The 56,655-nt window shown below is 70.8% G+C and carries 48 protein-coding genes and 3 pseudogenes (2 of these 51 cut by a window edge); 28 read left to right on the top strand and 23 right to left on the bottom strand.

Annotated elements, in window-relative coordinates; translation table 11 throughout:
• A protein-coding gene (locus tag EI982_RS16290) for an SLC13 family permease (RefSeq protein ID WP_233255330.1) crosses the window boundary here: on the bottom strand, window positions 1-296 show its start. The gene continues 1,513 nt to the left of window position 1, outside the view; the window shows 296 of its 1,809 coding nt (coding positions 1-296); the start codon lies at window positions 294-296; the stop codon falls past the left edge of the window.
• A 560-nt stretch (window positions 297-856) separates the two neighbouring features.
• Here EI982_RS16290 and EI982_RS16300 point away from each other — a divergent pair.
• From EI982_RS16300 to gcvH, 4 genes and pseudogenes are all read left to right on the top strand, one after another.
• On the top strand, window positions 857-2,014 hold the full coding sequence (locus tag EI982_RS16300; protein WP_157690692.1) for a two-component system sensor histidine kinase NtrB: 1,158 nt from the start codon (window positions 857-859) through the stop codon (window positions 2,012-2,014).
• Window positions 2,015-2,489: 475 nt separating this feature from the next.
• Window positions 2,490-3,284, top strand: a pseudogene (locus tag EI982_RS16305) (TrmB family transcriptional regulator).
• A 116-nt stretch (window positions 3,285-3,400) separates the two neighbouring features.
• Window positions 3,401-4,492 (top strand): glycine cleavage system aminomethyltransferase GcvT, encoded by a 1,092-nt coding sequence (gene gcvT, locus EI982_RS16310; protein ID WP_157690693.1) that lies wholly within the window; start codon window positions 3,401-3,403, stop codon window positions 4,490-4,492.
• Complete coding sequence (gene gcvH / locus EI982_RS16315; protein WP_157690694.1) at window positions 4,489-4,872, top strand: glycine cleavage system protein GcvH; 384 nt, start codon at window positions 4,489-4,491, stop codon at window positions 4,870-4,872. Before gcvT ends, gcvH begins: the two co-directional genes overlap by 4 nt.
• Before the next feature lie 6 nt (window positions 4,873-4,878).
• On the opposite strand, the gene EI982_RS18540 is transcribed toward gcvH, so the two are convergent.
• Window positions 4,879-5,040 carry a DUF7838 family putative zinc beta-ribbon protein gene (locus EI982_RS18540; RefSeq protein WP_199243674.1) on the bottom strand — a complete coding sequence of 54 codons (162 nt, stop codon included), beginning with the start codon at window positions 5,038-5,040 and terminating at the stop codon, window positions 4,879-4,881.
• Window positions 5,041-5,179: 139 nt separating this feature from the next.
• Between EI982_RS18540 and EI982_RS18545 the strand changes: the two are divergent.
• Both EI982_RS18545 and EI982_RS16320 read left to right on the top strand, forming a co-directional pair.
• Window positions 5,180-5,356: pseudogene (locus EI982_RS18545) on the top strand (NAD-binding protein); the annotation flags it as partial.
• Window positions 5,354-5,823 (top strand): annotated as a pseudogene (locus tag EI982_RS16320) (potassium transporter TrkG); the annotation flags it as partial. The pseudogenes EI982_RS18545 and EI982_RS16320, both read left to right, overlap by 3 nt.
• Window positions 5,824-5,956: 133 nt before the next feature.
• Here EI982_RS16320 and EI982_RS16325 read toward each other — a convergent pair.
• From EI982_RS16325 to EI982_RS16340, 4 genes are all read right to left on the bottom strand, one after another.
• A complete protein-coding gene (locus tag EI982_RS16325) occupies window positions 5,957-6,172 on the bottom strand; it encodes a hypothetical protein (protein WP_233255250.1) in 216 nt (71 codons plus the stop codon).
• A 66-nt stretch (window positions 6,173-6,238) separates the two neighbouring features.
• Window positions 6,239-7,774 (bottom strand): TrkH family potassium uptake protein, encoded by a 1,536-nt coding sequence (locus tag EI982_RS16330; RefSeq protein WP_157690695.1) that lies wholly within the window; start codon window positions 7,772-7,774, stop codon window positions 6,239-6,241.
• A 76-nt stretch (window positions 7,775-7,850) separates the two neighbouring features.
• Window positions 7,851-8,642 (bottom strand): SDR family oxidoreductase, encoded by a 792-nt coding sequence (locus EI982_RS16335; protein ID WP_157690696.1) that lies wholly within the window; start codon window positions 8,640-8,642, stop codon window positions 7,851-7,853.
• Between the two features lie 88 nt (window positions 8,643-8,730).
• The gene (locus tag EI982_RS16340) at window positions 8,731-9,960 is read right to left on the bottom strand and encodes a mandelate racemase/muconate lactonizing enzyme family protein (RefSeq protein ID WP_157690697.1); all 1,230 of its coding nucleotides are present in this window, start codon (window positions 9,958-9,960) and stop codon (window positions 8,731-8,733) included.
• 184 nt (window positions 9,961-10,144) lie between these two features.
• On the opposite strand from EI982_RS16340, the gene EI982_RS16345 reads away from it, so the two are divergent.
• Window positions 10,145-11,443: a nickel pincer cofactor-dependent isomerase, group 22 gene (locus EI982_RS16345; RefSeq protein ID WP_157690698.1), complete on the top strand. Its 1,299-nt coding sequence runs from the start codon at window positions 10,145-10,147 to the stop codon at window positions 11,441-11,443.
• Here the strand turns inward: EI982_RS16345 and EI982_RS16350 are convergent.
• Window positions 11,440-12,258, bottom strand: a complete 819-nt coding sequence (locus EI982_RS16350; protein ID WP_157690699.1) for a fumarylacetoacetate hydrolase family protein — start codon at window positions 12,256-12,258, stop codon at window positions 11,440-11,442. The genes EI982_RS16345 and EI982_RS16350 overlap by 4 nt on opposite strands.
• Before the next feature lie 149 nt (window positions 12,259-12,407).
• On the bottom strand, window positions 12,408-13,232 hold the full coding sequence (locus EI982_RS16355; protein WP_157690700.1) for a GIDE domain-containing protein: 825 nt from the start codon (window positions 13,230-13,232) through the stop codon (window positions 12,408-12,410).
• Between the two features lie 94 nt (window positions 13,233-13,326).
• Between EI982_RS16355 and EI982_RS16360 the strand changes: the two genes are divergently transcribed.
• Window positions 13,327-15,522 (top strand): AAA family ATPase, encoded by a 2,196-nt coding sequence (locus EI982_RS16360; protein ID WP_157690701.1) that lies wholly within the window; start codon window positions 13,327-13,329, stop codon window positions 15,520-15,522.
• Here the strand turns inward: EI982_RS16360 and EI982_RS16365 are convergent.
• The 4 genes from EI982_RS16365 to EI982_RS16380 form a co-directional block, all read right to left on the bottom strand.
• A complete protein-coding gene (locus EI982_RS16365) occupies window positions 15,519-18,356 on the bottom strand; it encodes a DEAD/DEAH box helicase (protein WP_157690702.1) in 2,838 nt (945 codons plus the stop codon). The two genes, EI982_RS16360 and EI982_RS16365, sit on opposite strands and share 4 nt — an antisense overlap.
• A 61-nt stretch (window positions 18,357-18,417) precedes the next feature.
• Entirely contained in the window at window positions 18,418-19,194 is a 777-nt protein-coding gene (locus EI982_RS16370) for a metallophosphoesterase (RefSeq protein WP_157690703.1), read from the bottom strand.
• Window positions 19,194-20,801 carry a hypothetical protein gene (locus EI982_RS16375; RefSeq protein ID WP_157690704.1) on the bottom strand — a complete coding sequence of 536 codons (1,608 nt, stop codon included), beginning with the start codon at window positions 20,799-20,801 and terminating at the stop codon, window positions 19,194-19,196. The genes EI982_RS16370 and EI982_RS16375 overlap by 1 nt, the downstream gene beginning before the upstream one ends.
• A complete protein-coding gene (locus EI982_RS16380) occupies window positions 20,798-22,069 on the bottom strand; it encodes a Single-stranded DNA binding protein (RefSeq protein WP_157690705.1) in 1,272 nt (423 codons plus the stop codon). Before EI982_RS16380 ends, EI982_RS16375 begins: the two co-directional genes overlap by 4 nt.
• A 134-nt stretch (window positions 22,070-22,203) precedes the next feature.
• Between EI982_RS16380 and EI982_RS16385 the strand changes: the two genes are divergently transcribed.
• The 3 genes from EI982_RS16385 (at window position 22,204) to EI982_RS16395 (ending at window position 24,125) form a co-directional block, all read left to right on the top strand.
• Window positions 22,204-22,881: a 2,5-diamino-6-(ribosylamino)-4(3H)-pyrimidinone 5'-phosphate reductase gene (locus EI982_RS16385; RefSeq protein ID WP_157690706.1), complete on the top strand. Its 678-nt coding sequence runs from the start codon at window positions 22,204-22,206 to the stop codon at window positions 22,879-22,881.
• Window positions 22,882-22,944: 63 nt separating this feature from the next.
• Entirely contained in the window at window positions 22,945-23,283 is a 339-nt protein-coding gene (gene trxA / locus EI982_RS16390) for a thioredoxin (RefSeq protein ID WP_157690707.1), read from the top strand.
• 116 nt (window positions 23,284-23,399) lie between these two features.
• Window positions 23,400-24,125: a ribosome assembly factor SBDS gene (locus EI982_RS16395; protein ID WP_157690708.1), complete on the top strand. Its 726-nt coding sequence runs from the start codon at window positions 23,400-23,402 to the stop codon at window positions 24,123-24,125.
• A gap of 33 nt (window positions 24,126-24,158) precedes the next feature.
• Here the strand turns inward: EI982_RS16395 and EI982_RS16400 are convergent, their stop codons facing one another.
• The gene (locus EI982_RS16400; RefSeq protein ID WP_157691262.1) at window positions 24,159-24,485 is read right to left on the bottom strand and encodes an FUN14 domain-containing protein; all 327 of its coding nucleotides are present in this window, start codon (window positions 24,483-24,485) and stop codon (window positions 24,159-24,161) included.
• Between the two features lie 139 nt (window positions 24,486-24,624).
• Here EI982_RS16400 and hflX point away from each other — a divergent pair, with 139 nt between their 5' ends.
• A complete protein-coding gene (gene hflX, locus EI982_RS16405; RefSeq protein WP_157690709.1) occupies window positions 24,625-25,920 on the top strand; it encodes a GTPase HflX in 1,296 nt (431 codons plus the stop codon).
• On the opposite strand, the gene moaC is transcribed toward hflX, so the two are convergent.
• Together moaC and EI982_RS16415 are read right to left on the bottom strand one after the other, a co-directional pair.
• The gene (moaC, locus tag EI982_RS16410) at window positions 25,912-26,403 is read right to left on the bottom strand and encodes a cyclic pyranopterin monophosphate synthase MoaC (RefSeq protein ID WP_157690710.1); all 492 of its coding nucleotides are present in this window, start codon (window positions 26,401-26,403) and stop codon (window positions 25,912-25,914) included. The two genes, hflX and moaC, sit on opposite strands and share 9 nt — an antisense overlap.
• On the bottom strand, window positions 26,396-27,835 hold the full coding sequence (locus EI982_RS16415) for an NAD(P)H-hydrate dehydratase (RefSeq protein ID WP_157690711.1): 1,440 nt from the start codon (window positions 27,833-27,835) through the stop codon (window positions 26,396-26,398). Before EI982_RS16415 ends, moaC begins: the two co-directional genes overlap by 8 nt.
• A gap of 82 nt (window positions 27,836-27,917) precedes the next feature.
• Here EI982_RS16415 and EI982_RS16420 point away from each other — a divergent pair, with 82 nt between their 5' ends.
• From EI982_RS16420 to EI982_RS16440, 5 genes are all read left to right on the top strand, one after another.
• Window positions 27,918-29,084: an MFS transporter gene (locus tag EI982_RS16420; RefSeq protein ID WP_157690712.1), complete on the top strand. Its 1,167-nt coding sequence runs from the start codon at window positions 27,918-27,920 to the stop codon at window positions 29,082-29,084.
• Between the two features lie 68 nt (window positions 29,085-29,152).
• Window positions 29,153-29,761 carry an ArsR/SmtB family transcription factor gene (locus EI982_RS16425; RefSeq protein ID WP_157690713.1) on the top strand — a complete coding sequence of 203 codons (609 nt, stop codon included), beginning with the start codon at window positions 29,153-29,155 and terminating at the stop codon, window positions 29,759-29,761.
• 6 nt (window positions 29,762-29,767) lie between these two features.
• Window positions 29,768-31,435 carry a S8 family serine peptidase gene (locus EI982_RS16430; protein WP_157690714.1) on the top strand — a complete coding sequence of 556 codons (1,668 nt, stop codon included), beginning with the start codon at window positions 29,768-29,770 and terminating at the stop codon, window positions 31,433-31,435.
• Window positions 31,436-31,474: 39 nt separating this feature from the next.
• Complete coding sequence (locus EI982_RS16435) at window positions 31,475-31,861, top strand: DUF5658 family protein (protein ID WP_157690715.1); 387 nt, start codon at window positions 31,475-31,477, stop codon at window positions 31,859-31,861.
• A 59-nt stretch (window positions 31,862-31,920) separates the two neighbouring features.
• A complete protein-coding gene (locus tag EI982_RS16440; RefSeq protein WP_157690716.1) occupies window positions 31,921-34,275 on the top strand; it encodes an ATP-dependent DNA helicase in 2,355 nt (784 codons plus the stop codon).
• Between the two features lie 16 nt (window positions 34,276-34,291).
• Here the strand turns inward: EI982_RS16440 and EI982_RS16445 are convergent, their stop codons facing one another.
• The 3 genes from EI982_RS16445 to EI982_RS16455 are packed head-to-tail and all read right to left on the bottom strand — an operon-like array spanning window position 34,292 to window position 37,679.
• Window positions 34,292-34,489 carry a DUF7576 family protein gene (locus EI982_RS16445; protein ID WP_157690717.1) on the bottom strand — a complete coding sequence of 66 codons (198 nt, stop codon included), beginning with the start codon at window positions 34,487-34,489 and terminating at the stop codon, window positions 34,292-34,294.
• A gap of 28 nt (window positions 34,490-34,517) precedes the next feature.
• Window positions 34,518-35,912 (bottom strand): CRTAC1 family protein, encoded by a 1,395-nt coding sequence (locus EI982_RS16450; protein WP_157690718.1) that lies wholly within the window; start codon window positions 35,910-35,912, stop codon window positions 34,518-34,520.
• A 48-nt stretch (window positions 35,913-35,960) separates the two neighbouring features.
• Complete coding sequence (locus tag EI982_RS16455) at window positions 35,961-37,679, bottom strand: MutS-related protein (protein ID WP_157690719.1); 1,719 nt, start codon at window positions 37,677-37,679, stop codon at window positions 35,961-35,963.
• Window positions 37,680-37,847: 168 nt separating this feature from the next.
• On the opposite strand from EI982_RS16455, the gene EI982_RS16460 reads away from it, so the two are divergent.
• The 6 genes from EI982_RS16460 (at window position 37,848) to EI982_RS16485 (ending at window position 49,152) form a co-directional block, all read left to right on the top strand.
• Window positions 37,848-40,130 carry a nitric-oxide reductase large subunit gene (locus EI982_RS16460; RefSeq protein WP_157690720.1) on the top strand — a complete coding sequence of 761 codons (2,283 nt, stop codon included), beginning with the start codon at window positions 37,848-37,850 and terminating at the stop codon, window positions 40,128-40,130.
• 143 nt (window positions 40,131-40,273) lie between these two features.
• Window positions 40,274-42,370, top strand: coding sequence for a ribosome rescue protein RqcH (gene rqcH / locus EI982_RS16465; RefSeq protein ID WP_157690721.1), 2,097 nt, complete (start codon window positions 40,274-40,276; stop codon window positions 42,368-42,370).
• Window positions 42,371-42,411: 41 nt separating this feature from the next.
• Window positions 42,412-45,066, top strand: coding sequence for a BamB-related PQQ repeat family beta-propellar protein (locus tag EI982_RS16470; protein ID WP_157690722.1), 2,655 nt, complete (start codon window positions 42,412-42,414; stop codon window positions 45,064-45,066).
• A gap of 66 nt (window positions 45,067-45,132) precedes the next feature.
• The gene (locus tag EI982_RS16475; protein WP_199243675.1) at window positions 45,133-47,220 is read left to right on the top strand and encodes a protein kinase domain-containing protein; all 2,088 of its coding nucleotides are present in this window, start codon (window positions 45,133-45,135) and stop codon (window positions 47,218-47,220) included.
• Window positions 47,221-47,304: 84 nt separating this feature from the next.
• On the top strand, window positions 47,305-48,012 hold the full coding sequence (locus EI982_RS16480) for a DUF4013 domain-containing protein (protein WP_157690723.1): 708 nt from the start codon (window positions 47,305-47,307) through the stop codon (window positions 48,010-48,012).
• Between the two features lie 72 nt (window positions 48,013-48,084).
• Entirely contained in the window at window positions 48,085-49,152 is a 1,068-nt protein-coding gene (locus EI982_RS16485) for an mRNA surveillance protein pelota (RefSeq protein ID WP_157690724.1), read from the top strand.
• Here the strand turns inward: EI982_RS16485 and EI982_RS16490 are convergent.
• Together EI982_RS16490 and EI982_RS16495 are read right to left on the bottom strand one after the other, a co-directional pair.
• Window positions 49,137-50,153, bottom strand: a complete 1,017-nt coding sequence (locus EI982_RS16490) for an ornithine cyclodeaminase family protein (protein ID WP_157690725.1) — start codon at window positions 50,151-50,153, stop codon at window positions 49,137-49,139. The genes EI982_RS16485 and EI982_RS16490 overlap by 16 nt on opposite strands.
• A gap of 71 nt (window positions 50,154-50,224) precedes the next feature.
• Window positions 50,225-50,446, bottom strand: coding sequence for a DUF8015 family protein (locus tag EI982_RS16495; RefSeq protein WP_157690726.1), 222 nt, complete (start codon window positions 50,444-50,446; stop codon window positions 50,225-50,227).
• Between the two features lie 219 nt (window positions 50,447-50,665).
• Between EI982_RS16495 and EI982_RS16500 the strand changes: the two genes are divergently transcribed.
• Window positions 50,666-51,916, top strand: coding sequence for an MFS transporter (locus EI982_RS16500; protein ID WP_199243829.1), 1,251 nt, complete (start codon window positions 50,666-50,668; stop codon window positions 51,914-51,916).
• Window positions 51,917-51,968: 52 nt separating this feature from the next.
• Here the strand turns inward: EI982_RS16500 and EI982_RS16505 are convergent, their stop codons facing one another.
• Both EI982_RS16505 and EI982_RS16510 read right to left on the bottom strand, forming a co-directional pair.
• Window positions 51,969-52,388, bottom strand: coding sequence for a DUF3054 domain-containing protein (locus EI982_RS16505; protein ID WP_157690728.1), 420 nt, complete (start codon window positions 52,386-52,388; stop codon window positions 51,969-51,971).
• Window positions 52,389-52,409: 21 nt separating this feature from the next.
• Window positions 52,410-53,054: a class I SAM-dependent methyltransferase gene (locus tag EI982_RS16510; protein WP_157690729.1), complete on the bottom strand. Its 645-nt coding sequence runs from the start codon at window positions 53,052-53,054 to the stop codon at window positions 52,410-52,412.
• Between the two features lie 56 nt (window positions 53,055-53,110).
• Here EI982_RS16510 and EI982_RS16515 point away from each other — a divergent pair, with 56 nt between their 5' ends.
• Genes EI982_RS16515 through EI982_RS16525 form a run of 3 tightly spaced genes read left to right on the top strand, consistent with a single transcriptional unit; the run spans window position 53,111 to window position 55,936 of the window.
• The gene (locus tag EI982_RS16515; protein WP_157690730.1) at window positions 53,111-53,740 is read left to right on the top strand and encodes a GNAT family N-acetyltransferase; all 630 of its coding nucleotides are present in this window, start codon (window positions 53,111-53,113) and stop codon (window positions 53,738-53,740) included.
• Between the two features lie 27 nt (window positions 53,741-53,767).
• Window positions 53,768-54,748 carry a flap endonuclease-1 gene (gene fen, locus EI982_RS16520; RefSeq protein ID WP_157690731.1) on the top strand — a complete coding sequence of 327 codons (981 nt, stop codon included), beginning with the start codon at window positions 53,768-53,770 and terminating at the stop codon, window positions 54,746-54,748.
• Window positions 54,749-54,796: 48 nt separating this feature from the next.
• Window positions 54,797-55,936 carry an AI-2E family transporter gene (locus EI982_RS16525; protein WP_157690732.1) on the top strand — a complete coding sequence of 380 codons (1,140 nt, stop codon included), beginning with the start codon at window positions 54,797-54,799 and terminating at the stop codon, window positions 55,934-55,936.
• 245 nt (window positions 55,937-56,181) lie between these two features.
• Here EI982_RS16525 and EI982_RS18550 read toward each other — a convergent pair whose 3' ends face one another.
• Entirely contained in the window at window positions 56,182-56,328 is a 147-nt protein-coding gene (locus EI982_RS18550; RefSeq protein ID WP_199243676.1) for a DUF8555 family protein, read from the bottom strand.
• A gap of 86 nt (window positions 56,329-56,414) precedes the next feature.
• Here EI982_RS18550 and EI982_RS16530 point away from each other — a divergent pair, with 86 nt between their 5' ends.
• Window positions 56,415-56,655, top strand: the beginning of a protein-coding gene (locus EI982_RS16530; protein WP_157690733.1) for a DUF7117 family protein. The gene runs 473 nt beyond the window's last position; the window shows 241 of its 714 coding nt (coding positions 1-241); its start codon is at window positions 56,415-56,417; its stop codon lies off the right edge, out of view.

Below are 56,655 nucleotides of genomic sequence, written 5' to 3' on the forward strand. Positions count from 1 at the left end.
CCGATGGTCGCCGCGAGTTGCTTGCGCCGGTCGCTTCCCGCGAACGCGGCCATCTTCCGGCCCAGCAACTGGACGAGACCGGTCCGGTTGATCCCCGTACTCAGGATGAGCATCGCCAGGACGGTGATCGTCGCGGGGTTGGCGAACCCGGAGATGCCCTCGCGTGGCGAGATCTGCGTCCACGGTTCGAGGACCATCAGGAGGACCATCACCAGGATGGCCGTGACGTCGACCGGGAACCGTTCCGTCGCGAAGAGCACGAGTGCGAGGAGGATGAGCGCGAAGACGACGAGCATCTCGACCGTCACGGGCGTCGACGTTCCGGGAACGGCAAGCGCGACCGAGACGACGGACATAGCGGAGGCAGACACGGGCGTGTCAAAAGGGCTGGTATCTCCCCCGTTTTTAGGCGTCGTCGTCAGCCGCCTGGAGCACGAACCGTTCGAGGCGGGTGTCGTCGACGGCCGCCACCTCGAGGAGAGACCCACCCGCTTCGATCCGGTCGCCCACCTCGGGAACCCTGCCGAGACGGCTGCAGACGAACCCGTCGATCCTCGACGTCGTCGCTCTCGAACTCGGTGTCGAGCCGATCGTCGACGATCCGGCACGGGAACGCCGCCGCCGAGCGACGCGCCGTCCTCGCGCCGCTCGATCGAGGACTCCGGAGCGTCCGTGTCGAACTCGTCCCGGATGTCGCCTCCCGGACGCTCGCCGGCTGTCACCCGATTAATCGAAACGACAGGAACTGTGAAAACACCATCACTTTAGGCCGTCGAAGGACGATTCGTGTTCCATGACGAGGCATCCCGTCCGCGACGCGGGCGGTGACGACGGCCGCCCTCGCACCGCCTGACACATGGACGCCACATCCGACGTTTCCACTGGAACGGGACACGACGAGGGGGCGTACCGACGGCTCCTCGAGGGGACGGCCGCTCACGCGACGTTCATGCTCGACGCCGACGGCGACGTTTCGATGTGGCCGGCGGTGGCCCGCAGCCTCTACGGTCACGACCCCGACGCGATGGTCGGCCGGGGACTGGAGCGGCTCTTCGCCGACGATCGGGGGACGCCGCCACCGCTCGACGACCTGTTGGCCGAGGCGGCGACCGCCCCGATCGAAATCGAGGGTTGGCACGTCCGGGACGACGGATCGGTGTTCTGGGCGACCTGTACCGTCTCGCCGCTCGGGACCGACGGCGCCGACGGTTACGCCGTCGTCAGCCACGACACGACCGCCAGCAAGCAACGCGAGCGGATGCTCGAACGCCAGAACGACCGGCTCAAGGAGTTCACGGACATCCTCTCTCACGACCTCCGCACCCCGCTGTCGGTCGTCGACGGCCGTCTCGAACTGTTCCGGGAGACCGGCGACCCGGAACACCTCGCGGCCATCGAGGCGACGACCGACCGGATGGAGGACCTCGTCGACGACCTCCTCCGCGTGGCCCGACAGGGCGACGTGGTCGAACGGCCGGAGACGACCGATATCGGGCGTGTCCTGGATATCGCCAAGGAGGGCGCGCTGTCGGGCGATGCGACCTGTACCTACGACCCGGTCCCGGCGGTGATGGCCGATCCGGACCGGCTGGTCCAGCTGTTCGAGAACCTTCTGCGGAACAGCGTGGAACATGGTTCCACGAGCAGTCGGCGCGAAAGCGCCGACGACACCGTCGAACACGGTTCGACGGGCAATCGGACGGAGTCCGGCGACAGCGAGGGATCGGAGATCCCTCGGGAAGCCGGCAAAGCCGGCGCCCCCCCGGTACACGTCGCCGTCGGCCCGCTCGAAAACGGGTTCTACGTCGAGGACGACGGCTCGGGCATCCCGACGGCGGACCGCGACCGGGTGTTCGAACACGGCTACACCACCCACGAGGACGGGACGGGATACGGCCTCTCGGTCGTGCGTTCGATCGTCGGCGCTCACGGATGGGACATCACGGTGACCGACGCGGCGGGTGGCGGCGCCCGGTTCGAGATCACGGCCGTCGACTTCACCGGCGAGCCGTAGCCGTCGGCCACGACGCGCCGACTCCCGGCCGTCGGGCGTATCGAGGGGGAGCACCGGACGACGTTGACACTCGGGAGCCGTGCGAGTCGCTCGACGGGAGTAGTGGATCACCGGCCGCCGGCGCGAGTGCGAACCCGACCACGGGGTGGCCGGGTCGGCACGCAGTAGAACGGTGGTTGGGACACAGAACTCTGCGTGCCAAGAGGGACCTTCGAACTCTCCCGATATATCTCTTTTGTGATCAAATGCGTCACATCGCGGTCCAGTTCCTCGATCCGTGGAACGGCTGTTTACGAGCGATGCCGACACTGTAACCGATCGAATCACAACAAAAACGTCATCTGAGAGATCGGGTTACGAACGGCGAACGACGGCGTTACCTTTCGAGTCCGTCACTCCGCTAGTGACAACATCTATCCGGCCCGACGGAGAATCGGGTAGCGAATCACAGGGTCATCCCGTGAGGTTGGGACACATGACCACGACAAACGACTTGGAACGGGCGGTCGACGTACTCCAGCAACTCGGGCTCAAGGAGTACGAAGCACGGTGTTTCGTCGGCCTCTCACGGGTCCGTGCGGGGACGGCGAAGCAGTTGAGCGAGATGACCGAGGTACCCCGAACCCGAGTGTACGACGCGATCCGGGTGCTGGAGTCACAGGGACTCGTCGAGATCCAGCACTCCAGCCCACAGCAGTTCCGGGCGGTCCCGTTGGCCGAGGCGACCGAGACGCTCCGCGACCGGTAGGACCGCGTCGACCGCCTCCACACGGCCCTCGAGACGATCGAAGTCGTCGACGAGGACGACGGCAAGGCGATCCAGGAGGTGTGGGCGATGTCCGGACGGGAGGCTATCGAGAACCGGGCCGACGACCTCATCGCCGACGCCTCGGACGAGGTCGTCCTCGTCGTCGGCGACGAATCCCTTCTCACCGACGACCTCGTCGACACCCTCGACGGGGTCGACGACGACGTCGACGCCGTGGTCGGCGCGCTGACCGAACCGCTCCAGGAGCGGATCGCGACGGCCCTCCCCGACGCCACGACGTTTCTCTCCGGACTGGAGTGGCTTCGGCGGGCGGGAACCGACGAGACGGCGATCGGTCGCCTCCTCCTCGTCGACCGGGCGTCGATCCTGGTGAGTTCCATCGTCCCCGACTCCGGGGAGGAACAGGCCATCTTCGGCGAGGGGTTCGGCAACGGCCTCGTCGTGATCGCCCGCCGGCTCATGGCACAGGGGCTGGCGTCCATCGACGACCCACACGAGTGACGCACGCCGTGATCGCCCCCGCACCGCGCTTCGCTATCGCGACATAGGATTTATCCACCGTCCGGGCAGTCCCGAGCGGACCAAAGCATTAGGATCCGAGGCGTCGTTGCGTCGGTATGGGTCTACGGAAGCCACCCTTGCGGGAGACACACGCCTCGCGGGGTGCCTCGTTCACCGAATTCGGCGGCTGGGAGATGCCGGTGGAGTTCGACTCCATCAGTACCGAACACGCGGCCGTCCGGGAGTCCGCCGGACTGTTCGACGTCTCGCACATGGGCGAAATCGAGGTGTCCGGTCCCGACGCGACGGCGTTGCTGAACCGGTTGACCACCAACGACGTGACCGAACTCGATCCGGGTGACACCCAGTACGCCTGCATCACCGACGCGGACGGGATCATCCTCGACGACACGGTGGTGTTCCGGCTGCCCGACGACGCGGGTCCCCGGTACCTGTTCGTCCCGAACGCCGGGCACGACGAGGAGATGTACGAGCGGTGGGTCGATCACCGCGACGAGCGGGGCCTCGACGCGACGGTGCGAAACACGACCGAGGAGTGGGCGATGCTGGCGTTACAGGGGCCGGACGCGACGAACCTCGCCGCCGACGCGACGAACGGCGCGACCCGCGACGTCGACCGGTTCGAGGCCTCGTTTTTGGAGGTGGCGGGCGTCCGCTCGCTCGCGTCACGGACGGGCTACACCGGCGAGGATGGCTTCGAGTTCCTCTGTCCGTGGGACGAGGTGGAGACGGTGTGGTCGGCGTTCGACTGCCAGCCCTGCGGGCTCGGCGCGCGCGACACCCTCCGTCTGGAGATGGGCTTTCTCCTCTCGGGTCAGGACTTCGACCCCGAGGACGAGCCCCGGACGCCCTACGAGGCCGGCATCGCCTGGACCGTCGACCTCGATACGTCGTTCGTGGGGCGTGACGCGCTCGAACGCGTCGAGCGCGAGGGGATCGACGAGCGGTTCCGGGGCGTTCGGTTGCTGGAACGGGGCGTCCCGCGACACGGGTACGAGGTGGTCGACGCCGACGGCGACCACCTCGGCCACCTCACCAGCGGCACGATGAGTCCCACGCTCGGCGAACCCATCGGCCTCGGCTACCTCGCGGCCGACGAGGCACCCCCGGGAACCCGCGTTCGGGTCGTGGTCCGGGGCGAACCGAAGCAGGCAAAGGTGGTCAGCCCACCATTCATCGACAAATGAGCTTCGACGTACCCACCGACCGGCGGTATCTGGAATCGCACGAGTGGACGACGACGGACGGCGACACCGTCCGCATCGGCATCACCGACTTCGCACAGGACGAACTCGGCGACGTCGTGTTCGTCGAACTCCCCGACGTCGGCAGCGAGGTGACCGCCGAGGCGGAGTTCGGCGTCGTCGAGAGCATCAAGGCCGTCTCGGACCTCCTCTCGCCCGTGTCGGGGACGGTGACCGCCGTCAACGAGGACCTGTTCGACGCGCCGGAACTGCTCAACCAGGATCCCTACGGCGACGGCTGGATGCTGGAGGTCGAACCGAGCGACGAGAGCGAGTTCGACGACCTGTTGACCGCCGACGAGTACCGCGACAACGTCGAATAGCGCCGATCAGGCCTCGGCGCTGTCGATGCCGTCGATCCGGATCAGCTTGTAGTCACACTCGGTGCAGGTCCACTTCGTCTTCTCCCCCAGATGCATCGTCGTGCTCGCGGTCCGCCAGAACCGGTCGTTCGCACACTCGGGACAGTCGCGGGTCATCTCGAGGCTCATGTCCCCGACTCCGGGGCGTGCCGTGTTGAAGATACTGATTCCCGAAACGCCTCGATAAATCGCATGTCGCGATAGCGAACCAGTGCTCCAGGGGCGAAGAGTGGCAGTATTTCAACCGTCGACTCGGAACACGCGAGCGATGTATCTCGTGATCGTCGGAGCGGGCGACATCGGCATATTCCTACTTGAAATCGCAACCACCGGCGTCAACGAGGTGGCCGCCATCGAACGCGACGAGGGCCGGGCCGATCGGGCGGCGAGGCAGTACGACTGTCTGGTGATCAACGACGACGCGACGACCAAGGAGACGTTGCAGGTGCTGGTCGTCGGCGTGATGGTGCTCGGGAGCGCCGCCGGATCGACCGTCGGGGGCATCAAAATCGCCGTGGCTACACCATCGACCACGGCACCGTCAGGTAGTTCTCGCGGGTGTTCCTCCCGAGAAACGCCGTCGTGACCGCCCGCCTCGGCGGCCGAACGCTCGACCGGGCTGCCATGGAACGGGAGTTCGGCGAGGCTGCCATCGTCTCCCTCCTGTGGCTCATCGCCCTCGTGGGGAGTCTCGTCCTCGTCAACGTCGTCGGCCCCGAGTTCGGCTACGCCGACGCGCTGTTCGAAGTCGCCAGCGCCCAGGGCAACGTCGGCCTCTCCTCCGGCAGCACCGGCCCGACGATGTCCCCGGTCGCCGAGGCGATGTTCGTCCTCAACGTGTGGATCGGCCGCCTGGAGATCATCCCCGTCCTCGTGTTCGTCCGTGCCGGGCTGTACGGCCTGGATCCGTGACGGACGGGGGATCGCCGGCCCCGTCAGTCCTCCTCGGGACGCACTTCGCCCTCGGGGTGATCCTCCCCACGCACGTGATAGAGGTACGGACCGTGCGGACAGTCGTCGCAGCCCTCGCCACAGTAGAACCGCTTCACGACTTCGGTGTAGCCCCCTTGTCGGTCGCCCGAAGGATGTCGTCACCCGGCCCCGGCTCGACCGGCGACTCCCGCTCCTCGTGAAACTGGTGGCGTTTCCGGGCGTGGATGATCGTGTTTCGGAGTTCCGCGGGTGTGAACTCCGCGAGTTCCGCCGCGAGCGAGTCGGGGAGCCCCGCCGGCGGGGTCGGTGGGTTCGAAGCGTCGGTCATTGCGGGACTCCGCCACGGATTCACATAACGTCACGGCCGCGACGGGTCGCCCCGCTCGGTACCGCCTCACTCCGTCCAGAACGCGCCGGTGAACATCACGAACACCGGGATGATCTCCAGCCGGCCGATCCACATCAGGAAGACCATCAGCAGTTTGCTGGTCGAGGGGAAGTCGACGTAGCTCCCGAACGGGCCGAGGAAGCCGAATCCCGGGCCGATGTTGCCGATGGTCGCCAGGCTCGCGCTGATCGCTTCGAGCGTCGTGATCTCTAGGCCGACACGCCCCGCGTCGAGCAGGATGAGGATCGTCGCCACGCCGAAGGTGAGGAGATACAGCAGCGTGAACCCGTAGATGGCCCGGATCACCTCCTCGTCGATGACGTGGCCGCCGAGCCGAACCGGTTTGACCGCGTCGGGGTGGGCCGTCGTGAACAGCTGTCGGCGGATCCCCTTGATGACCACCAGCCAGCGGACGACCTTGACGCCGCCGCCGGTGGAGCCGGCCGACCCGCCGACGAACATCGCGAACAGGAGGAGCCCCTGTGCGGTCGTCCCCCACTGTGCGAAGTCGCTCGTCGCGTACCCCGTCGAGTTCAGGAGCGAGGCGATTTGGAACGTCGCCTGCCGGAGCGAGTTCTCGACGGCCCCCTGCGTGACGCCCCCGAGTTCCAAGGTTGGCGCCGACCCCGTGAAAAGCAGGCCCCACAGGACGACGATCAGGCCGGCGTTCGCCCCCAGATAGGCCTGTAGCTCGCGGTCGCGGAGGAACTCGGCGTAGTCGTCCTGGACGAGCAGGTAAAACAGCGCGAAGTTCATCCCCGCGATTAGCATGAAGGGGATGACGGCCCACTGGACGGCCGGCGAGAACGCGGCGATGCTGTCGGCCTGCGGGGAGAACCCGCCCGTCGGCAGCGTCGTGAACCCGTGTGCGACGGCGTTGTAGGCGTCCATGTTCGGCGCCAGCCCCGCGTAGTGGAGGCCGAGCAGGATGAGGACGTACAGAACGGTGAAGGCCAGATAGAACAGCCAGAGGAGCCGGGCGGTCTCGGCGATCTTCGGCGTCAACTTCTGGAGTTCCGGTCCCGGGGCCTCCGAATCGATCAGTTGCGCGCCGTTGACCGCCGCCTCGGGGAGGATGGCGACCATCAACACGATGATGCCCATCCCCCCGAGCCACTGGGTGAGCTGGCGCCACATCAGCAGCGCTCGGGAGTGTTGGTCGAAGGATATCTCCTCGGTGACGGTCGCCCCGGTCGTGGTGAAACCGGACATCGACTCGAACAGCGCGTTGATCGGGTGTCGGAGCGCGGATTCGGTGCCGTAGCCCGCGACGACGTACGGGATCGCGCCGATGATCGCGACGGCGCCCCACGCCAGGGCGACGAGGAGGAACGCCTCCCGGGCGTCGAGTTGCGGGTCGTCGGCGAACCGCTCCAGCGCGAGGCCCACGGCGACCGAGATGCCGATGGACAGCAGGAAGGCGACGGTGTCCTCCCCGTAGACGAGGCTGAGTGCCAGCGGCACGAGCATCGCGACGGAGAGATACTTGATGACGGTCCCGGTGAGCGCGACGCTCTGTCGCCAGTCCACTCGAATCGACATCACGCACTCCAGTCCATTATCCTACGGTCTCCGTTCGTGCCCGGAAAAATTTCCCGTTCTCGTCGGGACGCCGACGCTACAGGTTCGACCCGCTCTCGCCGCCCTCGATGGGCAGGGCGACGCCGTTGATGTAGCCCGCGCGGGGCGAGGAGAGGAAGGCGACGGTGTCGCCGAGTTCGATGGGGTCGCCGATGCGTTCGAGGGGGTTACCCTCGGCCCAGTCGGCCAGCCCCTCCTCGTAGCTGTCGTAGTCACCGCGCTCGATGGCCTGTTCGATCAACTCCTCGATGCGGCTGGTCTCGTGGGGACCTGGCAACACCGCGTTCGCCCGGACGTCCGGCGCGAGTTCCTGCGAGAGGGTCTTCTCCAGCCCCACGACGGACATCCGCACCGAGTTCGAGAGCACCAGCGAGTCGATGGCCTCCTTCACCGACCGCGAGGTGATGCAGGTGATCGTCCCCTGTTCGGACTCCCCGAGGTACGGGGCGGCCTCGCGGACGGTCCGGACGACGCTCATCACGAGCAGGTCGTAGGCCTCGTACCAATCCTGATCCGTCGTCTCCAGGAAGGGGCCGGAGGGCGGCCCGCCCGCGGAGGTGACCAGCGAGTCGATGCCCCCGAACGCCTCGACGGTTCGCTCGACCAGGCGCTCGATATCCGCCCGCTCGGTCAGGTCGCCCTGGACGCCGATCACCTCGCCGTCGCCGACGTCCTGCAGTTCGTCGACGGTCGCGGCCAGTCGGTCCTCGTCCCGGCCGTTGACGACGACGTTCGCCCCCTCCCGGGCCAGCGCCCGTGCGGACGCCTTGCCGAGGCCGCTGCTCGATGCGGTGACCAGTGCGCTCGTGCCGTCGAGTTCGAGGTCCATGTCCGTCCCCTCCGTCCGGGAACGTATAAATCCGGTCGGAGGCGGTAAGCCGCGCGGACGGGTGTCCGCGCCCCGGCCCGGACGCCCGTCAATCGGTCCGGGACGTCCAGAGGCCCTCGCCCTTGGCGTGGTCGGCGGCCACGTCCTCGTCGAGTTCGACGCCCAATCCCGGCCTCTCGGGGACGGCGATCCGTCCGTCCCGAATGAGGGGATCCGACCGGACGAGCAGGTCGTCCCACCAGTCCACCTCCAGCGCGTGGTACTCGAGATAGTCGAAGTTGGGGACGGAGGCTCCCAGGTGAACGCAGGCCATCGTCCCCACCGGGCTACAGACGTTGTGCGGCGAGAAGGTGATGTAGTTCTCCTCGGCCCGGTTGGCGATGGCCCGGGACTCCGCGAGGCCGCCACAGGTCGTCGGGTCGGGCGTCACCACGTCGACGGCGAAGTCGTAGAGCAGGTCGGAGAACTCGTGGACGCGAAAGCGGTTCTCGCCGGTCGCCAGCGGCGTCGACGTCGACCGGGCCACCTCGCGCTGGGCGTCGACGTTCTCGGGCGGTACGACGTCCTCCAGCCACAGCAGCTCGTACGGCTCCAGCGCCCGGGCCAGGCGCTTCGCGGTGTCGAGGGAGTAGTCCCAGTGACAGTCGAAGGCGACTTCCGCGTCGTCGCCGACGGCCTCCACGACTGCCTCGACGATGGCCTCCTTTTCGGCCACGTCCGCCGCCGACAGCCGCCCGTTGAACGGATCGGGATCGTTGTCGGCGGGCGTGTCGAGGTCGAACTTGATCGCGTCGAAGCCCAACTCGACCGCCTGGGTCGCCGTCTCCGCGTACGCCGCGGGTTCGTAGGCCGCCTCGTCGCCGTAGTCGGTGTACCCCGTGTCGACGGCGTAGGCCTCCCCCGCGTGGCAGTCACAGTAGAGCCGCACTTCGTCGCGGTACTTCCCGCCGAGCAACTGGTAGGTGGGGACGTCGAGGAGCTTGCCCGCGAGGTCCCAGAGGGCGATTTCGACCCCCGAGGCCGCCGTCACCACCTTCCCGGTCGTCCCGCCGTGGCCCGACGTCTCCTGGACCAGCCGCCGGAAGAGTCGTTCGACGTCGAGGGGGTTCTCGCCGACGAGGAAGTCGGTCATGTACCCCATGATGTCCGTCACCCGGCCGCCGCGGTAGGACTCGCCGAGGCCGGTGACGCCGGCGTCGGTGTGGATCCGCACCAGGTTCCAGTCGAAGTTGCCCTCGATCACGGCCGTCTCGACGTCGGTGATCCGGACGTCGCGGGCGTCGGCCCGCCGGCTCGGCCCCGCACCGTAATCGCGCATTCAAGACCGCCTCCCGTCGCGGCGGCCGTCCGCCGTTCGCTCCACGTCGGTCGACTGTGTCGATACGTCGGCACGCCTGTCGCGTCGCTCGGCCATGGCCGGCGTTTCGACGGCCGGTACTAAATGTCTATGTGGACCGACCGCACGCCGGGGGGTTTACGGACCGCTCGCCCCGAGGGTTTCCATGCGCTTTCCCGACGGCGACGTCGTCGACGCCGCGCTCTCGGACCCGGCGCTCCCGCGGTTCGCGCGGGTCCGCTACGACCCCGAGACGCCGACGCTCGACGACGTGCGTGGCCGGACTCGCACCGAACTCGACGCCCTTCCACTCGAGGACCTGCCGACCGGCGCGACGGTCGCCGTCGGTCTCGGGAGTCGCGGCATCCACGACGTCGTCCCCATCGCCCGGACCGTCGTCGACGAACTCCGGGCGCGGGGGTTCGACCCCGTGGTCGTGCCGGCGATGGGGAGCCACGGCGGGGCGACCGCCGAGGGCCAACGCGAGGCGCTCGCCGGCATCGGCCTCACCGAGGACGCCCTCGGCTGTCCGATCGACGCCCGGATGGAGACGACGACCCTCGGCGAGTCCGCCGTCGGCGCCCCCGTCCCCTTCTCGACGGCCGCACTGGCGGCCGACGGCGTCGTCGTCGTCAATCGCGTGAAGGCCCACACGAACTTCACGGGGCGGTTCGAGAGCGGCCTGACGAAGATGGCGACCATCGGCCTCGGCAAGCGGGCCGGGGCGAAGGCCGCCCACGAACACGCGCTCGACGAGGGGTACGTCCCCGTCATCGAGGCGGCGTACGCGGTGGTCCGCGAATCGACGCCGCTGCTGGGCGGGATCGCCGTCGTCGAGAACTTCCACGACCGCACCGCGGCCGTGGAGGGCGTCCCCGCCGCCGACCTGCCCGACGCCGAGGAACCCCTGAAGGCCGCCGCCGACGAGTACATGCCCACGCTGCCGTACGACGACCTCGACGTCCTCGTCGTCGACCGCATCGGCAAGGACGTCTCGGGGGCGGGGATGGACACCAACGTGATCGGGCGGTACCGCGTGTTGAACGCCGACGACCCCGCGTCGCCGTCGATCGACCGGATCGTCGTCCGGGGGCTCACCGAGGCCACCCACGGCAACGGCAACGGCATCGGCCTCGCGGACCTGACCACCCGGGCGGCCGTCGAGGACCTCGACCTCGATCAGGTGTACACCAACGCGCTCACCAGCAACTCGCTTCGCAAGGCGACGGTTCCGGTCGTCCTCCCCGACGACCAACGCGCAATCGTCGCGGCGCTCTCGACCATCGGCACCTACGATCCGGAGACGGTCCGGATGGCGTGGATCCGCGATACGGGCCACCTCTCGGCGTTCCGCGTTTCCGAGGCGCTGGCCCGCGAGCCCCCCGACGCCGTCGAGGTGGACTCGTGGCTCTCGCTCTCCTTCGTCGACGGGGAACCGTCCTTCGAACCCGTCGACCGGGATTAACGCACCACGTCCGCCTCGACGCGTCCGACCCCGTCGATTTCGGCCCGGACGTGATCGCCCGGTTCGACGACCGCCGCGCCGGGCGTCCCCGTCGAGATCACGTCGCCGGGCTCCAACGTCATCACCTCGGAGTGGAAGGCGACGAGTTCGCGCGGCGAGAAGTGCATGTTCCCGACGACGTTGCGGGCCGCCACCTCGTCGTTCACGACCGTCCGCACCTCGACGTCGGCGAGGTCACGTCCCGGCTCCGGGACTGCGACGTGCGGCCCGAGGACGAGGAAGGTGTCGAAGCTCTTCGCCCGCGTCAGGAACCGCGGGTTGCGCTGGAGGACGTCCTCCGCAGTCACGTCGACGACGGGGACGTAGCCCGCGATGACCGCCGCGGCCTCGTCGACGGCGACGTTCCGGCAGGTCCGGCCGACGACGACGGCGAGTTCCGCCTCGGCCGTGACGCGGTCGGAGACGTCCGCCGGCGGCAGCCGGATCGGCCCCCCTGGCCCCGTCGCGGCCGTCGCCGGCTTGAAGAAGCTGGCCGGCTCGTCGGGCGGCTCCTCCGAGAGATCGGCGGCGTGGTCGGCGTAGTTGAGGCCGATGCCGAACAGCTTGCCGGGGTCGGCGAGCGCCGGACCGAGGGTCAGCCCGTCGCGGCCGACCCGCCCGGCCGACGCCTCGTCGGGGTCGACGAGGCCGCCGGACGCCGCGGGCAACACGTCACGGACGCTCGACGCGTCGGGGTAGGCCGCCGCGAGCGGGACGAACCCCGCGTCGTCGCCGAGCAGGGGCCGCCCGTCCGCCGTGCGGGCGAGGTATCGCATCACGCCCACCCCCGCGGGCGGGCCGTCGGTACGCCGTGGTCGTCGGTCGTGGGTGTCACGCCCGGAGTGGCGCGGCCGGCGCTAATCAACGTTGGGCCCGTTCGTCCGCCGCCGTGGCGGGTCGCTCCCGACGCTCCGCCCGCCGAGCGTCAGAACGGCGCGAGCAGGTACCCCGCGCCCGCGAGGCCGAGGACTGTCGCCACGGCGCCCCCGACGAGTCGCCGCCGTGCGGTGCCCTCGATGGACGCCTCCAGCGCCGCCTCGGCCCGGTCCGAGACGACGAAGGGCCCCTCCCGCGGCGTCGTCACGGTCGGCCCGTTCCCGTCGGACTCGACCCGTCCGAGGACGTACACCGACTCGCCGACGTCGACGGTTCCCTCGGTGTATCGTCGGTGGCCGTGTTCCGTGCCGACGTCGACGACGTTCGTCACGGATCCGGTGTCCTCGTAGAGGCCGTGATCCGCGTGGAGGCGCCGGATGCCGGGCGGCGGATCGGCGTCCGGCGGCAGTTCCGTCTCCACCGCGAACGACGCGAACTCGGCGAGGGCGTCGTCGATCCGGACGCCCTCGGTGGCGGTGACGCCCGTCGTCCGCGTCCACTTGCCGGCCGTCTCCCGCTTCGAGATCGGTTCGCACGCGACCGAGCCGGTGTCGTCGTCGACGCGGAACGGGGCCGACTCGATGCCGCGAGCGACCTCCCGCCAGCGCCCCCGGTCGCCGCGTTCGTCCCACTCCTCGACCGTCCAGGCGGCGACGACGGCCTCCCGCCCCGAGACCGGCGCGGTGATCGGGTCGTCGACGGGGGTCGCCGTCCCCTCGACTTCGACGCGGCCGTCGGCCGGGAGCGACCCGATCGGCGTCGGTTCGAGGGCGGCCATCCGGGCGTGGACGCGGCGACGCTTCCACCCCGTGTACACGCTCGCCGCGCCGAGCGCGACGAGGACGACCGGCACGGTCAGCAGATCCGACACCATGCGACCCGATCGACCCGGAGCCCACATAAACGGTTTCGCCGACGGGCCGAGCGGGAGCGAAGCGTAAAGGCCCGGCCGGCCCTACCGCCCGACGATGACCGACAGCGCCGGGATCGAACTCACGGTTCGGGCCGCCGAGAAGCGCGACGCGGGCCGCGGCATCGCACGCCTCCCGGAGGCGGCCCGGAAGCGACTCGGCGTCCTGAGCGGCGACGCCGTCCTGCTCGAAGGCGACCGGACGACGGTGGCGAAACTCTGGCCGGCGCGGGCCGGCGTCCCCGACGACGCCGTCCTGATCGACGCCGGGACGCGGGCGAACGCCGGGGTGGCCGTCGGCGATGCCGTCCGCGTGCGGACGGCCGCCGTCACGGACGCCGAGTCGGTCACCCTTGCGGTGCCGACGGGTGTCGACGCCGACCGCGACGCGGTCCGGCGGGAACTCCGACGGGAACTCGACGGCCGCCCGCTGCGGGCCGGCGACCGGATTCGGGTCGAGAGTCTCGACCCCGGCGCGTTCGTGGTACGGGAGACGGCCCCCGCGGGCGCCGTCCGGATGGTCGAGGCGACCGACCTCCGCCTGCGCGGCGGGCCCGCCGACGCGGCGGCCACGCGACCGAAGGATGCCCGCGACGATCCGGTCTCGCGCGACGGGCCGACCGACGGGGCGGACGGCGACGCCGGCGCCGGCCGCCGCCCGACCACCGGGATCACCTACGAGGACATCGGCGGCCTCGACGACGAACTCGACCTCGTGCGGGAGATGATCGAACTCCCGCTGTCGGAGCCGGAGCTGTTCGCCCGGCTCGGCGTCGACCCACCCAAGGGCGTCCTGCTCTACGGGCCGCCGGGCACGGGTAAGACGCTGATCGCCCGCGCGGTCGCCAACGAGGTGGACGCCACTTTCGTCTCCGTCTCGGGGCCCGAAATCGTCTCGAAGTACAAGGGTGACAGCGAGGAACGACTGCGGCAGGTGTTCGAGGACGCGCGCGAGAACGCCCCGTCGATCGTCTTCTTCGACGAGATCGACTCGGTCGCGCCGGAACGCGAGGAGGGCGGCGGGATGGAGGATCGGATCGTCGGCCAGCTCCTCTCCCTGATGGACGGCTTGGAGGCGCGGGGCGAGGTGATCGTCATCGGCGCGACCAACCGGGTCGACGACCTCGACCCGGCGCTCCGGCGGGGCGGGCGCTTCGACCGCGAGATCGAGATCGGCGTCCCGGACGAGACGGGGCGCCGCGAGATCCTCGACGTCCACACCCGCCGGATGCCGACGGCCGACGGCGTCGACCTCGACCGACTCGCCGCCCGGACCCACGGCTTCGTCGGCGCCGACCTCCAGTCGCTGGTGACGGAGGCGGCCATGTCGGCGCTCCGCCGTGCCCGCCGCGAGGGGACCGCCACCGACGACATCTCGGTCGCCCGCGAGGACTTCGAGGCGGCGATGGCGGCCGTCGACCCCAGCGCCATGCGCGAGTACGTCTCCGAGGCGCCGACCGAGGGCTTCGAGTCCGTCGGCGGCCTCGAGGAGGCGAAAGCCACCCTCGAACGGGCGGTGACGTGGCCGCTCACCTACGATCCGCTGTTCGAGGCGGCCGACGCCGACCCGCCCGCCGGCGTCCTGCTCTACGGACCGCCGGGGACGGGCAAGACGCTCCTCGCCCGCGCCGTCGCCGCCGAGAGCGGCGTCAACTTCGTCCACGTCCGGGGACCGGAACTCCTGGATCGCTACGTCGGCGAGAGCGAGAAGGCCGTCCGCGAGGTGTTCGACCGCGCCCGCGGCGCCGCCCCCGCCATCGTCTTCTTCGACGAGATCGACGCCGTGGCGACCGACCGGAATCGGGGGGACAGCGAGGTGACCGAGCGCGTCGTCTCCCAACTCCTCACCGAGTTCGACGCCGTCGCCGACAACCCCAACCTGATCGTCCTCGCGGCGACGAACCGAAAGGACGCGCTGGATCCGGCGCTCCTCCGGGCCGGCCGCCTGGAGTCCCACGTCGAGGTGCCCGGTCCCGACGAGGCCGCCCGCCGGGCCATCCTCGCGGTCCACACGCGCCGGAAGCCGCTGGCCGACGGCGTCGACCTCGACGACCTCGCGGCCCGGACCGCGGGCTACTCCGGGGCCGACCTCGCCGCGGTCTGCCGGGAGGCGGCCATGCGTGCCGTGCGCTCGGTGGCCGACGCCTACCCCGCCGCCGAGGCCAACGACCACGCCGACGAGGTGTCTCTGACCGCCGCCGACTTCGAGGCGGCGCTAGAGGCCGTCTCGCCGTCGCTCCCCGTGGATCTCTAGTCCCAGAACGACTGCGTCCGGGCGTACTGGCGCTCCTGTTCGAGGATGTCGCGATAGAAGTCGTCCTCGTCCTCGCGGAGTTTGGCGATGATCCGGGCGGCGTTGTGCGGGCCGACCCCGCGGGCGGCCATGGCGATCACCGCCCGCTTGCCGTGGCTCTGGACTAAGTTCGCCGAGCGGTAGGCGCGTTCGGTCATCCCCTCCTGCTCGTCGTCCTTCTCCTTTGCCCGCACCGCCGTGACCACGTCGTCGTCCCACGGATTCAGGGCGGCGATCCGGGTCGACTCGCACTCCGGACACCGGGGCTGGTCCGGCACCCGCCGCACCTTCGTCTTCCGCGTCCACTCCGTGCAGTGGAGGCAGGCGAGGATCACCCGGTCGTTCCGGATGCGCTCTTTCAGCGTCTCGACGACGCTCGCGTCGGCGTTCTCGGGGACGAGCAGTTCCCGGCCGCTGGACCGGCCGCCCGTGCCGATGGGCGTGTGTTCGCGGGCGGTCGTCACCTCGATGTCGCCCGTCTGGACTCCCTCTAGAACGGCCGCTGCCTCGTCGACGGCGAGGTCGGTGTGGAACACCTCCCGGACCGCCTCGTCGTACACCGGCGTATCCTCCAGGGCCGCGAGCAGGCGGTCGGCGCCGAACCGACCCTGCCCCTGATACCGCTTGAGCGCGCCGAACTTCGCGGCCACCTGCGCCAGCGTGAACTTCAGCGTCCCCGAGTTCTTCAGGGCGAGTTCCAGAAGGCCCTCCACGTGGTCCGGATCCGTCGTCTCCAGGACCTCCACCACGTCGGACGGCCCGGTGCGCCCGGGCACCTCCAGTTCGATCCGGTAGGGGTCGACCTCCATCCCCACCGACGAGCCGGTCTTCTGACCGATCAGCGCCGAACACAGCCGGCCGAGCGTCTCGTTCACCTCGTGGCCGAAGGGGGCGTTGAGGACGACCCCTCGGCCCTGCCCCTCGACGACGAGGCGGTCGGCCGTGGGCGTCGGGGCGCCCGCCTCCACCTGTCGCTCCACGGGGTCGAGCGCCTCGCGGACGGTGTACTCGTCGCCCGGATACCGCGGGAGGAACTCGCGGGCGACGGCCCGCCGGTCGGCGCCGCGTTCGAACTGCGTCGTCGCCACGTCGCGCATCTCGCCCACCTCGCCCGCGACGGCCGCCGGCACCGGAATCTCCTGGCCCGTCCAGGACGGCACCTCGCCGCCGGGGTCCTCGATGGGCGTCACCTCGACGCGTGCCTCCTCCTCGTCCACCTCGGTGATCCGCCACATCTCGCCGCGCTGGATGAAGGTCTCGCCCGGCCCGGCGAAGTTGAGGACGAACCGCTCGTCGAGGGTCCCGACCGTCTTCCGGGCGGAGAGGTCGTACACCTCGTAGGTCTCCTCGTCGGGGATCATCGACAGGTTGGCGTAGAAGTACCGCCACGTTCCCCCCGATTTCTCCAGGCGGTCGGCGTCCTCGTCGAGCCACAGGAGGCGGTTCGAGGACAGTTCGCGCACTACCGCCCGGAACGCCGCCTCCGACAGCGAGCGGAACGGATACGCCCGCGTCAGCGTCTCGTAGGCCTCGCGGGCGCCGACCTCGCCGTGGTCCATCACGAGGCCGACGGTCTGGTTGGCGACCACGTCGAGGCTCCCGTGGTGGATGGTCGCGGGCTCCACCTCGCCCGCGACCGCCCGGCGGGCGATGGCCAGCGCCTCCAGCGTGTCGTCGGGGTGGCTCGTGACGACCGTTCCCTCCGAGACGGCGTCCCGGCGGTGCCCCGCGCGGCCGACCCGCTGGAGGAGGCGAGCCACCTCCCGGGGGCTCCCGTACTGGATCACGTGATCGACCCGTCCCACGTCGATGCCGAGTTCCATCGACGACGTGCAGACGAGGCCGTCGACCTCGCCCCGTTTGAACGCGTCCTCCACCTCGATCCGGGCCTCCTTCGAGAGCGATCCGTGGTGGACGCCGATGGGCTCCTCCAGGCGCTTGAACCGCGAACCGAGCGCCTCCGCGGTCTGGCGCGTGTTGACGAATATCAGCGTCGACTCGTGGGCCGCGACGACGTCGCGGATCGTCCGCACGTGGCTGGCGATTTCGACGTCGGTCGCCAGCTTCCCCGCCAGGGCCTCGTCCTCGTCGGTCACCTCCGGTTCGCGCACCCGGAACTCGACGTTCGTTCCCGCCTCGACTTCGACGACCGCACAGTCGCGGTCGCCGGTCAGGAACCGGCCGACCTCCGCGGGCGACCCGACGGTCGCCGAGAGGCCGATGCGCTGGAACGGCCCGGCCAGGTCGCGGAGGCGTTCGAGGCCCACCGTCAACTGCGCGCCCCGCTTCGACGACGCGAGTTCGTGCACCTCGTCGACGACGACGTGTTCGACATCGGACAGGGCCGTTCGAAGTTTCTCGCCCGTCAGGGTCGCCTGCAGCGTCTCGGGGGTCGTCACCAGCACGTCCGGGGGGTCGTCGGCCTGCTTGCCCCGCCGGTACTGCGTGGTGTCGCCGTGGCGGACGTCCACCTCGACGTCGAGGTACTCGCCCCACCAGTCCAGCCGCTCGCGCATGTCGCGGTTGAGCGCGCGCAGCGGCGTGATGTAGAGCGCCGAGATCCCGAACCGGTCCTCGGCGCGGTGGATCGAGTCGAACACCGGCAGCATCGCCGTCTCGGTCTTCCCCGTCCCCGTCGGCGCGAGGACGAGCGCGTTCTCGCCGGCCGCCAGCGGCGGGATCGCCCGCCGCTGTGGCTCCGTCGGCGTCGCGAAGCCGCGCTCGGAGAGCGCCGACCGCACCCGATCGCCGAGGTGGGTGAAGGCGTCCATCCGCGACGACTCCGTATCTGCCATCGACCGCGGTAGTCGCGCGAGCCGATTAAGCTCACCGTTCGCCCACGGCCGCCGTCCCGGCTCAGATCCGCCGATACGCGCCCAGTCGCGTCCCGTCGAGTAGGTACGCCTCGGCCGCGTCGTCCAGGGCTGCGGGCAGGAACGGCGCGAGAAAGGACTGGCCCTCGACGTTGATCCACGTCCCGCCCGAGCGGTCGTTGAACGCGGGGAAGACGACGAGCTCCGGCGGCGGATCGGGCCAGGAAAGCGCCGCCGGGTCGACGCCCAACTCGTCGGCGAACGGGTCGGCCCGCAGGGGGCCCCGGAGCCACGTCTTCTCCGTCCGGCCGCCCCCCACCTCGTCTTCGAGGCGGACCTGCGGGTGCTCGTGGCCCATACAGAGCGTCCGGGCGCCGAGGATCGACCGATCCGGCCAGGTGTGACCGTGGACGAACCCCACGTCGCCGCGGCGGTGGCCGCCGGCGTCGGCTACCGTCAGCCGGTCGCCGTAGGCCTCGGCGACGCCGCCGTCGTGGTTGCCGGGGACGAGCGTCAGCGGCAGCCCCCGATCGTCCAGCGCGTCGAGGAGGGCCACCACCTCGTCGCGCTCGTCGACGCCCGGGTCGCCGATCCGGTGGATCAGGTCCCCGAGGACGATCACCCGATCCGGCTCGACCCGCTCGACTAGGGCGAGCAGGCGCGTCCGGCGGCCGTCGGCGTCGCTCCGGAGTTCGACGCCCCGCTCGTAGCGGAGGCCGGTCTCGATGCCAGCGTGATAGTCCGCGACGACCAGCGCGCGCTCGTCGCCGCAGTCCGCGACCGCCGCCGGCTCGCCCGGAACCGGTTCGACCGCCGCCATCAGATCGCCTTCAGGCTGTCCTCGCTCGGCTCGTAGCACTTCCCGCTCATCAGCGCGTCCTCGATGGCGTCGGCGACGGCGCCGGGGTCGGCGCCGTACTCGTCGACGACCGCCGCCACGACCGCGTCCCGGGCCGCCCCGTCGCCGTCGTCGAGCTCGTCCATCGCCTCGACGGCCACAGCCTCCAGGTCGACGTCCGCGGCGCCGGTCGCCCCGTCACCGCCCTCGTCGGTCGTCGCGGCCGATCCGGCGTCGGCGTCCCCCCCGTCGTCGGCTGCCGTTCCGCCCTCGGTCCCGGTCGCGTCCGCCTCGGCGTCGAGGTCCTCGGGCCCGGGAACGTCGATGCCGGCCTCGCCCGGCTCGTCGACCTCGGCCCCGCTCTCGAAGCCGACGTCGAAGGACTCCTCGACCTCGCGGCGCTCCTCCTCGTCGAGTTCGTAGAGGTCGTCGGCGGACTCGTCGGGGTCCCCGACGCCGCCGTCGAAGTCGCCGGGGTCGTCCGCCGTCTCGCCGGCGTCGTCGAAGTCGCCGAGGTCGTCCGCCGTCCCGCCGGCGTCGTCGAAGTCGCCGAGGTCGTCCGCCGTCTCGCCGGCGTCGTCGAAGTCGCCGAGGTCGTCCGCCGTCCCCGACGACTCGGCGGCCGACGGCTCAGGTTCGGCGTCCCCGGGTTCGGTCGCCGTCTCGGGGCCCGTCCCCGTCGCGGCGTCGGCCCCCGTCTCGGCCGCGGCGGTCTCCGCCGACCCGGCCTCGCCGTCGTCGGTCGACGGTGCGGCGATTCCCTCGTCGGCGGACGCGTCGTCGGCGACGCCCGCCCCGTCGCCCGCGTCGGCGGTCGTCGTGGGGTCGATCGACCCCGCGTCGCCCGTCACCGTCGCGGGGAGCGGCCCGAGCGACGACGTGCCGGCGTCGCCAGGCGCGCGGTCGAGCGAGCGGACGGCGTCGCGGTCGCCGGCGACGACCTCCAGGGCGTCGAGGGCCACCCCCCGAAGCGCGTCGAGGTACGCCGTCGTCGTCCCGTAGTGATCGAGGGCGACCTCGATGCCCGCGGCCGTCGACGCGTCGTACCCCCGGTCTTCGAGGATCGACCGCAGCGCCTCGCCCTCGACGTCGAGCGTCTTGGCCTCGGCCATCGCGGCGATGCGACGGAGCGTGGCCTCGGCGGCCGACACCGTCCACCGGTCGCGCGTCTCGGCGTCGACCTCGGCGACGCTCTCGGGGCGGACCGAACTGTAGACCCGGTCGCCGTCCTCGGGTTCGAACGTGCGGGCCTTCCCCGTGAGCGCGACGAAGGCGGGCGGGTCCGCCCGCTCGAAGAAGGCGGCGGCGTTGGGCTGGTACTGGCCGGCGTAGGAGACGAACGCCCCCGTCGGGTCTACGATCCGGGCGCGGAGGACGTCCTCGTTGACCGACTCCACTTCGGTCAGGACGCCGACCGCGAACAGGCGGTTCACCCGCGCGCCCGTCGGCGTGACGACGTACTTCGGGGCGCGCTCCTCGTCGCTCTCGGCGTAGGAGACGGTGGCGTCGTCGAACTCCGCGGCGAACAGGCGGTGGGCTACCTCGCGCCGCCCCGGTCCCGCGTCGTCGCCGTCGTCGGCGGAACTCATCGCGCCACCCCCGCGAGCAGTTCGCTCGCGCGGTCGGCCGGGTCGTCCGCGCACTCGACGAACGTCTCGGCGTCGAGGTTGGCGCCGTACTCGTCGACCGAGAGCGACCCCCGAACGCGGTACTCGCGGCCGACGATCCGGTCGCGGATGGCGTCGGCCACCACCTCCTTGTCCATGGCGTCGCGTGCTTCGGCCTTCGCCTCCTCGATCCCGCCGCCGTACACGTCGGCGGTCAGGTCGGTGTCGAGGACGACCGTTACCGTCCCGGTGCCGTCGTCGAGGATGGCCTTCACCCGCAGGTCGTCCTCGCCCTCGACCTCGCCGTGGGCGCGACACTGGCCGTTCTGGACGACCCGTCCGCAGTCCGGACACCGTTCGATCAGCCCGGAGCCCTCCCGGACCTCGATCACGTTGCCGACGAGCTCCACGTCGAACAGCCCGCCGGACTCGACGGCCTCGCCGACCCCCAGTCGGGGGGCCGAGTCGGGCGCCGATATCTCGCGGTCGAGCCGCTCGACCGTCGAGAACTCCGTGACGTTCACCTGGGGGACGCCCCGGTACTCGCGGACGTACACGTCCGAGAGCCGGAGGGACGCCCCTTCCTCGAGTTCGGCGTGGGGATCCCAGTCGGTCACCGGCAGACGGGCGCTCTCGTCGGCGACGACCCCCGAGAGGATCTCCGTCTCGCCGTCCCGGCCGTCGATGGTCCGGCTCTCCACCTCGACGACAGTCACCTCGACGGTCCGGCCGCGGTCGCCGGGTTCGAGGTCGATCAGGTCGCGGTCGCCACCCACCTCGTAGGGCGTCTCGACGGGGTCCGAGGCGGCCGCGACGGTGGTGTTCGTCCCGAGGTTGAGTTCGGGTTTCCCCTCCCACTCGCGGACGTTCGCGTTGCCGACGGTGATCGAGTCCCCGGGCTCGAAGTCGACCGGCTCCCAGGCCGTGTAGGCGATGCGGTCGCTCCCGTCGGCGAACTCGCCCTCCCGGATGACCTGGTCCTCGCCCTGATAGCGGATCGAGCGCATCCCCTTGGTCAGGACGCGGACGGTCACCGTGACGGAGCCGTCCTCCGGGTCGACGTCGGCGAGCGATTTTGCCGTCGGCGTCGCCGAGGAGCCCCCGTCGCCGCCGTGCTTCCGGCGGACGCTCCCCTTCGCTTCCTCGATGGGCACGTTGTAGTCGAGCAGGCTCTGCAGGTCCTCTTTGACCTCCGCTTTGTCTGCGCCGAGGTCGGAGGCGAGTTCCTCGGCATGATCGTCGAGTTGCATCGGGTGGTGGGTTGGTCGCGCGGTCATAAAAACCTCGTCCGCCCCGACCCGGCCGCTCGCCGATACCGGCGCCGCTCGCGGTGAGTCACGGCCGCCACCGAAAGCGGTTTGCGCCGTCGCGCGAACGGTTCGGCATGGAAGTCGTCGTCAACGCGGCGACCAGCGTCGACGGGAAGCTCTCGACCCGCGAGCGCCGCCAGGTCCGCATCTCCGGCGAGGCGGACTTCGACCGCGTGGACCGCCTCCGGGCGGCCGCCGACGCCGTCCTCGTCGGCGTCGGGACCGTCCTCGCGGACGACCCACACCTCGGCGTGAAATCGGAGGACCGCCGGGTCGAACGCCTCCGGAACGGGCGCCCGGCCAACCCGGCGCGAGTGGTCGCCGACTCCCGCGCCCGGACCCCGACCGACGCGACGGTGTTGGACGACGACGCCGCCACCTACCTGCTCGTCTCCGAGGCGGCGCCCGACGACCGACTCGACACTCTCCGCGACGCGGGAGCCGACGTGACGGCCATCCGCGCGGGCGAGGAGCGGGTCGACCTCCCTGTGGCCCTCGCGGCCCTCGACGATGCGGGCGTCGACCGGCTGCTCGCCGAGGGCGGCGGGGAACTCGTCTTCTCGCTGTTCGAGGCGGGCCTCGTCGACGAACTCAGCGTGTTCGTCGGCTCGCTCGTCGTCGGCGGCCGCGACGCCCCAACCCTCGCCGACGGCGAGGGGTTCGTCGAGGCGTTCCCCGCCCTCGACCTCGTCGACGTCGACCGGGTCGGCGACGGGGTCGTCCTCCGGTATCGCGTCGACGGACGGCCCTGACGGTCGTGCGTGACGACGCCAGAACGACTCAACCGTTAAGGGGTTCGCACGGCTACGGGGGGTATGAGCAAGTCGACCGCGGAGCAGTCCGAACCGATCCACGTCGAGGACGACGACCACCTGAACGAACTCGTTTCGGAACACGCCGTCGTCCTCGTGGACTACTACGCCGACTGGTGTGGTCCCTGCAAGATGCTGGAGCCGACGGTCGAGGAAATCGCCGCCGAGACGGACGCGGTCGTGCTGAAAGTCGACATCGACGAACTCCAGGAACTCGCCCAGGATCGGGGCATCCGGAGCGTCCCCACCCTCGAGTTCTACGCGAACGGCGAGCAGGCCGAGCGACTGATCGGCGTCCAGGACAAGGCGGATCTGATCGACGTCATCGACGACCTTTCCTGAGGCTGCCCCTCGATCGGGCGTTCGCCGCCGCCCTCCGGCCGGTTCGTCGGGCGACGGCGCCCGCGCCCCGAATCCCGGGCCGAGAGTATATACCCCCGGAGTATCTACCTCGCCGTATGATTTCACTCGACGAGGCCGTCACCGCCCGCCTCGAATCCCACGGCGAGCGCTTCGAGGTACTGATCGACCCCGACGCGGCGCTGGCCATCAAGCGCGGCGAGTTCGATGGCGACCTGGAGGACGTCATCGCGGCCGAGGACGTCTTCGAGAACGCCTCGCGGGGCGATCGGCCCGCCGAGAACGACCTCGAAGAGGTGTTCGGGACGACCGATCCCCTGGAGATCATCCCGGAGGTCGTCACGCGCGGCGAGATCCAGATCACCGCCGAACAGCGCCGCGAGATGCAAGAGCAAAAGCGCAAGCAGTTGATCAACCGGATCGCGCGCAACGCGGTCAACCCACAGATGGACGACGCCCCGCACCCGCCCGAACGGATCGAGCGGGCGTTGGAGGAGGCGGGCTTCCAGGTCGATCCCATGGAGCGCGTCGAGACCCAGGTCGACGAGGCGCTCGACGCCCTCCGACCCGTGATTCCGATCCGCTTTGCCGAGGTGACCGTGGCGGTCCAGGTGCCCGCCGACAAGGCGGGCAGCGCCCAGGCGAAGATCCGCGAGTTCGCCGACCTGGACAGCGAGGAGTGGCAGGCCGACGGCTCCTGGATCGGCGTGCTCACCTTCCCGGCCGGGATGCAAAACGAGTTCTACGACCTGGTGAACGAGGTCACGAGCGGCGAGGCGGAGACCCGGATCGTCAAGGACGAGGACGACCTCAACGTCCGGTAAGGCCGCGGGCAGTATCGACGCGCCGCCGGCCGGCTATCCCCGCCGGAAGCCGAGGAGGAACCCGCCGGTAAAGCCCACCGACACCGAGAGCGTCGAGAGGATGGTCGACACCCAGCCCGGCGGGCCGGCGGTCGCCCCCTCGCCCGTTCGCAGCAGGCCGGCCGACAGCGCCTCCCAGTCGACGGTCAGTATCTCCCGGGATTCGAGGAACTTGAACAGCGCGAGTTCGAGGCCGACGATCAGTGCGATGATCTTGGCGAGTTTCTTGGCCGCGAAGCCGATGATCCCCCCGATCACGGCCCCGCTCCCGAACTCGATCCCCAACTGCTGGGGGTCGATCCCGAGTTGCAACGCATACAGGAGCCCGTCCATACCCCCTCTGGACCGTGCGGGGGTAAGTCGTTTGTGGCGCGCGAGCGGAGTTTAAGTGGTTCGAGCGCCTACCGCTACGGTAGAACGTGCAGGGAACACAACCGGGTCCCGACGGGTGGACGCACCGATGAGAGCCATCGTCGCCAAGCGCGTCGACCGCGGCGACGCAGATCTCGACGAGATCAAGGAGCTTGCGCGTGCCGCGGGCCACGAGGTGGTCGGCGAACTCACCCAGACCCGCGAGGAGGACGCCGCCTACGGCTTCGGCGAGGGGAAAGTCGAGGAGTTGGCGGCCCTGACCGTCGACCGCGACGCCGAGGCGGTGATCGTCGACAACCGGCTCGGCCCCTACCAGACGTACAACATCGGCGGCAAGCTCCCCGAGGGGGTCGAGGTCGTCGACCGCTTCACCCTCATCCTCGACATCTTCGGCCAGCGGGCCCGGACCCGCAAGGCACAGCTACAGGTCGAACTCGCGGAGCTTCGCTACGAACTCCCGCGGGCGGAGGCCAAGACCAGCCTCGCCAAGCGGGACGAGCGCCCCGGCTTCATGGGCCTCGGGGAGTACGACGAGAGCCGCGAGCGCGACATCAAAAACCAGATCGCCGACATCAAGCGGGAACTGGACTCCATCGCCGACAAGGAAGCGACGCGGCGGGAGCGACGCCGCGAGTCCGGTTTCGATCTGGTGGCGCTCGCGGGCTACACCAACGCCGGCAAGTCGACGCTAATGCGCCGGCTGGCCGCGGACCTCGACGTCGACGAGAACGAGGACCGCCACCCGGACCTGGAGACGACCGCCGAGAGCGAGGACCGCCTCTTCACGACGCTCGGCACCACCACCCGCCGAGCCGACACCGGTCGCCGGGACGTCCTCCTGACCGACACGGTCGGGTTCGTCTCCGACCTGCCCCACTGGCTGGTCGAATCCTTCGAGTCGACGCTCGATTCCGTGTATCACGCCGACCTCGTCCTGCTGGTAGTCGACGCCAGCGAGCCGGTCGAGGAGATGCGCGAGAAGCTCGTCACCTGCCACGACACGCTGTACGAGCGCAACGAAGCGCCCATCGTCACCGTGTTGAACAAGATCGATCGTGTCGACGACGACGAGTTCGCCGAGAAGCGGGAGGCGCTGTCGGCGCTCGCCCCCAACCCCGTCGCCGTCTCGGGGCTGACCGGCGAACGCGTCGACGAACTCCGCGACCGGATCGAGCGGGAACTCCCCGACTGGCAGTTCGAACGGCTCGTCCTCCCGGTCTCGGACGACGCCATGAGTCTCGTCTCCTGGGTCCACGATCACGGCAACGTCGAGGCCGAGGAGTACGAGGGCGAACAGCTCACCCTGGAGTTCGAGGCGCCGCCGTCGGTCGTCGAGCGCGCCCGCGCCAAGGCGGGCGACCTCGCGGCCGTCGAATCAGTCTAGCGGCCGCTTTACCTTCTCGGTCACCCGCACGTCGCTGATCGCCGTGTCCGGGTACTCGCCGTCGTCGTCCTTCTCGGCGGCCTTCACCATGTCCCAGACGACGTTCAGGCCGGTCGTCACGCCCTCCAGGGCCTCCATCTCGCAGCCGGTCTTGCCCGTCGTCTCGACGGCGACGGTCAGGTCCACCCGATCCTCGCCGACCGCGAAGTCGGTCTCGACGTTCGTGATCGGGATCTGGTGACACATCGGAATCGTCTCCCAGGTGTGTTTCACGGCCTGGACGGCGCCGACACGGGCGGTGGCCAGGACGTCCCCCTTCCCGATGTCGTCGTCGCGGATGGCGGCGACCGTCGAGGGCTGGAGATGGATCGTCCCCGCGGCGACCGCGCGGCGGGCGGTGTCGGGCTTGTCGCCCACGTCCACCATCTGCACGTTGCCGGACTCGTCGGTGTGGGTGAGGTCGTCGGCGGGGTCGTCACTCATCGGCACCACCCCACAGGGTCCGCGGGAGTTCCGGCAACAGGTCGCTGGCGAGCAACCCATACCCCTGTCGGTCGACGACCCGGTCGCCCGCGAGGCCGTTGGCGTAGGCGGCGAGGGCGCCGGCGTCGACCGGGTCCTGCGTCGCGAGCAGCGCCCCCGCGGCGCCCGCGAGGACGTCCCCGGTGCCGCCGACGGTCATCCCCGGGTTGCCCGTCCGGTTGACCCGCGCCCGCTCACCGTCGGCGATCACGTCGTACGCGCCTTTCACTAGCAGCGTGTGTCCCAGGTCGGCGGCGAAGTCGGCGACGGCGTCGAGTCGGTCGCGCCAGTCGTCGGCGCTCGGCCCGCCCATCCCCCGGAGTTCGCCCCCGTGGGGCGTACAGAGGAGCGTCGCGTCGGTGTCGACGTCGGGGACGACCCCGAGGGCGTCGGCGTCGACCACCGCCCGGCCGTCGAAGTCGGCGAGGAAGTCCCGCACGGCCGCGAGCGTCGCCTCGTGGTCGCCGAGGCCGGGGCCGAGGACGACGGCGTCGTGGGCGGCGGCGAGTTCGTGGACGTGATCCAGGTGGTCGATCCGCAGTCGGTCGCCGTCGAACGGCCGGAGGATCAGCCCCTCCTCGAACCCCTGGACCCCGTCGGCGACGGCCCGAGGACAGGCCACTCGCACGAGGTCCGCGCCGGCGCGCATCGCCGCCTGCGCCGCGAGCGCCGGCGCGCCGGTGTAGGGTCCGCCGCCGACGACGAGCACCTCGCCGAAGTCGCCCTTGTGCGTGTCGGCTGGCCGGGAGAGCAGTCGGCGGTCGCCCGGCCCCGTGAACAGTTCCGCCGCCTCGGGGATGCCGATGTCGGCGACGGTCACCGCCGCGTCGAGGGCGTCCAGCCCCGGTTTGGCGTCGTGGAAGGTGACGACCCGGTCGGCGTCGACGGCGACGCCCGCCGCCTCGCCGGTGTCGGCGTCGACGCCCGAGGGGACGTCGACGGCGACGACCGTCGCCGCCGTCCCGTTGATCGCCTCGGCGGCCGCGCGTTCGGGCTGGCGGAGCGCCCCCGTCACGCCCGTGCCGAGGAGGGCGTCGACGACGACGTCCGGATCGTCGAGGGCCAGATCCCGGGAGTCGGAGACGACCCGCGTGTCGAAGTCGGCGGCGGTCAGCGCCCCCCAGTTCTCGCGGGCGATGTCGGTGCCGATGGTCTCGGGACGGCCGAGCAGATGGACGGTCACGTCGTAGTCGTCGAGGAAACGGGCGGCGACGAAGGCGTCGCCGCCGTTGTTGCCGCGGCCACAGACGAGGGCGACGGCGGCGCCGGGGTCGGCGGCTCCCCGGACCGCCCGCGCGACGGCGTTGCCGCTCGACTCCATCAACTGCTTGCGCGGGACGCCGAGGGCGGCCGCGTTCTCGTCGACGGCCGCCATCCGCTCTGCGGTGATCATACCCCGGCTTCGCCCCGGCGGCCGTTATACTATTCGCCACGGGGAGCGCAACGCTTGTGCCCCACCTGGTCGAAGGGCGACCGTGACACGTCGGCTCTTCGGCACGCTCTGTGGGCTGGTGTTCTGTGCCAACTTCGGCCGGGTGGCCTTCGCCCCCCTTCTGGAGACGTTCCGGACCACGTTCGGGGTCGGCACGGGGGCGGTCGGCCTCGTGACGACGCTCGTCTGGGTCGGCACCGCCGTCCCCCGCATCCCGGTCGGCTACCTCGTCACCCGGGTGGCCCGCGGACGTATCGTCTTCGGGGCGGGCGTGCTCCTGACCGTCGCGTCCGCGCTGACCGCCACGACGACGTCCCTCCCGCTCCTGCAGGCCGGCGCCTTCGCAATCGGCGTCGCCTCCGGGGCGTACTACGCCGCGGCCGTCCCGCTCATCGGCGACCTCTACCCCGACGCAATCGGGCGGGCGGCCGGCATCCACGGCACCGCGGCCCAGGCGGCGGCGGTCGTCGCGCCGACGCTCACCGTCGCGCTCGTGGCCGCCGACTCCTGGCGCGCCGTCTTCTGGCTGCTGGCGGTGCTCGGTGCGACCCTGACGCTCCTCTTTCTGGTCGTGGCCCGCCGACGGGACGGCGGGGTTCCGCGGGGGAGGGACCACGACTTCGTCGCGGCGCTGGGCCACTGGCCGGTCATCCTCGCGGCCGTCGTGATGGTCGGCGGCACGGGCTTCGTCTGGCAGGGCGTGTTCAACTTCTACGTCACCTACCTCGTCACGACCAAGGGGCTGACCGCCGGTGCCGCGGGGACGCTCCTGACGGTGGCCTTCGCCGCCGGGCTGCCGGCGTTCTGGCTGGGTGGGAGTCTCGCTGACCGCCTCCCGCACGTCCCGTACATCCTGATGATCGGCGCCGGCGTCGCCGTCGGCGTCGTGGCGTTGACGGTCGCCCGGTCGACGGCCGCGCTCGTGGTCGTGAGCGTCGGCCTCGGCCTCGTCGCCCACAGCCTCTTTCCGGCCCTCGACGCGTACGTCCTCGGCACGGTGTCGGACAACCGGGGGAGCGCCTACGCCGTCTACGGCGGACTGGCGCTCGTCGTCCAGGCCACCGGGAGCGGCGCCGTCGGCGCGCTGGGCGAACTCTACCCGTTCGACGCCATCTTCCGCGGCTTCGCCGGCGCCCTCCTCGCCCTGCTCGCCTGTCTCGCGGCCCTGCATCTCCGCGGCGTCCTCCCGACCGCGTCCGGCGACGACTAGTATCAGTAGGATTACTGAATGAGATTCTGGCGAAGCGTTTTTACCCTGGATTGGTAATCCACGGCCTGATGTCAGGGTTGTTACCGTCACAGGCGGAGGGAGACGTGAGCGCGGAGGGCGACGGCGAGCTCCGCGTGTTGTCCCTGACGGACGACGACGCCGAGGATCTCATCGGCTCGCTCTCCTCCGAGACGGCCCGTTCGATCCTGACCGCCCTGGAGGAACGCCCCGCGACGGCGTCGGAGCTCGCGGAGACGGTGTCGACCTCCCTCCAGAACGTCCGCCATCACCTCGGGAACCTCGAAGAGGCCGGGCTGGTCGAGGTCGCCGACACGCGGTACTCGGTGAAGGGACGCGAGATGAAGGTGTACGCGCCCACGCAGGACTCGCTGGTCGTCTGCGTGGGCGCCGACGACGACAAGGAGCGCTTTCTCGACTCGCTGGAGCGGTTCGTCGGCGCCCTTGCCGTCCTGGCGGTGGGGGCGCTGGCGGTCCAGCGGGCGTTCGGTACCGGGGTCGTCGACCTGGGTGGCCCCGGGACGGCGCCCCGCGTCGGCGACAGCGTCGGGAGCGCGACGGGGCCGCTTCTCGGCCTGGTCCCCCCGGGTGTCGCCTTCCTCGCCGGCGGCCTCCTCGTCCTCTCGTTGCTCGTCGTCTGGGACCAATACCGTCGCTGATCCGCCATGTTCGACGCCTCCAGCGCGCGTGTCGTCCTTCTCGCGGTCGTAGTGGTCCTCGCGTTCGCACAGCCCGTCCCCTCCTCGACCGCCGACGATCGGTCGACCGGGGCGGCCACCGCGGGCGGCGATGTCGGGCCGACCATCGGCTCGACCGTCCAGCGACACCCGTCGAGCGCCGGGGCGACGGCCGACGCGCTCCGGTCGGTGCGGGCCGACGCCGTCCACGACCGCGGCCTCACGGGATCGAACGTCGAGGTCGGCGTCATCGGCCGCGGCTTCGATGCGGACGACCGCGTCATGGCCCCCCACGTCGTCGAGCACCGGCGGATCGGCGGCGATCCGGGATCGACGGCTCACGACACCGCCGTCGCCGAGGTGGTCTCCGAGACGGCGCCGTCGGCCGACCTCTATCTCGCGGGCGTCGGGCGGACGCCGACGCCCGAGGAGTACGCCACCGCCGTCGAGTGGCTGACCGACCAGGGAGTCGACGTCGTCGTCGACTCCGGGAGCTACTTCCCGAGCGTCGCCGGTGACGGGAGTCGGATCACCGCCGCCGCGGAGGCGGCGGCCGCCGAGGGCGTGGTCTTCGTCACCTCGGCGGGCAACTACGCCGACCGCCACTGGGCCGGGACGGGGACCGCGGACGGGTGGGTCAGCTTCGCCGAGGGCGATGCGGCGAACCACCTCGCGGACGGCGAACGCGTTCGCGGGCGGGTCACCGCCCGCCTGCGCTGGCAGTCCGCCGCCGACTACGACCTCTACCTCTACCGTCGGCTCCCGAACGCGCCCGACCGCGTCGTGGCGAAGTCGACGGCCGACGAGACCGGCCCGGGGGTGAGCGTCGAGGGTATCGACGTCGCGGTTCCCCAGGGGCGGTATTACCTCGCCGTCTACGCCGACGACCCCGTCGCCACCCCGGGTCGCGTGCAGGTGTTCGCCGCCAACCACGGACTCGAACACGCCACCGCCCACGGGAGCATGGTCGCGCCGGCGACGAGCGACCGGGTCGTGGCCGTCGGCGCGGCCGCGAACGGCGAGCGGGCGGCGTACAGTTCCCTCTCGGAGAACGGCACGGTGGATCTGCTCGCCCCGGCGAACGCCGGGACGCGGGCGACGGAGCTCGCCGGGACGTCGGCCGCCGCCCCCTACGTCGCCGGCACCGCGGCGCTGATGGCGTCGGGCGACCGCGACCCCTCCCCGGAACGCGTCGAGACCATCCTCGAACGCACCGCCGACGGCGACGACGGCCCGATCGACGCCCTCGCGGCCGTCGAGGCGACACGGGGGGCCGACCGCCCGGCCGCCGGGGCCGACGGGCCGGCGACGGACGCCGGCGTCGACGCCTCGACCGCCGCGACGGCCGACCGCGCGGCGAGCACCGCCGCGGCCGAGCGACCGGCGCGGAACCGATCCGACGACGGGACGCGCAACGCCACCCGCGACGACGGCCGCGACGACGAGAGCGTGCGTCCCGACGGGTCGAACACGGCAGACGGCGAGGGGACGGACGCGGACGGCGGTCGCTCCGGGAGCGAGGACGAGCGAAGCGGGCGGAGCGACGACGGCGGCGACGAGGCGCGCGACGACCGGGCGGCGAACGGTGACCGGCGGCGTGGCGGCGACGGGCGCGACACCGACGACAGTGGGGGCCGGCAGGCCAGTGTCGAGTAGCGCGTCCCGTCCGTCGGCGCTCCGCTCCGGAGGCCGGCCGTGACCCGTTCGCGGCGGGTCACCGAGTCGCGGATCGAGGAGTACTGGGACTGGATCGCCGTCGCGCTCTTTCTCCTGCTCGCGGTCGACCTGCTGACGACACTCGCCGCGGCGCGGGTCGTCGGCCGCGGTGCCGAGGGCAACCCGTTGATGCGGTGGCTGCTCGGCCGACCCACGCTCGTCGTGGTCGGCGCGCACCTCGTCGTCGTGGTGCTCGTCACCGGCTTCTTCCGCCTGCTCGTCGGCCGCCTGCGCCGGACGCCGTCGCCGGCCGACCGCTACTTCGCGCTCCTGATCGAGGTCTGGCTGGGCGTCCTCGTCGCCGTCGGCCTCGCCGTCTTCGCCAACAACCTCGCGGTGATCGTGCTGGGTCGGAGCCTGCTCTGATCCCGTCGGCGGTGCGAGCCGAGCTTTTTATCCGGGGACGTCGCCAGCCTGTGGATAGCATGGGCGAGACGTGGCGCGACGTGTTCGGCCACGAGGAGCCGTACCCGGATCAGGCCGACGGCATCGAGACGGCCATCGAGACGGCCGACCGGGGCGGCTTCGCCGTCATCGAGGGCGCCTGCGGGACGGGCAAGACGATGCTCGCGCTGACGGCGGGTATCGACCGCGTGCGCGACCCCGACTCCCGGTTCGAGCGGGTGGCCGTCCTCACGAGCGTCAAACAGCAACTCCGCCAGTTCGAGGCGGACGTCCGGACGATCAACGACGAACTCCCCGCGGACTGGCGTCCCGTCTCGGCGCTGACGCTGGTCGGCAAGGCCGACGTCTGTCCGTACAGCCGGGAGCGCGTCGCCGGGGTCGACGAGTCCACCGTCTACGACCGGTGTGAGGGTCTCCGTGAGCGAACCCGGAATCTGACGGGCGCGGAGGGCCCCACGACGGCCGCGGCGCTCGCGGACGACGCCCGCCGCGCCCAGACCGGGCTGCTCGACACCGGCGGCGGGTCGACCGCCGACTTCCTGGAGACGGCCGACGAGCCGACGCCGTATCCGCCCGACACCGCCGAGCGCGGCGACACGGAATACTGTCCCTTCTACGCGCAGTACCTCGACGACCTGCCAGAGGAGGGCGACCCGGTCGAGGCCGTTCCCTTCGACTTCGCGGACCGCGGCCTGCTCGACACCGAGGACCTCGTCGCCCTGTCGGCGGGACACGGCACCTGTCCGCACTCGATCCTCGGGGCGCTCATCCCCCACGTCGAGGTGACAATCGGCAACTACTACCACGCCTTCGACCCGCGGACGACGGAGTCGTTCACCGGCGCCCTGCTCGACGAGTCGACGTTCGTGATCTGTGACGAGGCGCACATGCTCGAACCGCGGGTGCGCGACCTGGTCAGCGACGGGGTGGGTGACGCCACCCTCCGGGACGCCGAGTCCGAACTCACCCGGGTGATCCAGCCGGTCGAGTTCGACGACTCGGGGCCGGGATCGGGAGCCACCGAGCGCGACGCGGACCTCGTCCGCGGCGAACTCGAGGAGTCGGACGTGAGCCTCGCGGAGTTGAAGGCGACGCGGTCGTTCGTGCGCGACCTGCGCGAGGAGCTCGACCGGCGGGTGCGTGCCCACCTCGACCGGGAGCGTCCGGGGTGGCGCGCGTCGATGCGGGACCTCCCGGACGACGAGATTCCGCTCCGGGACCCCGAGCGGCCGGGCCCGGACGCGTTCACCGAGTGGGCCGACGGGACGTACGGCGACGACGTGTGGGTGCGCGCCGAGGCGGTCGGCGCCGTCGTCGCGCGCGTCCTGAACGAACTGGAGGAGGCCGACCGGGAGCGGGCGGCGCCGACGGTCGGTCGGGTGCTCGGGGCGTGGTACCGCGCGGATCACACCCGGTTCTTCCGGTCGGTCGACCTCTCGCGGACGTGGAACGAGACCGAACCCGGCGACTCGTGGCGGCGGGCCTACAACGCCCGGCTGTCGCTCCACAACTGCGTGCCCGGTGACGCCATCGCGGAGCGACTCGACGACTTCGGCGGCGGCGTCTTGATGTCGGCGACGCTGGAACCGCTCGACGTCTTCCGGACGGTGACGGGCCTCGACCGCCTCGCCGACGACGGCCGGCCGGTCGTCGAGCGGACGTACGGCCTCGATTTCCCGTCAGAGAACCGCGAGAGTTTCGCGGTGGACGCGCCGGCCTACACCTACGAGAACCGCGGCGCCGTCGGCGACGACACCGAGACGCGGCGGGTGTACGTCGACGCCGTCGCCGAGGTGGCCGGGCGCGGCGGGAACGTCCTCGTGGGGATGCCGAACTACGCCGAGGCGGAGTGGATGGCCGGCCGCCTCGACGAGCGTCTGGACTCGCCGGTCCTGCTCGACGAGTCGAGCGACGACGGCGCGACCGAGAAGCTGAAGGCGGACTTCTTCGACGGCGGCGGCAAGACGCTCGTCACGAGCCTCCGGGGGACGCTCACCGAGGGCGTCGACTACCGCGGTGACCGCCTGCACGCCGCGGTGGTGTGTGGCGTCCCGCTGGTCGACACGACGCGGCCGCGAACGAAGGCGGTCGTGACGGCGTACGACCGGGCGTTCGGCGGGGACAAGGAGGGCCGAGACGGCTTCGAGACGGCGTTGACGGTGCCCGCGGTCCGGAAGGCTCGCCAGGCGATCGGTCGCGTCATCCGCGGCCCCGCGGAGCGGGGCGTCCGGGTGCTCGTCGACGAGCGCTACGCGCGGGACCGGTGGAACGGCGTTCGTGACTACCTGCCCGCGTGGGAGCGCGCGGAGTTCCAGCCGGTGAGTCCGGATATGCTGTCGCTGGGGCTGGATCGGTTCGGGACGGAGGGTGGGTAGCCCCCGACGCGATCGGTCAGCGCCCCGGCCGGCGCCCGCTCCAGCCCTCGTGGCACTCGTCGTCGCAGAAGTGTAGGTGTTCGACGGCGTCGTCCTCGATCCACGAGACGACGCGGTGCTCCGGCTCCATGACGATCTTCTTCCCGCAGGTGTGACAGGTCGGCGCGTCGCTCTCGTCGACGTCCTCGCCGATGTCGGACGTGGGGTCGATCATGTTTCCAGTCAGTAGCGGGGACCCCATCTTAAATCCCGCTACCTCGGTCGGCGAGCGACGGCGACCCCGGGTGTGCGGGACGGATCGTCGTCCGGGCGGGCGGGTCCGTGACCGTCCGCTCGCGGCCGTCGGGCCAGCGGATCGTGACCGCCTGGGGAACCGCCGAGCCGAGGCCGAAGTGTGCGACGGGTTCCATCTGACAGAGGTAGCCGCTCCCGCCGTCGACGACACGGACCTGTCGCCCGGCGTCGGTCCGGAGGACCACCCGGGCGCCACGTGCCGGCGCCCCGGCCGGCGTCCGCGGGAGCACCCGGAGCCAGTCGCCATCGTTGGGGGCGCTGTAGAGCGAGAGCGGTTGTGCCTCGGCCTCGCCGTGGACCACGAGCAGTTCCAGCGTCCCGTCGCCGTCGAGGTCGGCGACGGCCGCGCCGGTGCCCATCCCTTCGGGTTCGAGGGCGTCGCCCACGCCCGTCTGCGTCCAGCCGTCGTCGCCGTACGTCAGCAGGCGGTTGGGGGCACCCAGACAGTTGACGAACAGTTCCGTCCGGCGGTCGTTGTCGAAGTCGGCGGCGACGACGGTTCGGACCCGCGCCGGGCGAGCCAGCGCCGGCGGCGCCGTGTCCCGAAAGCCGTCGTCGTCGGCGTCGCCGCGGGCGAACAGCCGGTTCGCGCCGTTCCAGTTGCCACAGACGATGTCGGGCGTCGGGGCGCCGTCGGGCGTCACGAGCGCCGCACCCCGGGCGTTCTCCTCGGGGTCGTCGACGCCGTACTCCCGGGCCACGTCGACGAACTTCCCGCCGGCGTTCCGCAGGAGGAGGTTCGGCCCCCGCTCGGCGCCGACGAACAGGTCCGTCCGCTCCGAGAGGATGGGGCCGGTGGCGACCGAGCGCCCGCCGGTGACGACGTCCAGGCCGACCGCGTCGGCGAGGTCGGTGATCCCGCCGTCGTCGCCCACCTCGTAGAAGCGCGCGGGGGCGCCGTATCCGGTGACGAAGAGGCCGTAGCGGCCGGTTCCGAGGCGGTCGACGGCGGCGATAGAGCGCCCCACACGGTAGTTCTCCCGCCCCCGGTTCACCGGGTCGGCGAAGAGGTCGCGCCACCGGGAGCCCTCCCCCTCCGGATCGAGGAGCAGGTCCGCCTCCGCGGAGGTGCCGCCGAAGGAGGCGACGTTGTGGACGTACACCTCCTCCCGGCCGTCGGCGTCGAGGTCGGCCGCGGCGACGCCGATGGCGTGGCGGCCGTCGTCGGCGAGGACGCCACAGGCCGCGTCGACGACGTCACCGTCCTCGGTCCGGAGGACGCGGTTGGCGTCGCCGAAGCCGCCGACGAAAACGAGGGGACCGTCGGGGCCGGCGGTGACGGCCGCCCCGTACCCGCGAAACGGAGGGTTGTCGGCGAGCAGGTCCGACCGGTCCCGGAACATACCCCTCACAGAGGGCGCGGGGTTAAGAGTCGCACGCTCCGCGGGGGATCACTCGTCCCACGCCTCGGCGAGGGTGCGCTGGACCGCCTCCTCGCCGACGGCGGCCGCGAGGTGTTCGAACCCCTGTCGTTCCCGTCGGTCGCCGGCGTCGGCGACGAGTCGCGAGACGATGAACTCGGGCGTGGACTTCCCGACGGTGCCGAAGCGTGGCTGGTAGTCGACCCGCAACTCCAGGTCGCCGGTCAGCCCCTCGGCGAAGATGCCGTCGATGCGGGCGGCGTCGGGGAGCGGGCTCAGGTCGTCCGCGAGGTGGGTGACGTAGACGCCGAGGGCGCCCCGCTCGACGGTGAGGTCGACCAGCCCGTTCAGCAGGTCGGCCGCGCGTCCCGGCTCCGTGATCGCCTCGAACTCGTCGACGAGCATCAGGGTCCGGCCGCCGTCGGTCAGCGGCGGGACGATGGACTTCAGCGTCGACTCCAGCACGCCGGCGTTGAAACTCGCGTGCCGGCGGTGGAAGACGACGGCGTCGAAGCTCCCGACTTCGGCGCGGTCGGCGGGCACTGGCAACCCCATCGCCGCCAGGAGCGCGACGGCACAACAGGTCTCCAAGAGCGTCGTCTTGCCGCCGCTGTTGGCGCCGGTCAGCACCGCCACGCGGTCGCCGCTCGGGGGCGACAGGCCGTGGTCGCCGACGGCGTAGGTCACGGGCTCCGGATCGTCGAGAAAGAGGTTGCGCGCCCCCTCGACGGCGAGGCGGTCGCCCCCGAGGGTCGGCCGGACGAGGTCGTGTGCCTCGGCGAAGCGGGCCAGCGAGAGGTCGACGGCCACGTCGTCGACGGCGGCGAGCACCCGGTCGACGTCCGCCCGGGCGTCGGCGACCGCGGCCCGGAGGTCGTCCTCGATCTCGCGTTCGCGCTCGGTCGCCCGCCGTTCGAGATCGTCGACGAGCGCCCGGAGGGCCGTGCTCACGAAGTCGGCGGCGTCGTGGGCCTCCTCGGGGGCGGCCTCCTCGATGGCCGACCGCGAGAGATCCGTCTCGCGGTCGACGTAGTCCGCGAACGCCCGCCGGAAGTCCGCCAGGTCGCGGACGCCCGTCTCGCGGACCCGTTCGAGCACGTCGAAGGCGTCGTTCTCGAGGGCGCGGGCGTCGTCGAGGCGGGCCCGGAGGTCGTCGAGGCGGTCGTCGGCCCCCGCGGCGACCCCGTCGGCGGTCACGTGGCCGAGCGCGTCGGCCGCCTCCCGGAGGGCGTCGGGATCGACCGCGCCGAGGGCGTCGAAGGCCGTGCCGTCGAGCCCCGCGTCCCGGAGCGCGAGGGCGGCGTCGACGGCGGCGCGCTCGCTCCCGTCGTCGGCGTCGTAGGCCGCGAAGGCCTCGACCACCGCCTCCCGGCCCGCGTCGTCGAGGGCGGTCCAGGCCTCGCGTGCGGCGTCGACGGCGTCGAGGCGGTCCTCGACGGCCCCGCGTTCGGAGAGCGGCGTCAACACGCGGATGCGGTCGGCCGCGTGCCGGGTGAGGGCATAGCCGCTCGCCAGTTCGAGCAGGTCGTCGTACACCGCCCGCGTATCCCGGGTGGCGAGCGCGTCCATCCCGGCCTCGTCGTTCGCTCGACGGAGGATGCGCGTCGCCCGGCCGCGCGTGATCCCCGCGTCGGTCAGCGCGCGCACGTCCGCGGACTCGATGGCGTCGATGGCGGCGTCCTCCCCGAGCGTCTCGCGGAGACGCTCGCTCGTCTTCGGTCCCACCCCCCAGTAGTCCTCCAGTCGCATACCGCACCCAGTGTTTCCGGAGGGTTATAGTAACTCCTGGTACCCCGTTCCCCGGGCCGAACGGATTCGACGGACACACCCCACCCAAGGATCGAACATGTTCGAGGGGTCCCCCGAGAGTCGGGAATGGAGCTCCGGTTCAAGGAGTCGTGTCTCCCACGTCGATCCATGAGGCTCACCCGAAAGACGATCGCGAAGGTGATCGCCGTGGCGTTCGTGTTCAACCTCGTCGTCATGGGTGGCGGTGCGTGGTTCGCGTACCAGGAGGCACCGCCCATTCCGGACCAGGTCGTCGGTCCCGACGGGGAGACGGTGGTCACCGATCAGGAGATCAGGGACGGAAAGAAGGCGTTCCAGAAACACGGCCTGATGAACCACGGGTCGATCCTCGGCAACGGGGCGTACTACGGCGAGGACTACACCGCCGATGCCCTGGCGCTGAAGACCCAGTACATGCGGTCGTACTACGCCCAGGAGCGGTACGGGGCCGCGTACGACTCGCTGCCGACCGGCGAGCGGGCCGCCGTCGACGAGGTGGTCAAACAGGACCTCGACGGCGAGTACGGCGGCGGCGACATCGAGTACTCGGCGGCGGAGCTGTACGCCCACGAGCAGGTCCGCGAGGAGTACGTCGAGCGCTACCACGAGGGGAGCCACGAGCGCGGCGTCCCCGAGGGGATGATCGACAGCGAGGAAGACGCCCGCCAGTTCGCGGACTTCGCGATGTGGACGGCGTGGTTCTCCCACACCGACCGGCCGGGCGGTGACCACTCCTACACCAACGAGTGGCCGTACGCGCCCGGCGCGGGCAACGACGCCACCGCCGCCGCGATGACCTGGAGCGTCATCGCCATGGTGTTGCTGGTCGCGGGGGCCGGCTTCGGCATCTGGCTCTACCGCTCGGTCCGACTGCCCGAACCGTCCGCCGATGGGCTCTCCGTGCCCGAACCGGGCGACGTGAGCGTCTTCCCGAGTCAGCGCTCGGCGCTCCGCTTCGTCCCCGTCGCCGCCGGACTCTTCCTCGCACAGGTGTTGCTCGGCGGCCTGCTCGCGCACTTCTACATCGAGCGGGCCGGCTTCTTCGGCATCGAGGAGGTGTTCGGCGTCCACATCCTCCAGATCCTTCCGTTCTCCATCGCGAAGACCTGGCACATCGACCTCGGCATCCTCTGGATCGCCGCCACGTGGCTCGGCGCGGGGCTGTACCTGCCGCCGCTGCTGACCGGGCACGAGCCGAAGAACCAGTCGACGTACATCGACGGACTGCTGGCCGCGGTGGTCGTGGTCACCGTCGGCGGCCTCGGCGGCATCTGGCTCGGCGCGAACGGCTACCTCGGTGACCTCTGGTGGCTCCTCGGCAACGAGGGGCTAGAGTACCTCGAAGTCGGCAAGGTCTGGCAGTTCGGCCTGCTGGCCGGCTTCGGCACCTGGGCCGTCTTGGCGATCCGCGGCCTGAAGCCCCTGCTCGACCGCGAACCGGTGTACGGGCTGGCGCACATGATCCTCTACGCCGGCGGCTCCATCGCCCTCCTCTTTACTGCCGGCTTCTTTTTCACCCCCGAGACCAACATCGCGGTGACCGAGTTCTGGCGCTGGTGGGTCGTCCACATGTGGGTCGAGGGCGCCTTCGAGTTCTTCATCGTCGCTATCGTCGGCCTGACGCTGGTGTCGATGAACCTGCTCCGACGGCGCAGCGCGGAGAAGGCCGTCATGCTACAGGCGCTTCTGGTGATGAGCACCGGCGTCATCGGTGTCTCGCACCACTACTGGTGGGTCGGTATGCCCGACATGTGGGTGCCCATCGGCAGCGTCTTCTCGACGCTCGAACTCATCCCGCTGGTGTTCATCCTCTACGAGGCGCTCGGCCAGTACGGAGCGATGACCGAGTCCGGCGACTTCCCTTACAAGATCCCGTTCATGTTCATCGTCGCCAGCGGGGTCTGGAACTTCGTCGGCGCCGGCGTGCTCGGCTTCTTCATCAACCTCCCGCTGATCAACTACTACGAGCACGGTACCTACCTCACCGTGGGACACGCCCACGCCGCCATGTTCGGCGCCTTCGGCTTCCTCGCCCTCGGCATGGTCAGCTACATGCTCCAGCTGTCCATCGAGCCGGAGCGCTGGGACGGCTCGTGGCTCCGGGCGTCGTTCTGGTGCTGGAACGTCGGCCTGGCGCTGATGGTGTTCGTCTCCGTCCTCCCGGTCGGCTTCCTGCAACTGGAGGCCATCTTCACGGGGAGCTACGCCGCCGGCCGGAGCCTCGCCTTCTACAACCAGCCAATCGTCCAGACCCTGTTCTGGGCGCGGCTCCCCGGCGACACGCTCATCATCCTCGGGACGGCCATCTACGCCGCCGACCTCGTCCGCAAGCGGTTCGTCCTCCGGGTCTCCGAGGACGACCCCGACGTCGAGGACATGGCGGTGGCGGAGGGGGTGTTGAGCGACGACTGATACTGGTTATCGTAAGCCGTTACCGGTGGGTCGCCATGACAGTCCGGCGACCCACCGGGAAACAGGTACGATAATCCGTCTGACCCGCTCGTCTCCCGTCGGGACAACGACACGCCTTTTCCGCCCCGCGGAGAAAGAGCGGTATGGACGCGAAGCGGGAACTGACCAGCGTCGACCTCGCGGCCCTCGTCGCCGAACTCGGGCGCTACGAGGGCGCGAAAGTCGATAAGGTCTACCTCTACGACGACGACCTCCTGCGGTTCCGGATGCGGGACTTCGACCGCGGCCGCGTCGAACTGCTGATCGAGGTGGGCGACGTGAAGCGGGCCCACGTCGCCGACCCCGAACACGTCGCGGACGCGCCGGGGCGGCCGCCGAACTTCGCGATGATGTTGCGAAACCGCCTGAGCGGCGCCGACTTCGCCGGCGTCGAGCAGTACGAGTTCGACCGCATCCTCTCCTTCGAGTTCGAGCGCGACGACGAGAACACCACCGTCGTCGCCGAACTGTTCGGCCAAGGCAACGTCGCCGTCCTCGACGAGACGGGCGAGGTGGTCCGGAGCCTGGAGACCGTGCGCCTGAAATCGCGGACGGTCGCCCCCGGCTCGCAGTACGGCTTCCCGGACTCGCGGGTCGACCCGCTGACCGTCGGCTACGACGCCTTCGTCCGGCAGATGGAGGACTCCGACACGGACGTGGTCCGCACGCTGGCGACACAGCTCAACTTCGGCGGGCTCTACGGCGAGGAGATCTGTTCGCGCGCGGGCGTCGAGAAGGGCCTCGATATCGCCGAGGCCGGCGAGGCGGAGTACGAGGCGCTCTACGACGCCATCGGCCGGCTGGCCGACCGGGTCCGAAACGGCGACTTCGACCCGCGGGTGTATCTCGAGGACGACCGCGTCGTCGACGCGACGCCGCTCCCCCTAGAGGAGCGATCCGGGCTGTCGGCCGAGGGGTTCGACTCCTTCAACGCCGCCCTCGACGACTACTTCTACCGGTTGGAGCGCGAACCCGAGGAGGAGACCACCGGGACCGAGCGCCCGGACTTCGAGGCCGAGATCGCCAAACAGCAGCGCATCATCGAACAGCAGGAGGGGGCCATCGAGGGGTTCGAGGAGCAGGCCGCGGCCGAACGCGAGCGCGCCGAGGCGCTCTACGCCCACTACGACCTCGTCGACGAGGTCATCTCGACGGTCCGGGCGGCCCGCGAGGACAGCGTCCCGTGGGCGGAGATCGAGGAGACCCTCGCGGCGGGCGCCGAGCGTGGCATCCCCGCCGCCGAGGCAGTCGAGGACGTCGACCCCGCGGAGGGCGAAGTGACGGTCGACCTCGACGGGACCGTCGTCCCGGTCGATCCCTCCGTGGGCGTCGAGAAGAACGCCGACCGGCGGTACACGGAGGCCAAGCGCATCGAGGAGAAAAAGGAGGGCGCCCTGGCCGCCATCGAGAACACCCGCGAGGAACTGGAAGCAGTCGAGCGCCGGCGTGAGGAGTGGGAGGCCGACGACGAGGACGACGCGGACGAGGAGGCTGACGAGGAGCGCGACGTGGACTGGCGCTCGATGTCTTCGGTGCCGATCAAACAGCCCGAACACTGGTACGAGGAGTTCCGGTGGTTCCACACGAGCGACGACTTTCTCGTCATCGGCGGCCGGAACGCCGACGAGAACGAGGCGCTGGTGAAGAAGTATATGGACGGCAACGACCGCTTCTTCCACGCGCAGGCCCACGGCGGCCCGGTGACGGTGCTGAAGGCGACGGGGCCGAGCGAGAAGGCCCGCGAGGTCGACTTCCCCGACTCCAGCCTGGAGGAGGCCGCGCGGTTCGCCGTCTCCTACTCCTCGGTGTGGAAGGACGGCCGCTTCGCGGGCGACGCCTACATGGTCGACCCCGACCAGGTGTCGAAGACCCCCGAGAGCGGGGAGTACATCGAGAAGGGCGGGTTCGTCATCCGCGGCGACCGCACCTACTTCCGGGACGTCTCCGCGAGCGTCGCCGTCGGCATCCAGTGTGAGCCCGAGACGCGGGTCATCGGCGGGCCGCCGTCGGCGGTCGAACCGCGGGCCGAGACGACGCTCCGTCTCGAACCCGGGAAGTTCGCCCAGAACGACGCCGCAAAGCGGTGTTACCGGAAGCTCAAGGGGCGCTTCGCCGACGAGTCGTTCGTGCGGAAGGTGGCGAGCCCCGACAAGATCCAGGAGTTCCTGCCGCCCGGCGGGAGCAGCATCGTCGAGGAGTAGCGGCCGAGGACTTATTGTCGTTCCATCGGTCGACGGTAGTGATGGGCGACCGCTGGACGCGGCGGGAGGCGTTGCGGGTCGCGGGCGGGGTGGCCGCCGGGGGGACGCTGTTTTCGACGGCCGACGTCGGGAGCGCCCAGACCGACGAGTCGTGGCCGCAGGTCGGTCACGACGCCGGAAACACCGGCTACGCGCCGGGAAACGCCGGGCCGACCGACGGCGTGCGCGAGGCGTGGCGACGCGGTTCCATGGGCGAGTTCGCCTCGCTCGCCGTGGCGGACGGGGTCGTCTACGCCGCGACGAGCGACCGCCTGTACGCGCTCGATGCGTCCGACGGGAGCGAGCGCTGGCGGTTCGAGGCGGCGGACCCCGTCACGCACGCCGCGGCGGCGGTGGTCGACGGGGTCGTCTACGCCGTGGGCGAGGACGCGCTGTACGCGCTCTCGGCGTCCGACGGGAGCGAACGGTGGCGGTTCGAGACGAACGTCGAACTCGGACCGACCGTCGCCGACGGGACCGTCTCCGTCGGCGGCGGGAACGCCCTGTACGCGCTCGATACGTCGGACGGGAGCGAGCGCTGGCGCGTCTCGACGCCCCGACGGGTCGGCGACGGGGTCCCGGCAATCGCCGACGGGACCGTATACGTCGACGGCTCGGACGCGGGCCTGTACGCGTTTTCGGCGAGCGACGGGAGCGAGCGCTGGCGCTTCGAGACCGACCGTTCCACGACGTCGCCGGTGGCGGCGGACGGGGCCGTCTACGTCGGCGTCGGCGAGAGCCTGGTCGCGCTCTCGGCGAGCGACGGGAGCGAGCGCTGGCGCTCCGGGGCCGAGGACCGGGTGACGTCGGCGCCGGCGGTGGCGGACGGGGTCGTCTACGTCGAGGACGGGGACGGGCTCCGTGCGCTCTCGGCGTCCGACGGGAGCGATCGCTGGCGCTTCGGCACCGACGGCGGCGTCTTCTCGCCCGCGGTCGTCGACGGCACGGTCTACGTCGGCTGTGTCGATCACACCCTGTACGCCGTCGATACGTCCGACGGGAGCGAACGGTGGCGCTTCGAGTTGCCCGACTGGGCCCGCTCGCCGGTCGTCGCCGGCGGCACCGTCTACGTCTACGACGGCGACTATCGGCTTCACGCGCTCACGAGCGGGCCGAACCGGACCGGTTCGGCGGGGGTCGACCTGCCGGTGATCGGGCCGTCGGGGGAACTGTTCCTCGAACGGACCTGGCCCGTCGCCGCGGCGTCGGCCGCCGCACTCGCCGGTGGCGTCCTCTGGCGTCGCTACCGCCGCGGGGGCGGCGAGGACCGCCCCCCAGTCCGCGACGACGACACGCCGACGGCGCTGGAGCGCATCCGCGACGACGAGGGCGAGGACGACCCCGACGGCGTCTCGTGGCCGAAAGAGGACGTCGAACGTCTCCGGTCCGACGCGGCCGACGGCGAATCGGGGGCGGCCGACGCCGACGCGGACGAAGACGGGACGGTCGACCCCGCCGCCGACGCCATCGAGGCGGGCGACAGCCTCGAAGTCGAGGCGACGAACCTCGCCGCGGCCGGCGAGTACGACCGCGCGCTCTCCCTCCTCGACGACGCCCGCGAGGCGTACCGGAGGGCCCGCGACGCGGCGGGCGGGAGCGACGCGGTCGACGTCGACACCGTCGACGGGCGACTGGACCGACTCGACGGGACCGAACGGGAGATCCAGGGGCTGCGGTTCGACGACGGCCTCGGCTGGCTCCGGGAAGCGGCGGCCCGCGCCGGTTTGCTGGCCGACCGGCTGACCGACGCGGGAGTCGACGGCCGCCGGCGGCGGGATCCGTCGGCCGATACCGAGCGCGCGGACCGCGGCGCCCCGCCGGAGTCCATCCCCCGGGCGCCCGACGTCTCGGTCGACTACGACGCCCTGACCGACGAGGAGCCGATCGGCGGTGGCGGCAACGCCGACGTGACGAAGGCGACCCTTCCCACACCCGAGGGCGACGTGACCCTGGCGATCAAACGCCCGCGGATGCAGGGGACGCTCCACACCGACGCCGTCGAGCGGCTCATGGCGGAGGCCGAGACGTGGGACAAACTCGACGACCACGACCACATCGTGGGCGTCGTCGACTACGACGCCGAACCCCTGCCCTGGATCGCCATGGAGTACATGGACGCCGGTGACCTCGGGGAGCGGGCGGGTGAACTCGACTTCGACCAGGCGCTGTGGACGGCCCTCGGCATCACCAAGGGCGTCCGCCACGCCCACCGGAAAGGCGTCGCCCACCTCGATCTGAAACCCGCGAACGTCCTCCTGCGATCGGTCGAGGGCGCCTGGGACGTGCCGAAGGTGGCCGACTGGGGGCTCTCGAAACACCTGCTGGATCACTCGGCGAGTGTCGAGGGGCTCTCGCCCCAGTACGCCGCCCCCGAGCAGTTCGACGACGAGTTCGGCCCGGTCGACGAGATCACGGACGTCTACCAGTTGGGGACTGTCCTCTACGAACTGTTCGTGGGCCGGCCGCCGTTCGAAGGCAAGCCCGCGAAGACGATGCATCGGGTGTTGCACGAGACGCCGACGCCGCCGAGTGACCTCACCGACCTTCCGCCCGAACTCGACGACATCCTGCTGAAAGCACTGGCGAAGGAAAAGGACGACCGCTACGAGTCGGTCCTCTACCTCCGGGACGCGTTGCAGGACGTGACCGTCGGCTGAGACGGATTGGAGGGAACGGCGGCGTCGGCGAATCACTTATCCGGGTCGTGCGAAGTGTCGTGTACGATGGACGCACCGTGGACGCGACGGGCGGCGTTGCGAGCGGTCGGGGGAACGGTCGTCGGGGCGACGGCGGTGGCCGGCGCGGCGGGCGTGAAGGCACAGGATGATGCGACGGCGAGCCTCGCTGCCTCGATCAGGACCGTCGGCGGACAGGTCGCCGTCCCGGATGGTACCTTCGCGGTCAGCGGGGAGACGGGCGGGGTCGTCGACGAGGTGGGGATCGTCGTCGTCGGGGAGGACGGCGGCCGGTCGCTGACGGTCACTCCTGTGACCGACCGGACTTTCGAAACCGAAGTGACGGTCGGTTCGGTCGGCGAAGGACGGGTCAGCGCGAGCGTCATCTCGGAAGGAGCCGACGGACACCTCGGCGACGGGTCGAATCCCGCGTGGATCGGTGGGGGCGACGGGGGCGACTCGCTCGAAGCCTACCTCAACACCCTCCCGTCGGACCTCACCGGCGATCAGGTCAGGGTTCGGCTCCTCGGCGAAACGGTGGAGGAGGCGCGCAGCGACGACATCATGAGCACGTCGGTCTTCCGACACCGACAGGCCGAGACCGTCGTCGAGAACGTCTACCCTGCGGGCGAGGAGGCGAGCGGCATCAACCCCGTCCCGGTGGGATCGACGGTGGTCGTCGAGGGGATGACGAACCGCTGGTTCGACGGGAACGCAGTCACGGTCGCGTTCAACGATCCCGGGGGGACGACCGTCTCGGAGGCGCAGGTCACCGAGTGGGATGCAGACGGGCGGTGGCGGACGACCCTCACGACGCCGGCCGACGCCGTTCCGGCGACCTACACGATCCGTGTCTCGGACGGGGAGAGTGGTGACGTGGTCGCGTTCTTCGTCGAAGGTACGGCGACGGCCACGGCGTCGCCGACACGGACGCGAACGCAGACGGCCACGCCGACGCGAACGCCGGTACAATCGGGCGGTGACGATGGCTTCCCGGCCGCAGAGGCCGTCGCCGCAGTGGGGGTAGGCGCCGTCACCTTCGGTGCCGGCCTGTGGTGGTGGTCCCGTGGCGGAGGCGAGGGCAGCTCTTCCCGCGGCAGCGACCGGTCGACGCCGGAGCGTATCCGGGACGACGACGGGGGGATGAAGGAATCCGCCGGCGTCCCCGGGCCGGAGCCGGACGTTGACCGCCGCCGTTCCGTGGTCGATGTCGGAGTGGACGCGGACGACGGCACCGATGCCGCTATCACTCCCGCCCTCTCCTCGGCGACCGACCGCACCGCCGCCGGCTCCGGTCCACCGGAACGAATCCCCCGGGCGCCCGACGTGCGCGTCGACTACGCCGCCCTGACCGAGGAGGAACCCATCGGCGGCGGGGGCAACGCCGACGTGTCGAAGGCGACCCTGCCGACGCCGACGGGCGACGTGACGCTTGCGATCAAACGCCCGCGGATGCAGGGGACGCTCCACACCGACGCCGTCGAGCGACTCATGGAGGAGGCAGAGACGTGGGACAAAATCGACGATCACGACCACGTCGTCGGCGTCGTCGACTACGGCGCCAGTCCAGTCCCCTGGATCGCCATGGAGTACATGGACGCCGGTCACCTCGGCGAACGGGCGGGCGACCTGCCGTTCGAGCAGGCCCGCTGGACCGCCGTCGCGCTGGCGAAGGGCGTGCGCCACGCTCACCGCCGCGGGGTCGCTCACCTCGACCTGAAACCGGCGAACGTGCTCTTCCGATCGGTCGACGGCGCTTGGGACGTGCCGAAGGTGGCCGACTGGGGGCTCTCGAAACACCTGCTGGAACACTCGGCGAGCGTCGAGGGGCTCTCGCCGGAGTACGCCGCCCCCGAGCAGTTCGACGACTCGTACGGTCCGGCCGACGACCTGACCGACGTCTACCAGTTGGGTGCCGTGTTGTACGAACTGTTCACCGGTCGACCGCCCTTCGAGGGCAAGCCCGCGAAGGCGATGCACCGCGTGTTGCACGAGGCGCCGACACCGCCGAGCGAGGTGGCCGACGTGCCGGCGGAACTGGACGACGTGTTGCTGACCGCGCTGGCGAAAGGGAAGCGGGACCGCTACGAGTCGGTCCTCTACCTCCGGGACGCGCTGCGGGACCTCCGGGACTGACGCCGACCCTCGGCAGCTTTAATATCTTCAGCTGTGTTATATGTTCGGGCGATGTCGGATCGGTCCGCTCCGTCGCCAGCCACCATGCTCGACGAATCACTCACCTACCTCCGGACGAGCGACGACTGGGTACAGACGGTTCTGATCGGCGGCCTCCTGTCACTCCTCGGGGTGTTGATTCTGCCGGCGATTCTCGTCGCGGGCTATCTCGTCCGCGTCCTCCGAGGGACGATGCACGGCGACGACGTGCCACCGCGGTTCGACGACTGGGGGCCGCTCGCGGGCGACGGCGTCCGGGCGGTCGTCATCGCGTTCGTCTACGGCGTGGTTCCCGGACTGTTGGTCGCCGCGACCGCCGCGGCCGGGGCGCTGATCGCGGGCCCCGGTCCCCGGAGCGGACTGCTCGTCGGCGGCGTGGTGCTGGTGGGTGGCCTCTTCGCGCTGATCGCCGGCCTCCTGGCCGCGTACGTCGTGCCGGCGGCCGTCGCCAACTACGCCGAACGGGGGTCGCTCCGCGCGGGCTTCGCCGTCGACGACCTGCGTCCGGTCCTCTCCTCGGGGACGTACGCCACGGCGTGGCTGCTCGCCTTCGCCCTCCTCGTCGGCGCCGGCATCGTCGCCGGCGCCCTCAACGCCGTGCCGGTGCTCGGGACGCTCGTCGGGGCGTTCCTGAGTTTCTACGCCGCGGTCGCCGCGTACTACGTCGTCGGCCACGCGTGGGGCGACGTCCGGGGACTGACGCTCCACGACGACGAGGATGGCGGCGTGGGGGCGGAGTCGACGACGGCCTGACGCCGGACGGTCACGGCCGTCCACGCCGTCCGGAATGGCAAGGTATGTGGCCGTGGGCGGCGACCTTCCGGTATGCGAATCCAGAGCCGTGGTCGCGGCGAGGAGGGACGCACCCGGCTGGCGGTCGTCCCCGAGAACGTCGACGACCTCTGGCACCTCTCCTACGTCCTCGAACCCGGAGACAACGTGGAGGGCGACACGAGCCGACGCATCCAGCGCGACGACGATCAGATGCGCGACACCGGCGGCGAGCGCGAGCACATCCACGTCACCCTGGAGGTCGAGGACGTGGAGTTCGCCCGCTTCGCCAACCGGCTCCGGGTCGGCGGCGTCATCGTCGGCTGCTCCCGCGAGGACCAGCTCGGCCACCACCACACGCTGAACGTCGAGGAACACGACGAGCTGACCATCGAGAAACACTTCAAACCGGACCAGATGGAACGGGTCGAGGAGGCCGAGGCGGCCGCCGAGAACCCCGACGTGGCCATCGCGACCGTCGAGGAGGGGGAGGCCCACGTCCACACCGTCGCCCAGTACGGCACCGAGGAGTACGCCTCGTTCACCCGGCCGACGGGCAAGGGCGAGTACGCCCGCCCGCGGTCGGAGCTGTTCCACGAACTGGGCGAGGCGCTCTCGCATCTCGATCCCGACGCCATCATCCTCGCGGGGCCGGGGTTCACGAAGGGCGACGCCCTGGATCACTTCGACGACGAGTTCCCCGAGGTGGCGGAACTGACGACGACCGTCGACACCTCGGGCGTCGGCGACCGCGGCGTCCACGAGGTGTTGAAGCGGGGCGCCGTCGAGGACGTCCAGGACGAGACGCGCATCGCCCGCGAGGCGGAACTCATCGACGAGTTGACCGAGCGGATGGCGACGGGCACGAAGGCGACGTACGGTCCCGAGGCGACCGCCGAAGCCGCCGAGTACGGCGCCGTCGAGACGTTGCTCGTCCTCGACGACCGGCTGCGCGAGGAGCGGGGCGGCCGCGGGGACTGGGACGTCGACGCCGACGAGGTCATCACCTCGGTCGAGCGACAGGGCGGCGACGTGGTCGTCTTCTCGGGCGAGTTCGAGCCCGGCCAGCGGCTGAAGAACCTCGGCGGGATCGCGGCGCTGTTGCGCTACCGGCTGGAGTGATCGTCCCGTCCGGTCAGCGCCTCGCTGGCCGGCGCGAACGAGATGGTCTCCCCCAATCCCGCCTCGACGGCCTTCCCGTGGAGCATCGCGGCGGCGGCGACGGTCTCGATGCCCGTCCCGCCGCTGTCGAAGACGGTGATCGCCTCCTCGTCGGGCCGGCCCGGACGCTCGCCGGCGACGACCGAGCCGAGTTCGCCGTGACAGTGGTCCGCCTCGACGGCCCCGGACTCGACGGCGTGCATGTACGAGCCGGCGTCCTGCGTGAGCCGTCCCCGGAGGTCGATCACGTACGTCGAGCGCGCGACCGTGGTGTCGTCGAGTTCCCGCTTCTCGGGGTGGTACTGGCCCATGGCGGTCACGTGGGTGCCGGGGTCGAGCAGGTCGCCGTCGAAGACCGGTTCCGGGGAGTTCGTCGCGGTGACGACCACGTCGGCGCCCTCGACGGCGGCGGCGCTGGAGGAGACGGCGGCGACGCTGGCGTCGAGCAGTCGGTCCATCTCGCCCGCGAAGCCCTCGCGGCTCTCCTTGGTCGGCGAGTACACCCACACGGTTTCGAGGTCGCGGACGGTCGCGGCCGCGCGTAACTGCCCGCGGGCCTGCGCGCCGGCCCCCAGGACCGCCATCGTCGACGCGTCCGGGCGGGCGAGGGCGTCGACGCCGACGGCGCCCGCGGCGCCAGTCTTGAACGGGTTCATGCTCGCACCGTCGAGGAGCGCCAGCGGTTCCCCGGAGTCGGCGTCGAACAGCGGCGTGACGAACCAGGCGTCGCCCTCGCCGAAGCCCGCGCCGTACACGTATCCACCCATCACTCCGGTGTCGGGGAGGACGGCCGTGTAGGAGGTGAACAGCCCCGGTGGCTCCTCGTTGTACAGGGCGGTCCGGGGTTCGGCCGGCGCCCCCTCGCCGCGCTGGCGGTAGCCGTCGCGCACGGCGTCGACGTACTCCGCGGGAGTCGCCAGTCCCGCGACGTCCTCGCTCGACAGGAACAGCGTGTCGGTCATACCGCCTCTCAGTGCGTGCGGGTAGTTATACTGTTGGCCCGGAGACGGGGACCGACGCGTACCGGGTGGCCTCAGTCGGCATCGACGGGCGACCGATCGTCCGTCGCCCGCCCCGACGCGGAGGGGGAAACCGGTCCGTTGACGAACAGCGCGTGACCGACGATCAGCGCCGCCGCTCCCGCGCCGGCGGGGACGGCGACGGTGAACGCGAACCCACGGGCGACGAGGACCGCGGTGAGGCCCACGAGGGCGACGGGGACGAGACCGAGCACGCAGTCGTAGTATCCAACCATGGTACGATCCGATCGATAGTATGTGTGGGCATCACATAGCTTTTTCCGTGAACTTGAAGAACCATTTCGAAGCCATTCGATAACTAATTCATAAGTTTTGAGTCGAAAGACCAACACCGACGATAATTATACTTACAGCCCATTCCAGCAGGAATTAAGTTGGATGATGGCGTTCTTTCGACCGTGAACTCGAACGACCGGTCGATCGTGGGATTACTGATGCTCGCACACGGGATGGTCCACACCTACGAGCTATCGATCCCGATCTTCGTCACCATCTGGCTCGCCGAGTTCGACGTGATCGCCCTCGCGGGGTTCGAGGTCGGTGTCACCCAGGCGACCTTGGGGCTGGTCGTCACCGCCGGTTACGGTCTGTTCGGTCTCGGTGCGTTGCCGGGTGGGATCCTCGTCGACCGGTTCGGATCCCGGCGACTCATCGCCGCCTGTCTGTTCGGGATGGGTGGCTCCTTTTTCCTTCTCGGGGTTGCGCCCGACCTCGTGGTGGTGACGGTGTCCCTCCTGTTGTGGGGGCTGGCGGCGAGCGTCTATCACCCCGCCGGGCTGACGCTCATCAGTAAGGGGATGCGGGCGCGTGGGACCGGCTTCGCGTACCACGGCGCGGCCGGCAACGTGGGCATCGGGCTCGGACCCCTTCTGACGGCCGTCCTCCTGCTCCTCTTCGACTGGACGGCGGTGGCGACGGTGCTCGCGGTGCCGGCCGTCCTCGCCGGACTCTACGCTCTCCGGGCCGAGTTCGACGAGACGGCGGCCGTCGAGGGCGTCGGTACAGACGGCGGCGACCCTCGCGCCGAGGGGGGCGTCGACTCGCTGTCCGAGTTCGTCGCCGAGTCCAGACTCCTCTTTGCCGGCGCCTTCGTCGTCGTCTTCGTGATCGTCATGGGGAACGGCCTGTTCTACCGTGGGGTGTTGACCTTCCTGCCGAACTTACTGGAGGGGTTGCCCGGGTTCGACCCCGTTCCCCTCGCCGCGTTCGTCCCCGGTATCGAGGCGGGGGCGGAACGCACGCTCAGGCCGGAACGGTACTTCTACGCGGGGCTGTTGCTCGTCGGCATCGCCGGACAGTATCTCGGCGGGAAGCTCACCGACCACGTTCCCCCGGAGTACGGCATCGCCGGCGTCTTCGGCCTCCTGGCCCTCCTCTCGCTTTCGTTCCTCCCGGTGGCGGCGCTGGGGATCGGCCCTCTCTTCGCCTTCGGAGCCGTGTTCGGTCTCACGCTCTTCGCGGCCCAGCCGCTCTACCAGGCGGCCGTCGCCGACTACACTCCCGCCGGGACGCGCGGGCTATCCTACGGTTACACGTACCTCGGCTCCTTCGGCGTCGGTGCGCTCGGCGGCGCCGTCGCCGGCGCCGTCCTGACGTACGCCGACGCCGGGGTTCTGTTCGGCGTCCTGGCTGGCTTCGCGCTCGTGGCGTCCGCCGCTGCGGTCTATCTCGTCGTCCGGGACTGAGCGGGCGTCCCGTCGTCGCCGGCCCGTGAGTCCCCCGGTGGGCCGATCCGGTCTACCGGAGCTTGAAAAAGAGCGTCCGCCAGAGTCCGAGGCCGACGAGCCCGGTCACCAGCGAGATGGCGACGAACGACAACTGGACGCCGCCGTGGACGAACGGCAGCGAGCGAATCCCCAGCGCGATGGCGTCCGCGACCAGCCACGAGCGGAGCGCCAGCGGGACGGCTGCCTTCGCCGACTCGGCGGCGCCGGGAGCGTACGCTCCGAGCAGCGGTGCCGCGACGATCCATCCGATCAGAAACGGGGCGATGGTGCTCAGCAGGTAGCCGGGGTTCCCGAGGACGAACGGCAGGCCGTTGTGGTGAACCGTGCCCGCGCTGAAGACGGCGGCGACGACGAGCAGGTCGCCGACCGCGAGCGGCGTCGCACGGCCGTCGAGGCGGCGGTCGAAGAAGTCCGCGACTGCGTTTGCCATATCCGCGCTTGCGACTGGGGCCTAATGGCTTCCCCGCTTTTTCCCGACAACCGTGAACGCGAACCCGCGGTCGAGGACCGAGGGCGCCAGCCCCGCGGCCGCGACGGCCGTCGCCGTCGCCTCCGGTCCCCGGAACGTCGAGTCGAAGCCGACGAGGCGCTCGGCCGCGACCAGCGCCCGCCCCCGGACGGTCCCGGGGTCGAACTCCCGGATCACCAGGACCCCGCCCGGTCGGAGGACCCGCGCCGCCTCCACGAGCGCCGCGTCGGGGTCGGGGAGGTGATGGAAGGCGTCGAGGACGACGGCGGCGTCGACCGCCCCGTCGCAAAGCGGGAGCCGCCCGGCGTCGCCCCGGACCGCGGCCGACCCCTGCTCGACCGCCCGGCGAAGCATGGGCCGCGAGGCGTCGACGACGACGGCCGTCGGGGCGCGCCACCCGTCCGCCCCCGGCCGACTCGCCGCCCGCGCGGCCCGGCCGGTGCCCCCGGCCAGGTCGAGCACCCGTTCGACGGGGCGGTCCGCCCGCGCCAGCCCCGCCCAGAGCGGCTCCGGATCCGCCTCGGGCGCGAGTCGGTCGTAGAGGCGCGCCACGCGGTCGAAGAAGTCGACGTCGCCGGGTTCCCACCGCCCCCCCGTGGAACCGCGTTCCGCACCGTCGTCGGTCATACACCACGTCGACGGCCGAGCGCCAAAGGTTTCGGGGACGCACGGCTACGGGTCGCATGGAGTTTGCCCTCCTCGGGTGGCCGCCGGGCGCTCCCACGCTCCGTCTCGACTACCGCCGGTTCGCCTACGCGGGCAAGTTCGTCCGCGGATCGACGGGGACGGCGGTCGTGCGTCGTTCCGACTCCCCGCCGGAGGGCGACCCCGACGACGACTTCGACCGCGACGTGCTCGCGGCCGCGTCGTTCAGCGCGGACCGCACCGACGCCGACTGCCTCGTCGTCCGCTACGTGACCGTCCGCGACGACCGGCGCGGCGAGGGGCTGGGGCCCCGGCTGCTCGCCTTCGTCGCCACCCGCGCCGCCGACCGGGGGTACGACCGGGTCCGCATCGCCGTCAACAACCCCGCGGCCTACCGTGCGGCCTACCGCGCCGGCTTCGCCTTCACGGGTCGGGAGACGGGGCTTGCGGAACTCGTCTGTGAGCGACCCGCGGCCACGCCCGCCGACCGGAACCCCGAACGGTACCGGGCGGGGTTGGACCGATACCGGGAGCGGGACCTGAACGAAGGGTTGGCCGCCCGGCTCGACGACTGGCTCGGGGGCGATCCGCCCCCGACCGTCGCCCCGCAGCCGGGCGTCGACGCCGACGGCGAGCGCGTCGGCGGCGGGCACGAACCCGGACGTTGAAAGCCCGCGCCCGCGTAGTCGCGAGCGATGGGCAACGCAGACCTCCGACAGCTCGCGGCCCTCTCCGAGGTGGACTGGGACGAGGTGGCCGGTAGCGTCGTGGCCGTCGACGCGCACAACTGGCTGTATCGCTACCTCACGACGACGGTCAAGTGGACGAACGACGAGGTGTACACCACCGCGGCGGGCGAGGAGGTGGCCAACCTGGTCGGGGTCGTTCAGGGCCTGCCCAAGTTCTTCGACCACGACCTGACGCCGGTCTTCGTCTTCGACGGCGGCGTGACCGAGTTGAAGGACGACGAGGTGGCGGCCCGTCGGGAACAGCGCGAACGCGCCGAGGAGCGGCGCGCCGAGGCGGAGGAACGCGGCGACGCCGTCGAGGCCGCCCGCCTCGAAGCGCGCACCCAGCGACTCACGGACGTCATCCTGGAGACGACCCGCGAACTGCTCGCCCGCCTGGACGTGCCGGTTGTCGACGCGCCCGCCGAGGGCGAGGCTCAGGCGGCGTACATGGCCCGTCGCGGCGACGCCGACTACGCGGGCAGCGAGGACTACGACACCCTGCTGTTCGGCGCGCCGCTCACCCTCCGACAACTGACGAGCAAGGGGCGGCCCGAACTGATGGACCTGGAGGCGACCCTCGACCGCCACGGCATCAGCTGGGAGGGGCTGATCGACGTGGCCATCCTCTGTGGGACGGACTTCAACCCCGGCGTCGACGGCGTCGGCCCGAAGACGGCACTCCGGGCCATCGCGGAGCACGGCGACCTGTGGGCTGCCCTCGACGCCGAGGGCTGGCAGGTGGCCAACGCCGACCGGGTGCGGGAGCTCTTCCGTGATCCGCCCGTGACCGACGACTACGCCCTCGACGGCGACGTCGACCCCGACGTGGCCGCCGCCCGCGAGTACGTGATCGAGGACTGGGAGGTCGACGCCGCGGAGGTCGAACGCGGCTTCGAGCGCATCGAGGACGCGCTCGTCCAGACGGGGCTCGATCGCTGGACCTGAGGCCGGCGCAGGGGAGGTTTTTCACCCCGGCACCCGACTGTGGCTACCATGTCGGAGTTCAGGCCGTCCCGCTATCGGCTCGGATGGTGGAGTCTGGGGCTCGTCCTGGGCGCCGCGCTGACCTACGTCGTCTACTCCTTCGTCGGCACCTTCGTCTTCGGCGTGTTCATCTACTACGCCACCCGGCCCATCTACGGCCGTATGCGGCGGGTGGTCCGGCCGCCCAGCCTCGCGGCCGCCATCTCGCTTTTCGCCCTCGCGCTCCCCGCGCTCCTCCTGGTCCTGTATGCCCTCAGCATCGCGCTGAACGAACTCATGAAATACGTCAACACTGGGATGCTCGACCCCGCGCGGTGGCCGCTGGTCGATTCCGAGTTACTCGATACCGTCGCCGACCCGGCCGCCCTCCTGGCGCTCGACCCCGAGCGGTACCTCACCGGCGAGGGCCTGCAGTCGTTGCTGTCGTCGCTGAGTTCGGCGGTCGACACGGTGGCGTTTCTGGGCGTCGGTGCCGTCCACCTGTTCGTGATGCTCGCGCTCGCGTTCTACCTGCTCCGTGACGGGGGTCGGTTCGCGCGGTGGACGCTCGCACGGTTCGGCGACGACCGCGGCGTCTTCGAAGCGTACGTCCGGGCCGTCGACCGCGATTTCAAGGCCATCTTCTTCGGCAACATCCTCAACGCCGTCCTGACCGGGACCATCGGCGTTCTGATGTACTCGATCCTGAACGTCTACGCGCCGGCCGGCCTCCGGATTCCCGCCGCGCCGCTCGTCGGCCTGCTCGCCGGCGTAGCGAGTTTGGTCCCCATGGTCGGGATGAAACTCGTCTACGTGCCCGTGACCGCCTACCTCGCCGGGGTCGGGTTCCTGACCGATCCGACCACGCTCTGGTTCGTCGTGGCCTTCGTGGCCGTCTCGTTCGTGGTCGTCGACACCATCCCCGACCTCGTCCTCCGGCCGTACGTCTCGGGACGGCGTCTCCACGTCGGGAGCCTGATGATCGCCTACACCTTCGGGCCCCTGCTGTTCGGCTGGTACGGCATCTTCCTCGCGCCCATGCTTCTCGTGTTGATCGTCCACTTCGCACGGATCGTTCTCCCCGAACTCCTCGAATCCGAACCCATCCGACCCTTCGCGGTCGACCCCGGAAGTCTGGGGACGGACGAGAACGAGACGGCGGGTGACTGAGACGGGTCGTCGGGGATCGGTCCCGTCGGGACACCGATCCGTACGAGCGGGTAGCCGGAACGTCCGTGGCCGGGGCTGACCGGTCGGTCGACTCGGGAGTTCGGTACGACAAAAGGAAAGCAAGCCACGCGAAAATCGCGTGGAAGCTTGCCGCCCTGAATTGGTCCCCGCTGACGCTTCGGCCCTCCAGACGAAGCGTCACCTGAACCTGTGGAGCCGGGAGATATAAATGTACCGCCTCGGCCTCACATGTGTTCCTCTTCCAACACCCAGCCCAGCGCCCGCTTGTAGTGAGTGAACAGTTCCCGAACGCCCTCGTGGCGCATCTCGTCGTCGTCGAGCTGTTCCCGGAGGAACTCGTACTGCTCGCGCACCTCGGTTTCGTCTCGCATGGTCTCGTGTGGCGGCGCCGGCCACCTGTATCCCCCGGCCGCCGGCCGAGCGTCGGCCTTTTGTCGCCGCCCGGCGAACGACGGGCATGAAGGTTCGCGGCCGACGGGAGTGCCAGGACTGTGGCTGCCGGTGGTCGTACTACGAGACGGGGAGCGTGGCGTGTCCGGACTGCGAGAGCCTCCGTAGCGTCGGCGTCGACGACCGCTCCCTCCACACCGACTCGCCGGCGACGCTCGATCTGACGCCGTACCGGACCGCCGCGGCCGAGGGAAGACTCGACGACGTCGTCGACGACTGCAAGCGCGACCTGCGGACGTACGTCCGCC

This window comes from Haloplanus salinarum, from assembly GCF_009762275.1.
Taxonomy (GTDB): domain Archaea; phylum Halobacteriota; class Halobacteria; order Halobacteriales; family Haloferacaceae; genus Haloplanus; species Haloplanus salinarum.

Excerpts from the sequence above, each read along its gene's own strand:
- EI982_RS16300 (WP_157690692.1), top strand. The coding sequence starts at position 857 with ATGGACGCCACATCCGACGTTTCCACTGGAACGGGACACGACGAGGGG.
- gcvT (WP_157690693.1), top strand. The coding sequence starts at position 3,401 with ATGGGTCTACGGAAGCCACCCTTGCGGGAGACACACGCCTCGCGGGGT.
- gcvH (WP_157690694.1), top strand. The coding sequence starts at position 4,489 with ATGAGCTTCGACGTACCCACCGACCGGCGGTATCTGGAATCGCACGAG.
- EI982_RS18540 (WP_199243674.1), bottom strand. The coding sequence starts at position 5,040 with ATGAGCCTCGAGATGACCCGCGACTGTCCCGAGTGTGCGAACGACCGG.
- EI982_RS16325 (WP_233255250.1), bottom strand. The coding sequence starts at position 6,172 with ATGACCGACGCTTCGAACCCACCGACCCCGCCGGCGGGGCTCCCCGAC.
- EI982_RS16330 (WP_157690695.1), bottom strand. The coding sequence starts at position 7,774 with ATGTCGATTCGAGTGGACTGGCGACAGAGCGTCGCGCTCACCGGGACC.
- EI982_RS16335 (WP_157690696.1), bottom strand. The coding sequence starts at position 8,642 with ATGGACCTCGAACTCGACGGCACGAGCGCACTGGTCACCGCATCGAGC.
- EI982_RS16340 (WP_157690697.1), bottom strand. The coding sequence starts at position 9,960 with ATGCGCGATTACGGTGCGGGGCCGAGCCGGCGGGCCGACGCCCGCGAC.
- EI982_RS16345 (WP_157690698.1), top strand. The coding sequence starts at position 10,145 with ATGCGCTTTCCCGACGGCGACGTCGTCGACGCCGCGCTCTCGGACCCG.
- EI982_RS16350 (WP_157690699.1), bottom strand. The coding sequence starts at position 12,258 with ATGCGATACCTCGCCCGCACGGCGGACGGGCGGCCCCTGCTCGGCGAC.
- EI982_RS16355 (WP_157690700.1), bottom strand. The coding sequence starts at position 13,232 with ATGGTGTCGGATCTGCTGACCGTGCCGGTCGTCCTCGTCGCGCTCGGC.
- EI982_RS16360 (WP_157690701.1), top strand. The coding sequence starts at position 13,327 with ATGACCGACAGCGCCGGGATCGAACTCACGGTTCGGGCCGCCGAGAAG.
- EI982_RS16365 (WP_157690702.1), bottom strand. The coding sequence starts at position 18,356 with ATGGCAGATACGGAGTCGTCGCGGATGGACGCCTTCACCCACCTCGGC.
- EI982_RS16370 (WP_157690703.1), bottom strand. The coding sequence starts at position 19,194 with ATGGCGGCGGTCGAACCGGTTCCGGGCGAGCCGGCGGCGGTCGCGGAC.
- EI982_RS16375 (WP_157690704.1), bottom strand. The coding sequence starts at position 20,801 with ATGAGTTCCGCCGACGACGGCGACGACGCGGGACCGGGGCGGCGCGAG.
- EI982_RS16380 (WP_157690705.1), bottom strand. The coding sequence starts at position 22,069 with ATGCAACTCGACGATCATGCCGAGGAACTCGCCTCCGACCTCGGCGCA.
- EI982_RS16385 (WP_157690706.1), top strand. The coding sequence starts at position 22,204 with ATGGAAGTCGTCGTCAACGCGGCGACCAGCGTCGACGGGAAGCTCTCG.
- trxA (WP_157690707.1), top strand. The coding sequence starts at position 22,945 with ATGAGCAAGTCGACCGCGGAGCAGTCCGAACCGATCCACGTCGAGGAC.
- EI982_RS16395 (WP_157690708.1), top strand. The coding sequence starts at position 23,400 with ATGATTTCACTCGACGAGGCCGTCACCGCCCGCCTCGAATCCCACGGC.
- hflX (WP_157690709.1), top strand. The coding sequence starts at position 24,625 with ATGAGAGCCATCGTCGCCAAGCGCGTCGACCGCGGCGACGCAGATCTC.
- moaC (WP_157690710.1), bottom strand. The coding sequence starts at position 26,403 with ATGAGTGACGACCCCGCCGACGACCTCACCCACACCGACGAGTCCGGC.
- EI982_RS16415 (WP_157690711.1), bottom strand. The coding sequence starts at position 27,835 with ATGATCACCGCAGAGCGGATGGCGGCCGTCGACGAGAACGCGGCCGCC.
- EI982_RS16425 (WP_157690713.1), top strand. The coding sequence starts at position 29,153 with ATGTCAGGGTTGTTACCGTCACAGGCGGAGGGAGACGTGAGCGCGGAG.
- EI982_RS16430 (WP_157690714.1), top strand. The coding sequence starts at position 29,768 with ATGTTCGACGCCTCCAGCGCGCGTGTCGTCCTTCTCGCGGTCGTAGTG.
- EI982_RS16440 (WP_157690716.1), top strand. The coding sequence starts at position 31,921 with ATGGGCGAGACGTGGCGCGACGTGTTCGGCCACGAGGAGCCGTACCCG.
- EI982_RS16445 (WP_157690717.1), bottom strand. The coding sequence starts at position 34,489 with ATGATCGACCCCACGTCCGACATCGGCGAGGACGTCGACGAGAGCGAC.
- EI982_RS16450 (WP_157690718.1), bottom strand. The coding sequence starts at position 35,912 with ATGTTCCGGGACCGGTCGGACCTGCTCGCCGACAACCCTCCGTTTCGC.
- EI982_RS16455 (WP_157690719.1), bottom strand. The coding sequence starts at position 37,679 with ATGCGACTGGAGGACTACTGGGGGGTGGGACCGAAGACGAGCGAGCGT.
- EI982_RS16460 (WP_157690720.1), top strand. The coding sequence starts at position 37,848 with ATGAGGCTCACCCGAAAGACGATCGCGAAGGTGATCGCCGTGGCGTTC.
- rqcH (WP_157690721.1), top strand. The coding sequence starts at position 40,274 with ATGGACGCGAAGCGGGAACTGACCAGCGTCGACCTCGCGGCCCTCGTC.
- EI982_RS16470 (WP_157690722.1), top strand. The coding sequence starts at position 42,412 with ATGGGCGACCGCTGGACGCGGCGGGAGGCGTTGCGGGTCGCGGGCGGG.
- EI982_RS16475 (WP_199243675.1), top strand. The coding sequence starts at position 45,133 with ATGGACGCACCGTGGACGCGACGGGCGGCGTTGCGAGCGGTCGGGGGA.
- EI982_RS16480 (WP_157690723.1), top strand. The coding sequence starts at position 47,305 with ATGCTCGACGAATCACTCACCTACCTCCGGACGAGCGACGACTGGGTA.
- EI982_RS16485 (WP_157690724.1), top strand. The coding sequence starts at position 48,085 with ATGCGAATCCAGAGCCGTGGTCGCGGCGAGGAGGGACGCACCCGGCTG.
- EI982_RS16490 (WP_157690725.1), bottom strand. The coding sequence starts at position 50,153 with ATGACCGACACGCTGTTCCTGTCGAGCGAGGACGTCGCGGGACTGGCG.
- EI982_RS16495 (WP_157690726.1), bottom strand. The coding sequence starts at position 50,446 with ATGGTTGGATACTACGACTGCGTGCTCGGTCTCGTCCCCGTCGCCCTC.
- EI982_RS16500 (WP_199243829.1), top strand. The coding sequence starts at position 50,666 with ATGCTCGCACACGGGATGGTCCACACCTACGAGCTATCGATCCCGATC.
- EI982_RS16505 (WP_157690728.1), bottom strand. The coding sequence starts at position 52,388 with ATGGCAAACGCAGTCGCGGACTTCTTCGACCGCCGCCTCGACGGCCGT.
- EI982_RS16510 (WP_157690729.1), bottom strand. The coding sequence starts at position 53,054 with ATGACCGACGACGGTGCGGAACGCGGTTCCACGGGGGGGCGGTGGGAA.
- EI982_RS16515 (WP_157690730.1), top strand. The coding sequence starts at position 53,111 with ATGGAGTTTGCCCTCCTCGGGTGGCCGCCGGGCGCTCCCACGCTCCGT.
- fen (WP_157690731.1), top strand. The coding sequence starts at position 53,768 with ATGGGCAACGCAGACCTCCGACAGCTCGCGGCCCTCTCCGAGGTGGAC.
- EI982_RS16525 (WP_157690732.1), top strand. The coding sequence starts at position 54,797 with ATGTCGGAGTTCAGGCCGTCCCGCTATCGGCTCGGATGGTGGAGTCTG.
- EI982_RS18550 (WP_199243676.1), bottom strand. The coding sequence starts at position 56,328 with ATGCGAGACGAAACCGAGGTGCGCGAGCAGTACGAGTTCCTCCGGGAA.